The following is a 55,334-nucleotide window of genomic DNA, read 5'->3' on the forward strand; positions in this document are numbered from 1 at the left end:
GGGGCGGCCGGTGACGGCGTTCAGGACGTGCGTGGAGAAGCTCATCAGGACCCCTCCAGCAGCTTGACCAGCCGCAGCCTGGTGATCTTGGCCAGCTCGTCGCGAACGGTGGCGCGTTCGGTCTCCTCGTCGTGGAGCAGGCGTTCGCGCAGCCTGGCCAGCATCTCCGCGCCCGTCAGGCCGGTGGCGCAGATCAGGTAGACGTGGCCGAAACGGTCCTCGTACGCCCGGTTGCCCTCGGCCAGCTCGGCGCGCGTGTCGTCCTCCACGCCCGACTGCTCCTGCCTGGACCAGGCGCTCTCGGCGCGCTCCCCGATCCTCGGGTGGGCGCTGAGAGCTTCGAGTACGTCGGGCCAGGCCAGGCCGCGTACGGCCGCGTCGGCGGCGGCGGCGAGCCGTTCCGGGTCGCTGTAGGGGCGCCGGGCCGCGACGGACCTGGCGAATGCGCGGGAGGCGCAGCAGGCGAGCAGCTCCGCCTCGATGTCCTCCCGGGCGTTGAACCCGGCCAGACCGGTGAGCGTGTTGGGCATAGCAGCAGTACACACACCCGCCTGGTGCCCGGTCCATCCGCAAGAACTCTCAACTGGCCCAGCGGTTGGCTAGGACTTTTCGTGTCATGCTCCAAGCTCGCCGCATATCCCGCTCGGCCGGCCCGCTCCGCCGCCCGCCTAAACTGTTAGGCATCATGACCCCAACCTCTCTCATCGGCGGGCACGTCTCCGTCGCGGGCGGCCTGGCGACGGGCGGTCTCGCGTACATGGCCGAGATCGGCGCCGAGATGATCCAGGTGTTCGTCACCAACCCGCGCGCCTGGGCGCTCACGCCGGGCAAGCCCGAAGAGGACGCCGCGCTGGCCGCGTCGGGTGTCGATACCTTCGTGCATGTGCCCTACCTGGCCAACTTCGGCTCGCCCAACCCCGAGACGGTGGCCGGCACCATCGCGCTCGTCCGCTACACGCTGCGCCGCGGCGCCGAGGTCGGCGCCAAGGGAGTCGTGGTGCACACGGGTTCGGCGGTGACGCAGCCGCGCGACGACGCGATGCGCCAGCTGCGCGAGCACCTGTTGCCGCTGCTCGACGAGATCCCCGAGGGCGGCCCCGACCTGCTGCTGGAGCCGATGGCGGGCCAGGGGGCGATGCTCTGCGCCACGGTGCAGGATCTGGAGCCCTACCTGGCGGCGCTCGACTGGCACCCGCGGGCCAATATCTGCCTCGACACCTGCCACGCGTTCTCGGCCGGGCACGACCTGGTCGCGGCGAGCGGGGTCAAGGAGACGTTCGACGCGCTGCACGCGATCGCGCCGAGGCGGCTGAAGCTGATCCACGCCAACGACTCCAAGGACGTGTGCGGCTCGAAGAAGGACCGCCACGAGAACATCGGCGCGGGGCACATCGGCGCCCAGCCGTTCGCCGACCTGATGCGGCACCCGGCCGTGGCGGGCGTCCCGATCTGCATCGAGACGCCGGGGAAGGCCGACAAGCACCGCGAGGACATCGCCACCCTCAAGAAGCTCCGCGACGAGCCATAGCTCTCCGCCAGGCCCGTCTGAGCGTTGGTGCACGTGTCGGGACGCCCGCTCTCGCGATCCGGCCACCCCCGTAAGCCGGATCGCGGTCCTTTCCGCGGCCACAGCGGGCGTCCCACACGTGCTCGGCAGGCGGGCCCTGCCCCCCGGTAGAGGGCCCGACAGCCGTGGTGACCTGCGCGGTCACCGGAGGATCCGGCGCATCAGACTAATCAGCGAGCCTTTCGGCCCGTCCCCCCTGATGCGCCGGGTGGCTTCCGATGCGCAAACACTACGGTCGCGATCTTGCGGGCGACCCCCCGTTTACGGACAGCTCGTCGAACGGTCTGTAGTCATCGCCATACGGAGCGTGCTGGTACGACGAACGGCGGTTCCGGCACGACGAGCGGTCACTTCCGCGACCCCGCGCTCCCGGACACGACGGCCGTCCGGACGCCACAGAGCCACCCGACCGGGTGTGACCAGGGAACTCGTCACCATCACGGAGAAATCGCCCGGCGCGGCGAACCGCGCGGGGGCCCGTTCACACTCCCCGTATTCACGCCCACCTCACCCGGGAATCGGGCGGCGCGACGGGTCAGAAGAGGGCGCCGCGCCGAGGCAAAAGAGGGCGCCCTGCCCGGCCAAAGGGGGCGCCCGCCCGGCCAAAGGGGGGCGCCGCGGCGGGTCAGGAGATGGCGCCGCGATGCTGGCGGACCAGCTGCTCGCGCACCTGGCGGCTGTGCCGCCTGCTCACCTGGAGCGTCTGGGTGCCGACGGTCAGCATCACCCTGCCGCCCTCGAACCTGAGCTCGCTCACGTGCCTGGCGGAGACGAGGGTGCTGCGGTGCACCCGGATGAACCCGGCGTCGGCCCAGCGCCGCTCCAGCGCCGCCAGGGACATGCGTACGAGGTAGCTGCCGTCGACCGTGTGCAGGCGTACGTAGTCGCCCTTCGCCTCGGCATACCAGACCGCCTGCTGCGGGACGAACCTGGTGATCCCGCTCAGCTCAACCGGGATCACGTCGTCGAGGGCCGGCTCGGCGGGCGGCGCCACGGCCACCTCCAGCCGGCGCACCGCCTCGGCCAGCCGCTCCGCCCGGACCGGTTTCAGCAGGTAGTCGACGGCCTCCAGCTCGAACGCCCGCACCGCGCAGTCCTCGTGCGCCGTGACGAACACCAGCCTGGGCGGGCTGGGGAATCCGCCGACGAGCTTGGCCAGGTCGAGCCCGTCGATGCCAGGCATCCGGATGTCGAGGAACACCCCGTCGAGCCGCTCGCCGGTCCCGATCATCTGGACCATCTCCTGCAGGGCCGCGACGCCGTCGCTCGCGGTCGTGACCCGTTCCACCCTGGCGTCCTTGCGCAGCAAGTAGGCCAGTTCTTCCAAAGCGGGCACCTCATCGTCGACGGCCAGCACACGCAGCATGACCACCACGCTGCCTTAATAACGCTGAGGTCACAACCCACTTGCGCACGCAGCGCGAATAATTGACTACAGAGAGCTGAGACGCGTCTTCGGCACGCGGAGCCGCACGGTGGTGCCCGAGCCCAGCGCCGTCTCCACCACCAGCCCGTAGCCGTCGCCGTAGATCTGCCGCATCCGCACGTCCACGTTGGCCAGGCCGATGCCGTTGCCCTCGCGCCTCGGGTCGTCGTCGAGCACCCGCCTGACGTGCTCGGGGTCCATGCCGGTGCCGTCGTCCTCGACCGTGATGTGCGCCTCCGGGCCGGCGTCGCGGGCCACCACGCGGACCTGCCCGACGCCGCCGCGGCTGCCCATGCCGTGCTTGATCGCGTTCTCCACCAGCGGTTGCAGGCACAGGAACGGCACCGGCACCGGCAGCACCTCCGGCGCCACCTGCACGCTGAAGCGCAACCTGTCGCCGAAGCGCGCCCGCTCCAGCAGCAGGTAGCGGTCGACGCAGGTCAGCTCGTCGGCCAGGGTGGTGAAGTCGTGCGCCCGGCGCAGCGCGTACCGGGCGAAGTCGGCGAAGTCCAGCAGCAACTCCCGGGCCCGCGCCGGATCGGTGCGGACGAAGGAGGCGATCGTGGTCAGCGCGTTGTAGATGAAGTGCGGCGAGATCTGCGCCCGCAGGGCGCGCATCTCCGCCTCCAGCGCGCGCCGCCGCGAGGTGTCGAGTTCGGCCAGCTCCAGCTGGCCCGACACCCACCGGCCGACCTCGGTGACGGTACGCACCAGCGCCGCGCTCACCTCCTGGTCGAAGGCCGCCAGCGTGCCGACGAGCTTGCCGTCGACGAGCAGCGGCACCACGACCGCGCCGTACGGCTCCCCGGCGAACACCTGCGGCCGCCCGGACGCCAGCGCGGTGCGCGCGTAGGTGAGCACCTCGTCGGTGCACGGGCCGTCCCAGGCCAGCGCCGCCTCGGTCGAGGTGATCGCGACGGCGTAGGTGCCGAGCAGGGCGTGCAGATGGCGTACGGCCTTGCGGGCCGAGTCGCGGTTCAGCCCGGCGCGCAGGGAGGGGGCCGCCAGCGCCGCGATGTGCAACGCCGTGTACGTCGCCTCGTCCCTCCAGTCACCCGGGGGAGGCCCCGCCGGATCGGACGGCTCGCGCGGCTCCCGGCGTCCCCGCGGCACCAGGGCGACGACGTAGCCGAGGACGAAGGTCAGGCAGGACAGCACCACGTACGCGGTGGTCGACATGCGGGCAACCGTAGCCAACAACCGACCGTGTTCGGGCGGAAACCCTACGGAGGGCCCTCGCCGGGTTCTTCCTGGTAGGAGTAGCGTTGCTCGCGCCAGGGATCGGCCACGTTGTGGTAGCCGCGTTCCTCCCAGAAGCCTCGGCGATCTTCGAGGAGATACTCGATGGCCCGCACCCATTTGACGCTTTTCCAGGCGTACAGATGGGGCACGACGGCGCGTACGGGGAAGCCCCGGTCGGCGCTGATCGGCTTGTCGTCCAGCTCCATGGCGAACAGCGTGTCCGAGGCGGTGAAGTCGGACATCCGGAGATTGGCGCTGTAGCCGTACTCGGCCCAGATCATCACGTGCCGCACACCCGGGTCGGGCGGGGCCGCCGCGACGATCGTCGCCGGGCTGACGCCCCGCCACTCGTTGCCCATGATCGAGAACTTGGTGACGCAGTGGAAATCCGCGATGACGCCGGTGCGGGGCAGGCTCTCGAACTCCGGCCAGGTGAAGCGGTGTTCCTCGCCCGAGGCGGTGGCTCCGAAGACACGGAAGTCCCAGCTCTCGGGCCGGAACTGCGGCACCCTGCCGTAGTGGATCACCGGCCGGCCGCGCGGGACGTACTGGCCCGGAGGCAGCCGCGATTCCTCCACGTACACTCCCCTCGCCGGTTTCCGTGGTCTTGGGCCATCCTGCCATCGGCCCGTGTCTGCCTTGCGCGCGGGTGCGGTGCGCTACGATGGCGACTATGCGTAAAGCGTTCGTGTTTTGGTATGGCGACGGACCCGTGTCCGTTCGCCACCTGACGCTGCGCTAGCAGACAGGCGAACGAAAGGCCCCGGGTCCACATGGACCCGGGGCCTTTCGGCGTTTCCAGGGCTTTTCCGCGCTTGATCAAAGGAGCAGCAGATGGTGATCGTGATGGGCCAGGAGGCAACCGGGGATGACATCGCGTCGATCGTCGCGGTCGTCGAGGCGGCCGGGGTAGAAGCGTTCGTGAGCAGGGGTGTACGGCGCACGATCGTCGGGCTGGTGGGCGATGTGACCCAGCTCGACGAGGCGAGCCTGCGGGGCATGCCGGGGGTGCGTGACGTGATGCGGGTGAGCACCCCGTACAAGCTGGTGAGCAGGGAGAACCATCCCGAACGCTCCACGGTCCACGTGGGCGGCGTGCCGATCGGCCCCGGCACCGTGACACTGATCGCGGGGCCGTGCGCGGTGGAGACGCCCCAGCAGACGCTGGAGGCGGCCAGGATGGCCATGGCGGCGGGCGCGACCCTGCTGCGCGGCGGCGCCTTCAAACCCCGCACCTCGCCGTACGCCTTCCAGGGGCTGGGCGAGCAGGGCCTGCGCATCCTCGCCGACGTGCGCGAGGAGACGGGGTTGCCGATCGTCACCGAGGTGGTCGACGCGCAGGACGTCGCCCTGGTCGCCTCTTACGCGGACATGCTGCAGGTCGGCACCCGCAACGCGCAGAACTTCGCGCTGCTGCAGGCGGTCGGCGCGGCGGGCCGGCCGGTCATGCTCAAGCGCGGCATGAGCTCGACGATCGAGGAGTGGCTGATGGCCGCCGAGTACATCGCGCGGCGCGGCAACCTCGACATCGTGCTGTGCGAGCGCGGCATCCGGACGTTCGAGACCGCCACGCGCAACACCCTCGACGTCTCGGCCGTGCCGGTGGCGCAGCGGCTGTCGCACCTGCCGGTGATCGTCGACCCGTCGCACTCGGGCGGCCAGCGTGGCCTGGTGCTGCCGCTGACGCGCGCGGCGATAGCCGTGGGCGCCGACGGCGTCATCATCGACGTGCACCCGCATCCCGAGCAGGCGATCGTCGACGGGCCGCAGGCGCTGGTCGACACCGATCTGGGCGAGCTGGCCCAGGTCATGCGGGACTTCCCGCCGCTGCTCGGCAAGAGCGCCGCCGCCGCGCTGACGGTCTGATCCGCCTGGAATGAGTACGGCCGGCACCACGCGCCCGGTCGGCCGTACTCATGAGTAACTTGAGTACGTAACCCCATGTGCCGACATGTCGCCCAACCTGATGATGGTCGGCATGACGAAGCCCATCCAACCCACCCAGACCACCGCCTACTACGTCCAGGCCATCCTGTCGTTCGGGGTGTCCGTGTCGTCCGTGGTGCTCGCCCTGGTCTACCTCCCGGCCTCCGGGTGGATCAGGGCCTTCCTCGCCCTGGGCGTCCTGTACGTCATCACCTCGACCATCACGCTCAGCAAGGTCGTACGCGACCGCCAGGAGCTGTCGGGGGTCAGCACCCGCGTCGACCAGGCCCGCCTGGACAAGCTGCTCGCCGAGCACGACCCGTTCAGGGTGGACGCGGGTTGATTTGCCGCACTCCGTGCGGCGGGCTCGGTCGCCCAATGCCGCCGCCTTCCCCCGTCGCTCTGGTCGCTACGCTCCCGGCGCTCCCTGCTTATTGCCGCACTCCGTGCGGCGGGCTCGGTCGCCTCATGCCGCCGCCTTCCCCCGTCGCTCTGGTCGCTACGCTCCCGGCGCTCCTCCTCCAGGCGACGGCGCTCCCTCGCCGGCTCCAGGCGACGGCGCTCCCTCGCCGGGTCAGAGCTTGTATTCCTGGATCGAGTCGGCGAGCTGGACGGCCAGCTCTTCGGCGTCCAGCCGCTTCTCGATCTGCTTGAGGTCCTCGATCTTCGCGCGCGTCTCGGCCCGCTTGGGGGCCAGCAGCGTGCAGCAGTCCTCGTCGGGCAACTCGGAGATCTCCAGCGTGCCGATGCGCCGGGCCTCGGCCATGATCTCCGTCTTGTCCCAGCCCACCAGCGGGCGCAGGATCGGCAGCTCGACCGCGTGGTCCTGGGCCGTGATGTTGGTCAGCGTCTGGGAGGAGACCTGGCCGAGGGCGTCACCGGTGATCAGCGCGGCGGCGCGGATGCGGTGCGCGACCTCCTCGGCCGTCTTGAGCATGAGCCGGCGCTGGGCGATCACCGCGAGCCGGTCCTGGCCGGAGGTGCGGATCGACTGCTGAGCCTTGCCGAACGGCACCACCCACAGCCGCGACCGGCCCTGGAACCGGTCGAGCTTCCTGACCAGCGCGTACGCCTTGTAGATCGACTCGGACGTGGTGAACGGGATGCCCGAGAAGTGCAGGAAGTCGACGTGCAGGCCGCGGCGCATCATCCGGTAGGCGGCCACCGGCGAGTCGATGCCGCCCGACATGAGCACCAGCGCCCGGCCGCTGCTGCCGACCGGCAGGCCGCCCTGGCCGGGGATGCCGCCGGTGAAGACGAACACCTCGTCCTTGTCGACCTCGATGGAGACGGTCAGCTCCGGGTTCTTCAGGTTGACGGGCAGGCCGTACTCGTCGTTGATGGCGCCGCCGACGAGCCGGTCGAGCTCGTTGGAGCGCAGCGGGAAACGCTTGTCGCGGCGGCGGGAGCGCACCGCGAACGTGGCGCCGCGCTTGACCTCCTCGCGCTCGGACACCAGCTCCAGACTCGCCTTGAGCACGGCGTCGGGGTCCTTGGCGACCCGCCAGGCCGAGTGGATCCAGACCAGGCCGGGCACGTCGGCGACCCGCTTCGCCACGGTCTCCGACTGTTCGGCCGTGGCGCCGTCGGGCAGGAAGATCGCGATGACGCCGTGCCGCTTGCGCACGTCGAGCTTGAGGCCGAGCTCCTTGACGGCTTCGCGGATGTTGTCGACCAGGCGGCGTTCGAAAAGGTCGCGGTTCTTACCTTTGAGGACGATCTCGCCCAGCTTGAGCAGAACGCACGGCTCGCCCAGGGCGGACATCGACATGGCAGAACCTCCGGGAGTGATGGGGACGCGCCGAGGCCAACGCCTCGACCCACCGAGTTTAGTCCGCGTCGAGCCCCTGCTCGATCGCATATCGCACCAGTTCTACCCGGTTGTGGAGCTGGAGCTTCTGGAGCGTGTTCTGGACGTGGTTCTGCACGGTCCGGTGCGAGAGCACGAGCCGGTCAGCGATCTGCCGGTAGGACAGGCCCTTGGCGACCAGCCGCAGCACCTCGGTCTCCCGCTCGGTCAGCCGGGGCCCCTCGGCCGGCGCGGTCTGGGCGGCGAGCCGCCGGTACTCCCCCAGCACGAGCCCGGCCAGACCGGGCGTGAACACCGCGTCGCCGTCCGCGGTCCGCCGTACGGCGTCGAGGAACTCCTCCCGGCTCGCCGACTTCACCAGATATCCAGAAGCGCCCGCCTTAACGGCGTCCAGCACGTCGTCCTGCTCAGCACTGGCCGACAACACCAGCACCCTCGGCGGCACCGGCATCCCGGCCAGCCCTTCGGCCACCTCCGCCCCCGACATGTCGGGCAGCCGCAGATCGAGCACCACCACCTCGGGCAACACCGCCCCGGCCACGCGTAGCGCCTGACGCCCCTCACCCACGGCGGCGACCACCTCGTAGCCCGCCTCGGCCAGATCCCTGGCAACCCCGTCGCGCCACATCGGATGGTCATCCACCACCATCACCCGCACCATGGCCGCCACTCTAGGGTCGCGACGCCGACCCGTCTCCTTCCACTCCCCGAAGGGGCATCCCCACAGACCGCCCTCTTCGGCTCCCGGCGCCCACCCTTGGGACCCCAGCCACGACGGCCGCCTTCTTCCACTCCCCCGGAGGGACCAGCCGTCCACGGACCGCCCTCATCCACTCCCCCGCAGGGGGTATCCCTCCCGAAGGACCTCAGCCACCCACAGACCGCCCTCGTCCGCTCCCCCGGAGGGGGCCCTCCCAAAGGACCTCAGCCACCCACGGACCGTCACAGGGGTTGAGACAGTCGCGTGACGAACCACCGCCAGGTGAACCCCCTAGGCCGGGACCGTCAGCTCGATCTCCGTGCCCTCCCCCGGCAGGCTGGTGATCGAGACCTTCCCGCCAAGACCCTCGATGCGCCCACGGATGGACTGCGAGACGCCCAACCGACCGGCCGCCACGGCCTCCTCTAACCGTCCGGCCGGAATCCCCGGCCCCTCGTCCCGAATGCTCACCGTCACCGTGCCGTCCCCCGACTCGGCGAACACCCACGCCCGCGCCGACAGCCCACAGTGCGCGCGCACATTGTCCAGGGCCGCCCCGACGGCCGCCGCCGTCTGCTCAGCCACCGGCCCCGGCAGCGCCAGTGCCGTCGCCGGGGTCGAGACCGTCACGTACGCCGAGCCGTACCGCATGAGCAGCGCCCGCAGATCCGCCACCCCAGCGGTCGGCGGAGAGGCGGGCCGGATGAACAGCGAGCGCAGGGCCGATTCCTGCTCCCCCGCGAGCCGGCCAAGCTCCGCTGCCTCGCCGCCCAGCTCCTGGCCGCGCCGCCGGACCAGCGCCAGAACTTGCAGCACCGAGTCGTGCACGTCCCGCGCCAGCCGATCGCGTTCGCGCTGCGCCGCCTCCATCTCGACGGCCCGTTGCATGCGCTCCTCCGCCCGCTTGGCCAGCCGTGCCACGTGGCCGACCACCACACCCGTCATGAACAGCAGCACCGCGCCGTTGATCAGGACGGGCGCGTCGGGCCCGTGGATCCGCAGCCAGAGGTCGGCCGCCGCCACGACGGCCGCGGCCACCGTGCCGAGCCGCCGTCCTCCGTGCACCGCCCAGGCCAGCACCGGGCCCGCGATCCAGGTGGCCGGGACCGGCATGGTGCCCTCGCCGGGCTGCTGGAGGGCGCCCTGCACGTACGGCGAAGAGAGCAGGCAGGCCACGGCCACCAGCAGGTCGAGCACGAGCAGCGGCCACCGGCGCAGCGCCTCGACGGAGTACGCGAAGATCGCCGCGGCCGTCCACAGCCCCATGACGCCGATCACCAGCCATCCCGTGAGCGGCTCCGCGTAGCCGCGGTGCTGCGCCATCAACACCGCCGCGTACAGCAGCGAGGCGACGCGGAAGACCGCGATCGCGCGCCAGAACGGCCTCTCGATACCCATGAGCCCTTCTCACGTTCCGACATTACAGGTTGACAGATAGTCGAGATATCCATGTGATTCGGACAGGCCAGCTGGCACAATCCGGTGACCCCTAATGCAAGGAAACTGACTTAATGTCCGCTGTTAACCATTTCACCCACGGCCCGCTCACGCCGCTCCTCGCGTACGTGATGTCGTGCATAGGGTCGATGCTCGGACTGCGGCTGACCGCCCAAGCGCACGCCTCGCGAGGCGCCTCGCGGGTTCGGTGGCTCATCGGGGCGGCCATCTCCATCGGCGGCACCGGCATCTGGGTCATGCACTTCATCGGCATGATGGGCTTCGAGGTCGAGGGCACCCAGATCAAGTACGACGTGTGGTTGACGGTCGCCTCCGCCGTCGTGGCCATCGTGGTCGTCGGCACCGGCCTGTTCCTGGTCTCGTACGGCGGGGGCCGGCTGCTCGCCCTGCTCGGCGGCGGCCTGCTGACCGGCCTGGGTGTGGCCAGCATGCACTACCTCGGTATGTACGCGATGAACATGTCGGCGCACGTCTCCTATGACCGAAAAGTGGTGGGCGCCTCCGTCGCGATCGCCGTGATCGCCGCGACCGTGGCCCTGTGGTTCACGATGCGGGTCAAGCGCCCCATCTGGATCGCCGGCGCGGCGCTGGTCATGGGCGTGGCCGTCTCGGGCATGCACTACACCGGCATGTACGCGATGCTCGTCACGGTCGACGCCGAGCCCAGCGCCGTGCCGGGCGCCGACGCCATCGACTTCCTCGTGCCGCTCATGACCGTGATCAGCCTGATCACGCTGACCATGCTGCTCATGGTCATCCTGTCGCCGTCGGAGGAGGAGCTGCACGAGGACGCCGAGCTGGTCGCCCGGCTGGAGCTGCGCCGGCGCGCCAACCAGCAGCCGCAGCACTACCCCGCGCCCACTCCCCTTCACCCGCGGCCCGCCCAGCGGCAACCCGTCCAGCGGCAGCCCGCCCAACAGCAACCCGTTCAACAACAGCCCGCCCAGCAACGGCCGGTTCAGCGGCAGCCCGCTCGGCCGCAACCCGTCTTCGGCGCCCCCGTCCCCGACCCGCAGCCGATCTTGGAAACGCCTACATCCCCGCAGCAGCAGGGGTTCCCGCAAGATTCGCCACGTTCCAAAACTCGCCGAAGGTAGTTGCAAAATCACCTGAGCCCTGCTCATACTCCCTTATTCACCTCTAAGGGACGTGTGTGCGTATGTCGCCGATTGACCACTTCTCCTATGGGCCCCTGACCCTCCTTGTCGCCTACGGCATGTCCAGCATCGGGTCCATGCTCGGCCTGCTGCTGACCTCGCGGGCCCGGCTGGTCAGCGCCAGGGAGGCCCGATACTGGCTGGCGGGCGCGGCGGTGGCCATCGGCGGCACCGGCATCTGGACGATGCACTTCATCGCCATGCTGGGCTTCTCGGTGCGGGGCACGGTGATCCGCTACGACATGCCGCTCACCGCGGCCTCGGCGCTGCTCGCGGTGGTGGTGGTCGGCGCCGGGCTGTTCGTGGTCTGGCGTGGCGGCGAGCAGGCCTCGTACCTGCTCGGCGGCGGCGTCCTGACGGGCATCGGCGTCGCCGGCATGCACTACCTGGGCATGTCGGCGATGAACATGGCGGGGGACGTCACCTACGACCCGCTGTTCGTGGCGCTGTCGGTGGTCATCGCGATCGTCGCGGCCACCGCCGCGCTCTGGTTCACCCTGCGGGTCCGCGGCGCGCTCAAGATCGGCGGCGCGGCGCTGGTCATGGGCGTCGCGGTGACCGGTATGCACTACACGGGGATGTACGGGATGTCGGTGCACGCGCACAGCCCGGCGGGGCCGGTCACCGGCGCGAAGGCCATCGACTTCCTGCTGCCGCTGATCGTGGGGCTCAGTGTGATCACCATGGGGCTGCTGCTCACCGTCATGCTCTCGCCCTCGGAGAAGGAACTGAACCGGGAGGCGGAGTTTCGCGCCCGGCTGGAGGGACGCGTCCCGCCGCAGCCACAGGGCGGTGCCCGGGTGGCGCAAAACGGGGGCGCGCCGGATGTGGATCTCTTCGGCACGCCCCGTTCTTGAGCTATGTCATAGGTACGGCTTGCGGCGCGTGGTGGGCCGCCGACTCGCCGCGGCGCAAGCCGTACCCTGAGGGGGTTGTAGCGGTAACCCCGCTGATACAGAAGCTACGGCCGCCCACTTGCAACCCGCTTTCAATCAGCCGAAGAACACCTCGGCCTCCGCGTAGCGCGACACCGGCACCGTCTTGAGCTCGGCCGTCGCCTCGTCGAGCCCGACACGGACGATGTCGGTGCCGCGCAGCGCCACCATCTTGCCGTAGTCGCCCTCGTGCGCCGCGTCGATCGCCTGCAGCCCGAACCTGGTGGCCAGGACCCGGTCGTAGGCCGTCGGGGTGCCGCCGCGCTGGATGTGGCCGAGCACGGTGGTGCGGGCCTCCTTGCCGGTGCGCTTCTCGATCTCCTTGGCCAGCACCTCGCCGATGCCGCCGAGCCGTACGTGGCCGAACGCGTCGAGCTCGCCGGCCTGCAGCGCGATCTGACCCTCGATCGGGTGCGCGCCCTCGGCGACCACGAGGATCGGCGAGTAGCGGGTGCGGAAGCGCGACTCGACGTACTCGCAGACGCGGTCGATGTCGAACGGCCGCTCGGGGATCAGGATGACGTTGGCGCCGCCCGCCATGCCCGCGTGCAGGGCGATCCAGCCCGCGTGCCGGCCCATGACCTCGCAGATGAGCGCCCGGTGGTGGGACTCGGCGGTGGTGTGCAGGCGGTCGATGGCCTCCGTCGCGATGTTGACGGCGGTGTCGAAGCCGAAGGTGTAGTCGGTGCCCGACAGGTCGTTGTCGATCGTCTTGGGCACGCCGACGACCTTGACGTCGCGCTCGAACAGCTGCCTGGCGACGCCGAGGGTGTCCTCGCCGCCGATGGCGATCAGCGCGTCGACGCCGGTGGCCGCCAGGTTCTCCTTGATGCGGTCGACGCCCCCCTCGATCTTCATGGGGTTGGTACGCGAGGAGCCGAGAATCGTGCCACCCCGCGGAAGGATGCCCCGTACGGCCTGGATGTCCAACGGCATCGTGTCGCCTTCGAGCGGGCCGCGCCAGCCGTCACGGAACCCGACGAACTCGTGACCGTAGACGCTCACCCCCTTCCGCACGACCGCCCTGATCACCGCGTTGAGTCCGGGACAGTCGCCGCCTCCGGTGAGCACTCCGATTCGCATGACGGGTTCCTCCTATGGGTTTCTTGCCGTTAGTGAAAACATCAGTTTTTCTCAGTCTTCGTCTGAGATTGTCGATATGTGAAGCTCTCGGAGTGGGCGCGGCGGAACGGCGTGCATTACCAGACCGCCTGGCAGTGGGCGCGAGACGGGAAGATGCCCGTCCCGGTGGTCAAGACCGCCACCGGTAGGTATATGGTCCTCGATCGGACGGCCGAGGTCACGGGCCGGACGGTCGCGTACTGCAGGGTGTCCGGCACCGACCAGCTGGCCGAGCTCGATCGGCAGGCGGCCCGCGTGGTCCACGCGGCCACCGCGATGGGGCTGACGGTCACCGAGGTCGTCGGCGAGGTCGGCTCGGGCATGGACGGCGACCGGCCGAAGCTGGCCCGCCTGCTGCGCGACGCGTCCGTGGGCGTGATCGTGGTCGAGCGCCGCGACCGGCTCGCCCGGTTCGGGCTGGAGCAGTTGTCGGCCGCCCTGGAGGCCACCGGCCGCCGGATCGTGGTCACCGACGAAACGGAGGCCGGCGAGTCGGGCGCCGTCCCGGGCGCCCGGGTCGACGACGAGCTGTTGCGTGACATGGCGGAGGTCCTCACCTCGCTCTGCGCCCGGTTGTACGGCCGGCGCTCGGCCGCCCGCAGGGCCAGGGCCGCGCTCCGGGCCGCCTTCGAGGCAGCGTGAGGCGGCGCATGTCCCCGGCGAGCGAGGCGCATGCCGATGGAGCCGGCATGAGGATCACTAAGATTCTCCGAACGGTTTCACGACCTGGACCGTAATTCTGCCCGTCCACGCGGGCAGTGGTCTAGACCAAACGCGAGCGTAGTGGGCGCAACCCCTTCCAGGGAGGCGATTTCGCGGAGATCGCCCATCGTCAACCATGAGTTGACGGCTCTGCATCGTCAACCTATGGTTGACTCATGGATCAGACCGTGCGTCTCGACGACCTCATCAACGCGATCAAGAACCGTCACCCCGACGGCGACCCCCTGGGCCAGCTCTCCGACGCCGTGACGCTGGGCGAGCACCTGGGCGAGGTGGCCGACCACCTCATCGGCCACTTCGTCGACCGGGCCCGGCACTCCGGCGCCTCCTGGACCGAGATCGGCCGCAGCATGGGCGTGACCAAGCAGGCCGCCCAGAAGCGGTTCGTCCCCAAGGAGGGAGGGCTGGCCGAAGAGCTCCGCGCCTACACCCGCTACACCGACCGGGCGCGCTCGGTCATCGTGCAGTCCGAGCAGGCGGCCATCAGGGCGGGCAGCGAGTACATCGAACCCGAGCACCTCGTGCTCGGGCTGCTGAGCGAGCCGGAAGCGCTCGCGGCCAAGGCCATGGTGACGCTCGGCGCGCCGCTGGAGCGGGTCGAGGAGGTCATGACGGCCATGCTCGCCCCGCCGAGCGAGAACGCGCCCGACAAGCCGCCGTACGCCCCGCAGAGCAAGAAGGCCCTGGAGCTGACGCTGCGCGAGGCCCTGCGGCTCGGCCACAACTACGTCGGCACCGAGCACATCCTGCTCGGCGTGCTGTCGCTCGGCGAGGGGACGGCCGTGGCCGCGCTCGACGGGCTCGGCGTGACCAAGGAGGGTGCCGAGCCCGAGATCCAGCGGATGCTGGCCGCGATCCTGCTCGGGCGCGAGGGGAAGGCTTAGGGCGCCCCCGCCGGGCCCTGGGCGAACCTGGTCAGGATGTTGCGCGTCGCGCGGCGGGTGAAGGGGGCGGCGGCCTTGGTGACGCCGTGGCCGCACCCCCTTCCCCGCATCCCGCACACCCAGCGCATCGTCCCGGAGGCGAACACCCCGGCCCCTCCTGGAGCGGTGTAATAGGTGCTGTCGGAGGACGTCGCCCGGCCGCCGCAGTCGACCGGCGAGTGGGCCAGCACCTTGACGTTCTCGGGCGAGCCGTCGGACACCTTGTCGGTCTCGACGCCGGCCAGGCCGGGGAAGCGCCTGCCCCGGGTGCCCTCGAAGATCCAGTGGCCGGGTCTGCGCAGCACGTAGGCGGCCTCGGCGGGGAAGCAGTCGTACTCCTGCCCGACCAGTGCGCTCTCCGGCGCGGACGCGCGCCAGAGCGGGCACTGGCTCTCCTTGTCGCACATGATCATCCGACCGTACAGCCCGATGCGCCAGTAGACGGCGTTGGCGCCGAGGAAGGCCAGGTTCGTACCGGCGTCGCGGGCTTTGGTGACGGCGGCGCGCATGCCGGGCGACCAGTACTCGTCATGCCCCAGGGACACCACGGCCCTGGCCCCGTCGAGCACGCCGGGCCGCAGGTCCAGGCTGGTCAGGTAGGCCAGCGGCACCCCGCTCCGCTCGGCCAGCTCGATCGCGGACAGCTCGAAGTCGAGGAAGAGCCGCGCGCCCGAGGTGTCGTAGGGCCGGTCGAAGGTCACCTTGCGCGAGCGGTCGTCGAACCCGCCCGGACCCTGGTAGAGGCTGCGGCCGCCCCACAGGTTGTACGCCTGCCAGGTGGTCACCGCGTTGACCAGCACCACCCGCCCCTGCGTCGAGGCCGAGCGTACGGTGATCGGGACGTAGCGCTGGCCGCCGCTGGAGGCGTCCAGTCGGACCAGGTAGGCGCCCTCCCGCCAACCCGTCGTGTCGACGGTGAGCGAGGGCTTCCAGTTGGCGGCCGTGACCATGCCCTCGACCGTCTGGGGCGGCGCCTGACGTACCCCGGGAAGCGGGCCGGAGTGCCACACCTCCGCCGGGTCGGCGCCCACGCGGAAGGCGTGCGCGGTGAAGCGCGGCGCGGTCGTGGAGACGCGCATCCGGAACCGCTCGCCGGGCAGCACGCTGACGCGGTCGGCGTATCCCTCGATCTCGTGCTCCGCCCCGCGCTCGGTGATGCGCCAGCGCACCGGCCGGGCGGCCGGGACCTCAGCGGGGGCGGGCGCGGCGGCTTCGGGCGCCGGAGCGGGCGGGTGGGCCGGGGCGGCGGGGGTGGTGCTGCCGCACGCGGCCGCCAGCAGGATCAGGACGATCAAGGACTTGCGCACAGCGCACCATGGTCACGACCGCCCGCCCATCGGACCGGCGACTTGGGGAAGTCCTTACGCCCGCAGCACCCAAGAGGGGCCAGCTCGCGTAAGGGCCTTTACGCCGGCAGCACGCAAGAGGGGCTGTCGACCTCCAGCACCTGGCCCGTCGGCTCGGGTACGCCGTCCTTCAGCGCGAACTCGGTGACCACTCCCGAGTGCTGGTTGGCGACGTACAGGCGGTCGCCGGCGATGGCGAAGTGCCGCGGCCATTCGCCGCCCGACGGCACCTCGGCCACCGGCGTCAGGTCCTCGGCCCGCAGCACGGTGATCGTGTTGGGGCCGCGGTTGGCCACGTACAGGAAGTCCCCGTCCAGGTCGAGGTGGGAGGGCTGGTTGACGCCCTCGGCGCGCGAGGCGAGGGCGCCCGCCGACTTCTCGCCGTCGATGAGGGTGACGATGCCGTCGAGCTCGCCCACGATGTACAGGCGCGAGCCGGAGAAGACCATGTGGCGCGGCCCGGTGCCCGGGGTCAGGCGCAGCGGCTCCAGCGCCTCGCCCTCGGGGGTGTAGCGGCGGATCTGGTCGGTGCCCAGGTCGGAGACGTACAGCAGGCCGTCGTGGAAGACCGTCTGGTGGGCGTGCGGGCCCTGCTGGCGCTCGGGGTGCGGCCCGGAGCCCTCGTGGCGCAGCACGATCGGGCGGCCCTCGAACGCGCCCCGGGAGTCGAGGTGATGCAGGCTGACCGTGCCGTCGCCGTAGTTGGCGACGGCGAGCAGGCCGCCCTCCGGATCGACCGCCACGTGGCAGGGGCTGTCACCCATGCTGGGCCGCTCGTCCAGCGGGGCCAGCGCGGCCGCCTCCGTGCTGAACGCGCTCAGCCAGCCCTGGGCCAGCTCGCCCACCGCGTACAGCACCGGCAGCTTCGGATGCGCGGCCAGGAACGAGGACGAGGTGAGGCGGGTCAACTCTCCGCCGGGGGTGACGATGCCGGGCCCATATCCGCCTATATACAGGTGCTTCACAGGAGGCATCTTCTCATGCTTGACTAAAGCAATGAGTTCGTTGACAAAAGCAAGGGTTGCCGAGATCAGGGCCTTCAACCGCTTCTATACGAAGGTCATCGGCGTCCTCCAGGCCGGGATGCTCGACTCTCCCTACTCGCTGGCCGAGAGCAGGGTGCTGTTCGAGCTTGGGCACGCGGGCAACCTGGAGACGGGCGAGCTGCGCGCCCTCCTCGGCCTCGACGCGGGCTACCTGAGCAGGATCCTGACCCGCCTGGAAGGCGACGGACTGATCGCGAAGGAGCGCGCGGCCACCGACGCCCGCAAGCAGGTCGTCCGGCTCACCGCGACGGGCGTCGAGTCGTACGGGCTGCTGGACACGCGGTCGGACGCGGAGGCCGAGCGGCTGCTGGCCACGCTGCCCGAGCCGGGGCAGGAACGCCTGGTCGCCGGCATGGCCACGATCAGGACGCTGCTGGAGGGCGCCGGCGAGCGTGAGCCGTACGTGATCCGGCCCCTGCGCACGGGCGACCTGAGCTGGGTCGTCTACCGGCACGGCGTCCTTTACAGCCGGGAGTACGGCTGGGGCATGGATTTCGAGCGGCTGGTGGCCAGGATCATCGGCGCGTACGACCCGTCGCGCGACATGGGCTGGATCGCCGAGGTCGGCGGGGAGCCCGCCGGGTGCGTGTTCTGCGTACGGGAGGACGACACCACCGCGCGACTCCGGCTCCTGCTGGTCGAGCCGTCGGCCCGCGGGCTGGGCCTGGGCGGGCGGCTCGTCGGCGAGTGCCTGCGCCACGCCAAGGCCGAGGGCTACAAGCGGATCACGCTGATGACCCGCGACTGCCTGGACAGCGCGCGGCGCATCTACCAGGCCGCCGGGTTCGAGCTGGAGTCGGAGCACAAGGAGACGGAGAACGGGATCGAGGTCACCGAGCAGGAGTGGAGCCGCGACCTCTAGGCCACCGGTCGCTCAGAGGCGTTCGGTGAGTGTGCGGGCCGCCTCCGTGACCAGCTTGCCGTACTCGGCCCTGAGGGCATCCGGCATGCGGCTGGCCGGGGTGGAGACGCTCAGGCCGGCGATCGGGCCGTCCGGGCCCAGGACGGCGGCGGCCACGGCGGCGATGTCGGAGCGCCACTCGCCCCTGTTGTCCGCGTAACCCCGCGCGCGAACCCCCTCCAGCTCGGCGAGCAGCGCCCCCGGGTCGGTGATCGTGGTGCCCGTGTAGGAAGGCAGCTCCCCGAGCGGGCCGGTCCTGTGCGCCAGTACGGCCTTGCCGTTGGCCGAGGCGTGCAGCGGGAGCCGGATGCCGAGCGGCAGCACGATGCGCAGCGGCTTGTCGGTCTCCAGGCGTTCGATCAGCACGACCGCGTCACCCTCGGGCACCATCAGATGGACGGTCTCGCCGGTGCGCTGCCGCAGCTCCTCCATGACCGGCAGCGCCACGTCGCGCAGCCCGAGCTCGGCCCGGCGGCCGACGTGCAGCGCCTTGGTCGTCACCTGCCAGCGTGTCACCTCACCCGCCGCGGGCCGGATCCATTCCGCCTCGTGCAGGGTACGGAGCGAGCGCTGCACCGAGCTCTTCGGCAGGCCCAGCGCGCGGGACAGCTCGCCCACACCCACCGGCTGACGGTCGGCGACCTCTTCGAGCACCCGGAGCGCGTTGATCACGTTCTGCATCCATTGACTCCTCTTCAGCCCGATCATAAGGTAAGCGAACCGCAACACGGCACAGTGTGCCGTGACACGGCACAGAGGAGCGACAAGACGGTGGGCCGCCACTTCCTGCAGATCCCAGGACCGACCAACGTCCCCGACCGAGTGCTACGGGCCATCGCCCAGCCCACGATCGACCATCGCGGCCCCGGCTTCGCCCGGCTCGCCACCGACCTGCTCGACCGTCTCAAGGCCGTCTTCCAGACTCGCGAGCACGTGATCGTCTACCCGTCGTCGGGCACCGGGGCCTGGGAGGCGGCGCTGGTCAACACGCTGTCGCCGGGCGACCGGGTGCTGGCGTTCGAGACCGGGCACTTCTCCACGCTGTGGTGCGAGATGGCGGCCCGTCTGGGGCTGGTCGTGGACATCGTCCCCGGGGACTGGCGGCACGGCGCCGACCCCGAGGCGGTGGCCGACCACCTGGACGACGGCGTCGCCGCCGTCATGGTGGTGCACAACGAGACCTCCACCGGCGTGCGCAGCCGCGTGCCCGAGATCCGCGCGGCCCTCGACCGGGCCGGGCACCCGGCGCTGCTGCTGGTGGACACGATCTCGTCCCTTGGCTCGATGGACTACCGCCACGACGAGTGGGGCGTGGACGTGACCGTCGGCTGCTCGCAGAAGGGCCTGATGCTGCCGCCCGGCATCGGCTTCAACGCGGTCAGCGCCAAGGCGCTCGCGCACCGGGGACGGCTGCCCCGCTCCTACTGGGACTGGGAGCCGATCATCGCGGCCAACCGGCAGGGCTTCTTCCCGTACACGCCGCCCACCAACCTGCTGTTCGGCCTGGGCGAGGCGCTGGCCATGCTGGAGGAGGAGGGCCTGGCCCAGGTGTTCGCCCGGCACGACCGGCACGCCGAGGCGACCCGGCGAGCCGTACGCGGGTGGGGGCTGGAGGTGCTGTGCGCCGACGAGCGGGAGCACTCCAGTTCGCTCACCGCCGTGCTGATGCCCGACGGGCACGACGCCGACGCGGTCAGGACGCTCATCCTGGACCGGTACGACATGTCGCTCGGCACCGGGCTCGGCCGCCTCGCGGGACGGGTGTTCCGGATCGGACATCTCGGACACTTTTCCGACCTCATGCTGGCGGGAACGCTGAGCGGGGTCGAGATGGGGCTGAGCGCGGCGGGCGTGCCCATCAAGGAAGGCGGCGTGCGGGCAGGGCTGGCCTATCTGGAGGAGACCGGGTGAGCCTCGCCCAGACCCTGTCGCCACTGCTCGCCGGCGAGGTCAGGGACGACCCGTACACCAGGCACCTCTACTCCTCCGACGCCAGCATGTACGCCATCGAGCCGCTGGCCGTCGCCTTCCCCCGGCACGCCGACGACGTGCGGGCCCTGGTGGCGGCGTGCGGCTCGATGGAGGTGCCGGTGCTGCCCCGCGGGGCCGGCACCAGCCTCGCGGGGCAGACGGTGGGCGCGGCGGTGATCGTCGACTTCTCCCGGCACATGAACCGGATCTTGGAGATCGACGGCAGGACGGCCAGGGTGCAGCCGGGGGTGGTCCAGGACCAGCTCAACCGGGCCGTACGCGGGCGCGGGCTGATGTTCGGGCCCGACACCTCGACCAGTAACCGGGCCACGATCGGCGGGATGATCGGCAACAACTCGGCGGGCAGCCACTCCGTGCGCTACGGCTCGACGATCGACCACGTCCAAGCGCTTCAGGTCGTGCTGGCCGACGCGAGCACCCCCGACCTGAGCGCCGACGCGCCGCTGCGCTCGCAAGTGGCGAAGGTCCTGCGCGAGGTGGACCTGACGGGGTTCCCGCGCTTCTGGCGGCACTCGGGCGGCTACCGCCTGGACCTGTGCCGGCCCGACACGGACCTCACCAAGCTGATCGTCGGGTCCGAGGGCACGCTGGCCGTCGTCACCGAGGCCACGGTCGCGCTGGTGGACCGGCCGAAGGCCAAGGCCATCGCGGTCGGCCACTTCACCTCCACCCTGGCCGCCGTCTCGGCCACCGCGGACGCGCTCGCGGTCGACGCCGCCTCCGTCGAACTCCTGGACAAGGCCATCCTCGACCTGTCCAAGCAGCGCGTCGACTACGCCGGGCTCGGCGACATCCTGGAGGGCGACCCCGAGGCGCTGCTGTTCGTCGAGTTCTTCGGCGACACACCGGCCGAGGTGGCCGACCGCGCCGCCGAACTGGCCGCCACCTGGAAGACGAACGGCCACGGCTACCACACCCTGCTGGCCACCACCCCGGAGGGGCAGTCGGCCGTGCTCAAGGTGCGCAAAGCCGGGCTCGGCCTGCTGATGGCCTCCAGCGTGGGCAGCCGCAGACCGCTGGCGTTCGTCGAGGACACGGCCGTGCCGCCGGAGCGGCTCGTGCCCTACGTCGAGGAGTTCGGGCGGGTCCTCGACGCGCACGGCCTGCGGGCCGGGTTCTACGGCCACTGCTCGGTCGGCTGCCTGCACGTACGCCCGTTCGTGGACCTGCGCGTACCCGGCGAGATCGGCAGGATGCGCGCGGTCGCCGAGGAGATCGCCGAGCTGGCCGCCAGGCACGGCGGCGTCAACTCCAGCGAGCACGGCGACGGCCTGGCCCGCTCGGAGTTCAACCGGCGGCTGTTCGGCGAGGAGATCTACGAGGCGATGCGGCAGATCAAGCGGATCTTCGACCCGCGCGGCCTGCTGAACCCCGGCAAGATCGTGGACGCGCCGCCCATGACCGACCACCTGCGCGACCCGGCCATGCCCGCGCCGCCGCCGCTGCGCACCACTCTGACGTTCGCGGACGGCATGCACGCCGCCGCCGACCGGTGCATGAACATCGGCGTCTGCCGCAAGGACGACTCCGGCGTCATGTGCCCCTCGTACATGGCCACCCGCGAGGAGGAGCACTCCACCCGCGGCCGGGCCAACGCCCTGGTCAAGGCCCTGTCGTCGGCCGATCCCCAGCTGGCGTTGGGTGAGGAGCGGCTGCACGGCGTGCTCGACCTGTGCCTGGAGTGCAAGGCCTGCCAGTCGGAGTGCCCGCTGGGCGTGGACATGGCCTCGATGAAGAGCGAGTTCCTCCACCAGTACCAGCGGGCCCACGGCGTGCCGCTGCGCTCGCGGCTGTTCGGCGCGATCAGGACGCTCAACCGCCTGGGCTCGGCCACCGCGCCCGTGTCGAACTGGCTGGCCGGCACCGCGCGCGGCCCGCTCGGCCTGAGCAGGCGGCGCCCACTGCCCCGCTTCCGCCGGGACAACCTGATCCGCTGGTTCGCACGACGGCCCGCCGGGTCGGGGCGCGAGGTCATCCTGCTGGCCGACTCCTTCACCACCTACAGCGAGCCCGGCATCGGGCGCGCCGCCGTCGAGCTGCTGGAACGGGCCGGTTACCGGGTACGGCTGGAGTCCTCGGGCTGCTGCGGGCGCTCCAGCATCTCCAAAGGGCTGCTCGACCGGGCGCGGGCGATGGCCGAGGCGATGGTCGGCCGGCTGGCCGGCTCCGACGCGCCGATCGTCGGCCTGGAGCCGTCGTGCCTGCTCACGCTGAAGGACGAGTACGCCGCCCTGCTGCCCGGTGACGCCAGGGTCGCGGCGGTGGCGGCCCGCGCCCGGCTCGTACCCGAACTGCTGGTGCCGGCGATCGACGACGGCTCGCTGGTGCTGGGCGAGGGGTTGAGCGGCCGCAGGATCCTCCTGCACGGCCACTGCCACGAGAAGGCCGTCGTCGGCACCGCGGCCACGCGGGCGCTGCTGTCCCGCATCCCGGGAGCGGAGGTGGAGGAGCTCGACGCCGGCTGCTGCGGCATGGCCGGATCGTTCGGTTTCGAGGCCGAGCACTACGACCTGTCCATGAAGATCGGCGGCCTCCGGCTCTTCCCGGCGGTCGCCGCGTCCTCACCCGACACGCTGCTCGCGGCCACGGGGGTCTCGTGCCGCCAGCAGATCGCCCACGGAGCGGGACGCGCGGCCCGCCACCCGGTCGAGTTCATCCATGAGGTGGCCGGCCTGCCATAACGCTCGGGGGAGACCGGAGCAATCGGGGGGAGATCGGAGTAAGCGGTGTCCGCAGAGATCCTGTCCATACTCGCCCTCATCGTCATGTTCGTCATCGCCACCTTCTTCCCGGTGAACCTCGGCGCCCTGGCCCTCGTCGGCGCCTTCCTCGTCGGGACACTGGCCGCCGGCATGAGCACCGACGACATCCTCGGCGCCTTCCCCGGCAGCCTGTTCGTGATCCTCGTCGGGGTGACCTTCCTGTTCGCCATCGCCACCAACAACGGCACGGTCGACTGGCTCGTCCGGGCCGCCGTCCACCTGGTCCGGGGGCGGATCGCGGCCATCCCCCTGGTGGTGTTCGTCATCTCGGCGCTGCTGACGGCCGTCGGCGCGCCGGCACCGGCCGTGGCGGCGATCCTCGCGCCGATCGCGTTCGGCTTCGCGGCCGAGTATCGGATCCACGCGCTGCTGATCGGGTTGATGGTCGCGCACGGCACGCAGGCGGGGGCCTTCTCGCCGATCAGCGTGCTGGGCGGGATCGTGAACGGCGTGGTCGCGGACGCGAAACTGCCCAGCGACAACGTGGTGCTGTTCCTGTCGAGCTTCGCGTTCAACGCCGCGGCGGCGGTGGCGGTCTTCTTCGTGTTCGGGGGCCGCGACCTGGTACGGCGAGGCGCCGTCGGCCCGGCGCCGGCGGGCGACGGCGGAGGCGGTTCCGGACCGGCCGAGGCGCTCACACCCAGCGGCTCAGGCACGGGCACGGCCTCGGACGGGAACTCAGGCGCGGGCGGTGTCTCCGCGAAGGCCGTCACCACCACGGCCGAGCCCGCCGCCCGCGTCGGCGGCGGTCTCCGGCTCACCCCGCACCAGGCGCTCACGCTGACGGGAATCGTCGCGCTCTGCCTGGCCGTGCTGGTGTTCAAGCTCGATGTGGGCCTGACCGCCGTGACCGTCGCCGTGATCCTCTCCCTCACCTCCCCCAAGTCGAACAAGGGGGCCGTGGAGAAGATCGCCTGGCCGACCGTGCTGCTGATCTGCGGCGTCGTCACCTACGTGGGCGTACTCCAGGAGATCGGCACCGTCGACTACGTCGGCACCTCGGTGGCCGCGATCGGCATCCCGCTCCTGGTGGCGCTGCTCATCTGCTATGTGGGCGGCGTCGTGTCGGCCTTCGCCTCCACGGTCGGCATCCTGGGCGCGCTGGTGCCGCTCGCCGTGCCCTTCCTCGCGCAGGGCACGCTGGGACCGATCGCGATGATCGCGGCGCTGTCGGTGTCGTCGGCCATCGTGGACGTCAGCCCGTTCTCGACCACGGGCGCCCTGCTCGTGGCCAACGTCAGAGGCATGGACCGGGACGTCTTCTACCGCAGGCTGCTGACCTACGGCGCGGTGATCGTCGTGGCGGGCCCGCTCGCCGCCTGGGCGGTCCTGGTCGTGCCCGGCTGGCTCGGCTAGGCCCGCGCTTCCGTTTCCCTGGGAGTCTTCCCCGCGATCGGCGGAGGTGACGTACGCGAACCGGGCTAGGCGCGGAAGGGGCCGGCCACCTCGAAGGTGCGGCCGTCGTGGCGGCCCCGTCTGGCCGAGAAGTAGAGCCGCCCGCCGTCGGGCGCGAACGCCAGCCCCGTGAGCTCGGCCCCACTGAGGCCACCGAGCTTGAGGAACGGCGCGACCGCCCGATCGGGGGTGATGACGTCGATCTCCGTCGACTTCCTGGCCACGTAGAGGTCGCCCGAGGGGGCGGCGGTGATCGCGCGTACGCCGTCGCAGATCCGATCGAGCGTGGAGGTCGCGGCGTCGTACGCCCACAGGCCGCTGTCGCCCTCGGTGGTGAAGTAGCAGACCCCGCCCGCATAGTGGCAGCCCTCGCCGCCGTCGAAGTGGCGGGCGTCGTCCATCTGGTGGCGCGTGGCCTTGAGCAGGGCGGCGGGCGACGGCACCGGCTTCCAGTCACCGGCGACGCAGAGCACCTCCAGGGTGCCCTCGGTGAGATCGCCCCAGTCGCCGGGCCTGAACCGGTAGAAGCACCCGTCGGGCTCCCCCTCCGTCAGGTAGACGACCTGCCGGTCGGGGTCGCAGGCGGCGGCCTCGTGCTTGAAGCGGCCCATGGCCAGGCGGGGGCGCCCGGCCCGCATGCCGTACGGATCGCACTCGAAGACCCGGCCGCGGTCACCGAGCTCGCAGGAGAGCCAGCTGTGCCACGGCGTCGCGCCGCCCGCGCGGTTGCGGTCGGTGCCGGACAGGATGCGGTAGGCGTCGGCGATCGAACCGTCGGCGCGGAACCGGAGCGCGGACGCGCCGCCCAGCAGCGGCAGCTCGGAGTTGGACACGTAGATCCAGCCGGTGCCGTCAGGGAAGCACGCGCCACCGTCGGGCGCCGCGTGCCACGTCAGCCCGGCCACCTTCTGGCCCGAGCGGGCCACGACCCGGCCGCTGAACCCCCCGGGCAGCGCCAGATCGTCGCCGCCTGGCGGCTCCAGCGGGCCATAGGGGCTCATCCCGCCCTGCCAGAGCGGGCCCGTGCGGAGGAGAGTCTTGCTGGACATCGTGGGGCCTCCCTCTAGGTGCCACGCTAGTCGACCCCGCCGACATGAATGACAGGGAGGCCCGAGATCAAACTCTGCGCGAAATCTCTGGCGTCAGCGCTGGGCCTGGAACATCCAGTGCTGCTTGTCGATGTCCTGAGCCACCGCGATGAGCAGGTCCTGGCTGACCGGGTCGGGCTCGTCGGTCGCGGCGACGCGCTCGCGCATCCGCTTGCCGACGGCCTCCAGGATGTCGGTCATCATCGCCACGACCTTGCCGTCCTCGATCCAGCCGTTCTCCGGCTGCGAGAGCTTGGTGGACTTGGCGATGGTGGCCGCGCGGCCGTCCGGGTTGACGCTCAGGGCGACGGCGCGTTCGGCGATGGTGTCCGCGTGCTCGCGGGCCAGGGCGGTGACCTCGTCGAGCTGAAGGTGGATCTGCCGGAAGTGCGGGCCGGTCAGGTTCCAGTGCATCTGCTTGGCGAGCAGCGAAAGATCGAGGAGATCGACCAGGGCTCCTTGAAGGGCCGTCGCGACCGTCTTCTTCGCCTCGCCCGAGAGCGGACCGGTGATCGTGGCCATGATGTGTTCCTCCCCGTGGTTCGACATCAGGGTCTCTTCGCAACCCACCCCCTTTGCCCGCTTTCCTGTGATTGACACTGCAATAGTGACAGTGTAATTGTGAAGGTATGAGCGAGACCTGGACCATCCGTGAGCTGGCGGAGCGCGCCGCCGACGCGTTGCGCGCGCACGCCCAGCCGCACGCGCAGCCGCTCAACGGCCGGGTCCGCGACGTGCCCGGCGAGCGGTTGATCAGGTGGTACACCACGATCGGCCTCGTCGACCCGCCACTGACCAGGCGGGGCCGCATCGCCCAGTACGGCCGGCGGCATCTGCTGCAACTCGTGGCCATCAAGCGGCTGCAGGCAGCCGGGCGGTCGATCGCGGAGATCCAGACCGCCCTGACCGGCGCCACGGACACGACCTTGGAGCGGACGGCCCGCCCCGGCTGGCCGCCCCTGGACGAGGACGTCGCGGCGACGGGGGCCGTTCCGGACGCCACGACGACCGCGCCCCAGGGTGAGACGGCTCACGATGCCGCGGACCTTCCGGAGGGCGAGGCGCCTGAGGCGGCCGCCCTCCCCGACGGCTCGGCGGCCCGGTCCGGGAAGCCGCGCGGACGGTTCTGGGCCGAACACCCCGCCGGCGCCGTCCCGCCCATCGGCGTTCCCCGACCGGCCGATCCTCCCCCGTCCGACGGTGCGGGCCGGCCCGCACCCCTTCCCCGGCCCAGGGGGCACGGGGCGCTGGTGCGTGGGATCAGGCTGGCCGACGGAGTGACGCTCGTGCTCGACGGCGCCGGCCGTACCCCGGCTGAAGACGACATCCAGGCGGTACTCACCGCGGCGGCACCGCTGCTGGCGCTGCTCGAAGAGAGGAAGCTAGCATGAAGATCACTTCGCTCGAGCCCACCCGGTGCCTGCCGGTGCCCGACGCCGGGTTCGGCGCGCTGCGGACCGCGCGCGGGAACCTGCCTCTGGAGAGCGTCGACGTGTCCGCCGACATCTCCGGCCTGTTGGCCGAGGTCGAGGTGACGCAGGGCTTCCGCAACCCGTACGACGTCACGCTGGAGGCCACCTACGTCTTCCCGCTGCCCGACAGGGCGGCGGTGACGGGGTTCAGGATGGAGGCTGACGATCGGGTGATCGACGGCGTGCTCAAGGAGCGCGGCCAGGCCAGGGCCGACTATGACCGGGCGCTGCGCGAGGGGAAGCGGGCCGCGATCGCCGAGGAGGACCGGCCCGACGTGTTCACGATCACGGTGGGCAACCTGCTGCCGGGCGAGCGGGTGACGGTCCGGCTCACACTGAGCCAGCCGCTGCCGTACGAGGACGGTGCGGCCACGTTCCGCTTCCCGCTGGTCGTCGCCCCTCGCTATATTCCGGGCACGCCGCTCGACGGCCCCGGCGCCGGCGACGGCACCGCGCCCGACACCGACGCGGTGCCCGACGCCTCGCGCATCACGCCGCCGGTGCTCCTGCCCGGCTTCCCCGATCCGGTACGCCTGTCGCTGACGGCGACGATCGACCCCGCCGGGCTGGACCTGCGGGAGCTGGCCTCCAGCCTGCATGTGGTCGAGGAGGAGGGTCATACGGTAAAGCTGCGGCCGGGCGAGCGGCTGGACCGCGACTTCATCCTGCGGCTGTCGTTCGAGGCTTCGACCGCGCTGCAGCTCGACGGCCGGGGCGCGTTCTCGCTGACCGTGCTGCCCCCGGCGCTGGAGTCGCCGCGCACGCCGCGTGACCTCGTACTGCTGCTGGACAGGTCGGGCAGCATGGGCGGCTGGAAGATGGTCGCCGCGCGCCGGGCCGCGGCGCGGATCGTCGACACACTGACGGAGCAGGACCGGTTCGCGGTGCTGACGTTCGACTCGGTGGTGGAGGAGGCGTTCGAGGGGCTGATGACGGCCTCGGACCGCAACCGCTACCGCGCGGTCGAACATCTCGCCCGCGTGGACGCCCGCGGCGGCACCGAGCTGCTGGAGCCGCTGCGCCGGGCGATCTCCCTGCTCCACGACCAGGACGGGCGCGAACGCGTCCTGGTGCTGGTCACCGACGGGCAGGTGGGCCACGAGGACCAGATCCTTGAGCAGACCGGCGGCGCGCTGTCGGCCATGCGGGTGCACACCGTCGGCATCGACCGGGCGGTGAACGCCGGGTTCCTCGGCCGGCTGGCCGGTCTGGGCGCGGGCCGCTGCGAGCTGGTCGAGTCGGAGGACCGCCTGGACGCCGCCATGGAGCAGATCCACCGCCGCATCGGCGCGCCCCTAGTGACCGACCTGTCCCTCAAGGGCCTCGACGTGGAGCCGGGCACGGTCACCCACCTGGGCTCGATCTTCCCGGGCGTCCCGCTGCGCGTGCACGGCCGCTATCGGGACGGCTCGTCGGTGACCGTACGCGGGCTGGCGTCGGGCGCCCCGTGGGAGCAGCAGGTGGCGGGCACCGTGGTGGACAACCCGGCGATCCGCGCTGTCTGGGCCCGCGCGCACCTGCGCGAGCTGGAGGACCGGTACGCCATGGGCGAGCACGAGCTGGAGGCGGAGATCGTCCGGGTCTCGCTGGAGAACGGCGTCCTGTGCCGCTTCACCGCCTACGTGGCGATCGACACCAGAAAGGTGGCGGAAGGCGAGCCGGAGCACCGCGTCATCCAGCCCGTGGAGCCGCCGAGCGGCTGGGAAATGCCGCAGAACCCGCCGATGATGCCCTTCATGGCCCAGGCCGCGGTGATGGCCGCGCCACCCCGCCCCATGTCGATTCCCGACCCGGGCTTCGCCCCCGGCCAGAGTCACGGCCTCATGGGCACCCAGGAGACCGGCGCCTCGGACGCGACCCGCCGGTCCAGGGGGGTCGACTGGGAGGCGGAAGCGGGTCCCGGCGGCGCGCCCCGCAGCCCCGGCGGAGGCTCGGCCGGTGGTTTCGGCGGTAGCTCGGCCGGTGGGCGGATGAGCCCGTCGCCGCGGTTCGCGCCGCCCGCCGCTCCCCGTCCGGGCGGACTCGGCCTGGAGTCCGTCAGGGCGCAACTGGTCGTCGAGCTCGACCGGCTCCGGGCGCTGCTCGGCGCTCCCGACCCGCTCTACCTGGCGGATCTGGGCTCCCGGCTCTCGGCGCTGGCCGCCTTCCTGGGCGGGCATCCGGAGCTGGCCGCCCTGGGCCACGAGCTGCAGACGGCGGAGCAACCGGGCGTCGACGCCGAAGCGCTGAGGGCGCACGCCATCGAGGTGCTCACCGCACTCACGAGCGGATCACCCTCGGCCCCGACCGGATCGCCCGCGCCAGGTACGCCCCGCCGCCCGTTCTGGAAGCGCACCTGACGGCACCGCCCATGTGACCTGTGGGTGTGGGGTATCCGCATATTTCCGGCCACCCCACACCCATAGACCGACGAGCCAGGGCCGCCAGATCCGCTAAAGAATCGGCGTCCACTCCTTGAGCAGCACCACCTCATACCCGTTCACCGCCGTATACGGATCGCTCTGGAGGATGTCCCGCACCTCCCCCTCATCCGCCGCCTCGTACACATGCAACGCCCCGCTGTCGTCCGCCCACGGCCCCGCCGTCACCAGCCGCCCCTGGTCACGAAGGGCGCGCAGATGCTCCCGATGCGCCGGCCGGACGGCCAGCCGCCGGGGATCGCCGTCGAACGCCAGCTGCACCACAAATCTCGCCATACCCGCACGCTAGGCCCGCGAGCTGGACGGGCGCCGCATCACCCGGCACGGCCGTGGTGTATCACCTGATACATGACGCACACGCTGGCCGCCCTCCCGATGTTCCGTGAGCTGGGCAAAGAAGGGCTGCGCAGGCTGGAGTCAGTCGCGCGGCAGCGGCGCTACCCGGCGGGGCAGGTGCTCTGCACCGAGGGCGACCCGGCCGACCAGCTGATCGTGCTGCTCGACGGCCGGGTCAAGGCCGGGCGGGTGAGCGTCGACGGCCGCGAGGTGGTGCTGTCGGTGGACGCCGCACCCGTGGCGTTCGACAAGACGACGCTCCTGGTGGAGGGTACGCACCGGGCCACGCTGACGGCCCTCACGCCGGTGGAGGTGGCCTACCTGCCGAGCGTGGCGGTGCTCGAGGTGATCGCCACCGAGCCGTCGGTGGCGGCCCGGCTCATGCGTACACTCGCCCAGACCGTGCGCGACCTCGACGAGCGGCTCACGGACGCGGTCGTGCTCGACGTCTCCGCGCGGGTGGCCAAGTGGCTGGTACGACGCGGCGAAGGCGGCCGGGTCCAGTTGCACGCCGGGCAGGCGGGCCTGGGGGCCGAGATCGGCGCGACCAGGGTGAGCGTCAACCGGGCCCTGCGCTCCTTCGAGCGTCGCGAGCTCATCGAGATCGGCGACGGCGAGGTGACGGTGAAGGACGCCGGAGCGCTCGCCCGCATCGCGAAGACCACTCCGCCCGGCTCCGGAACGAACTCCGGCCAGGTTGACCGGAAACAGGTTCACGGGGAACAGGTTCACCGGGAAAAGGTTCATCGGAGCTACGAATAGGCGTCTATCGGAGTCCGGCGGGCTGTTCTATCGTCACCGTACATGGCGACCTCTCGCGCACCGCTGCGCTTCGCCGAGGCGGTCTCCGCCACCGTTTCCGCGGCCCGGGAATCGGGTTTCTTCTTCGATTTCGACGGCACTGTCGCGCCCATCATGAATGATCCCGACGCGGTGCTCCCCGTACCCGGGGCGGTGGAGCGGCTGGGCACGCTGGCGGAGCTGTTCGCCCGCGTCGCCGTCGTCTCCGCGCGCCCGGCCGCGTTCCTGCGCGACCGCTTCTCCGGCGCCCCCGGCGTGCGGCTCTTCGGTCTGTACGGCCTGCAGACGGTGGTCGACGGCGAGATCAGGAACGCCGGCGAGGCGGAGCCATGGGCGCCGGTCATCCGCCGCCTGGCCGCCGACGCCGCCCGCGATCTGCCGGGCAAGGTGCTGGTGGAGGACAAGGCGCTGATGGTGGCACTGCACTACAGAGCGGATCCGGCGCTGCGCGGCGCGGTGGAGAGATGGTCGTCGGCCAAGGCCGCCGAGCTGGGCCTGGCCGAGCAGCTGGGCCGCATGGTGGTCGAGCTCAAGCCACCGGTGCACGGCGACAAGGGCACCGTCGTCGAAGCGGAGTCCGCCGCCCTGACCAGGGCCTGGTATTTCGGCGACGACCTGTCCGACGCCCGCGCCTTCGAGGCCCTGCGTACGCGAGAGGAAGGCGACCCGGCGTTCGTCGGGGTCAAGGTGGCGGTGGCGAACAGCGAAACCGGCGACGAACTGGCCCGCCAGGCGGATTTCACCGTGGCCGGCCCGGCCGACGTCCCGGCCATGCTGGACGAGATAATCCGCGCTTTCCATGACAACCGGCAAACGCAATAGCCCCGGCCGGAAATTCACCCCGGCTTATTAGGGTCGTTCACCCAAGCCGGAAAGTGCTGTCAAGTACGCGGGGCACCATACTCTGGACGGGTGAGCACCCTTGTCCTGGACGGCGGCCTGGCCACCCGCCTCGAAATGCTCGGCGCCGACCTGAGTGACGAGCTGTGGTCGGCGCGGCTGCTGGTGGAGGATCCGGCGCTGATCCGGCGCGTGCACGCCGACTACTTCGCCGCCGGCGCCGACGTGGCCACGACCGCGAGCTACCAGGCGTCGATCCCGGGCTTCGTCCGGCGCGGGCTCGACGAGGCCCAGGCAGAGCGGTTGATCAGGCTCTCGGTCGAGCTGGCCGGCCAGGCCCGCGACGAGGCCGGGGGTGGGCTGGTGGCCGCCTCGATCGGCCCCTACGGCGCCTACCTGGCCAACGGCGCCGAATACACCGGCGACTACGACCTCGACGAGCTGGGCCTGCTCTCGTGGCACCGGCCACGCTGGGAGATCCTCGCCTCCAGCGGGCCCGACCTGCTCGCCTGCGAGACCATCCCGTCCTATCCGGAGGCGCGGGCGCTGGCCAGGCTGCTCGCCGAGACGCCGTCGGTCAAGGCGTGGGTGAGCTTCTCCTGCCGCGACGCAGCGCACCTCAACGACGGCACCCCGATCGCCGAGGCCGCCGCGTTGTTCGCCGGCAGCTCGCAGGTGGTGGCCGTCGGCGTCAACTGCACCGCGCCGCGGCACATCCCCGGCCTCATCGCCACGCTGGCCGGCGGCCTGCCGGTGATCGTCTACCCCAACTCCGGCGAATACTGGGACGCCGAGCAGGGCCGGTGGCGCGGCACCGCCGAGCCCGTGGAGTACGGCCAGGCGGCCGAGGAGTGGCAACGGGCCGGCGCCTCGCTCATCGGCGGCTGCTGCCGTACCACTCCCGAGCACATCAAGCAGATCCGCGCCCACCTGTCCTGAGCCACATCAAACAGCTCCGCACCCACACGCCCTGAGCACCGCGCCACGAAGGCCCGCCGACAGCGCTCCGGCGACGGAGATCAGGTGGCGGGGGTCTGGTGGCGGAGGCCCGCCGACGGCGGTCAGGTGACGGCGGTCAGGCCGCGACGTTCTCAGGGGTGCGGCGGCGGGAGGACAGCACGCGGTCGAGGGCGAGTGCGCCGCCTCCGCTGAAGCCGACGGCCAGCGCGCCCGCCGCCAGCGACAGCACGAACTCGAAGCCGCCCTTGTCCACCCCGAACCCGTTGGCCCCATGGACGAACAGGATCGCGCCCGCCATGTCGAGCGCCAGCAGCGTCCCCACGACGGGCAGCGCCACACCGAGGATCAGCGCCAGGCCGCCCGCGACCTCCAGCACCGCCACCGCCGGGGCGGCGGCCGCGGCCAGCGGGATCCCGGCCGACTCGAAGAACTTGGTGGTCCCGGCGATCCCCATCATGGCGAACTTCTGGTAGCCGTGCACCAGGAAGATCACGCCGACGGCCACTCGGGCGACCAGGATGGCTACGGAACGTGACTGGTCAAGCATGCGCTCTCCAAAAGGCAGTAGTTCAGATTTGAACCAGCACTCTACCCGGAAGTTCAAATCTGAACAACAAGTACACTGGACGCCGTGACGGACACCGCGTGGCTCGACGAGACGGAGATGGCGGCCTGGCGCGCCTTCCTGTCCACCTCCCACCTGCTGGAGCGGCGCATCGAAGAGCAGCTCAAGGCCGCGGCCGGGCTGACCCACCCGCAGTACGAGGTGCTGGCGCGCCTGGCCGACGCCCCCGGCCGCCAGATGCGCATGACGGAGCTGGCCAGAGGCGTCGTGGTGTCGAAGTCCGCGCTGACCTACCAGATCGGGCAGCTGGAGAAGGCGGGCCTGGTCGAGCGGACCACCTGCCCGTCAGACGAGCGCGGTGTGCTGGCCGTGCTCACCGAGGCGGGCGTCCGCTGCCTTGAGCGCGTCGCCCCCGGCCACGTGGAGGTCGTCCGGGCCTTCCTCATCGACCGGATGACCCGCGGCGAGCTGGAGACGATGACCACCGCCATGCGCAAGACGGAGCAGGCACTCCGGCAGTGACCTCCGCCGGGCTCGGAGACCGGGCAGGCACCAGGGCGATCACCGCGATGAACGGTGGTCAGCCCTTGGCGGCCCGGGCCGCGCGCTCCATCTCGACCTTGGCGCTGGCGGCGTACTTGTCGACGTACTCCTGCTCCGACAGCTCCATGAGCGCGTACATGATCTCGTCGGTCACGGCCCGCAGCACCAGCCGGTCCTCCTCCATCCCGTAATAGCGGGAGAAGTCGAGCGGCTTGCCGAAGCGGACCCCGGGCCGGATCCCGAGCTTGGGCAGCGGGTGGCCGGGGGGCATCATCTCGAAGGTGTGGACCATGGCCCACGGGATCACCGGCACCCGCGACATGAGGGCCAGGCGGGCGACGCCCGTCTTGCCCTTGTACAGGCGGCCGTCGGGTGAGCGGGTGCCCTCCGGGTAGATGCCCAGGACGTTGCCCTCGCGCAGCACCCGCATGCCGGTGCGCAGCGCGGCCTCGCTGGCCTTGCCGCCCGAGCGGTCGATCGGCACGGTGCCGACGCCGCTGAAGAACAGCCGGGTGAAGAAGCCCTTGACGCCGCGCCCGGTGAAGTAGTCGGACTTGCCGAGCGAGATGACCTTGCGGCGCAGATGCAAGGGCCCGAAGAAGTGGTCGGCGAACGACAGGTGGTTTCCGGCCAGAATGACCGGCCCCTGCCTGGGCACGTTCTCCACACCTTCCGCCCACGGCCGGAAGACGACGCGGAGGATCGGCCCCAAGATGGCCTTGACCACCCAGTAGAACACCCGGCCACCTCTTCCCCACAGCGAGATCTGTAAGCAAAGTCATCTTCGCATCTCAGAACCGATGCTCCTACCTCACCTCTCGCACAATCCACCTCGATCGTGCGACGATCGGGCAATTCAGGGATGAAATCCCACCGAGGAGCTGTTATGCCGCTCATGCCAGGCGCGGAGCCCTATCACCATGAAGCAGGCCAGGTCGGCGTACTGCTGTGCCATGGCTTCACCGGCACCCCGCAGTCGCTACGGCCTTGGGGCGAGTATCTCGCCGGGCAGGGGGTGAGCGTCTCCCTCCCCCGCCAGCCCGGACATGGCACCACCTGGCAGGAGATGAACCGCACCCGCTGGGACGATTGGTACGCCGAGGTGGAGAAGGCGTTCGAGGACCTCCAGGGCCGCTGCGCCAACGTGTTCGTGGCGGGGCTGTCGCTGGGCGGCTGCCTGGCGCTGCGGCTGGCCGAGGTGCACGGGGACGCGATCAGCGGCGTCGTCGTGGTCAACCCGTCGATCGTGCGCGACGTGCCGCTGCTTATGCTGGCCCCGGTGCTCAAGTGGTTCCTGCCGTCGGTGCCGGGGGTGGCCAACGACGTCAAGAAGCCGGGCGTGACCGAGCTGGCCTACGCGCGCACGCCGGTGAAGGCGGCCGCCTCGCTGCCCGGCCTGTGGTCGCTGGTCCAGGCCGACCTGGCGAAGGTGACGCAGCCGCTGCTGGTCTTCCACAGCACCGAGGACCATGTGGTGAAACCGAGGAGCGTGGAGATCATTCGCCAGAACGTACCGCAGGCCACGATCGAGGAGCTTACCGATAGCTACCATGTTGCGACGCTGGACAACGATGCCGACAAGATCTTTGCCGGGAGCCTCGACTTCATCCGGACACATGCCTCGGTACCCTTGCAGAGGGACTGATCGCACCCAGGGGGAAGTCGCGATCGCTGCGGAGAGGCCGATCTAGGTGACGCCCCAGAGTGACGAGGACGAGGTCTGGCGGCAGATCGTCGCGTCCTTCAACGACACAGCCGAGCGCGACTCGGCCGACCAGCCATGGCCGGACAGCGAGAACGTACCGGCCGAGCCCGTCGCCCGGGTGGTCAAACCCGCGGTCGACGAGGACGCCGACATGGAGGCGGAGCAGGGCGACGAGGACCTCGACGAGGATGAGGACGGCGAGGAGCGCTTCGTGCCCCCGCCGCCGCCCCCGCTGCCCAAGCTCGACCTGCCGACCAAGCTCGCCTGGGTGGCGTTGTTCGGCGGCCCCGCCTATCTGCTGATCGCCGCGATGGCCAACTGGCAGATGGAGGGCTGGGCGCTCTTCACCGCCGTGGCCGCGTTCATCGGCGGCTTCGTGGCGCTGGTGGTGCGGATGGGCGACGGCCCGCCCAACGACGGCTGGGACGACGGCGCCGTGCTCTGAGCCCGGCGGGCCGTGCTCTGGGACCGGCCGGCCCTGTTCTGGGACCGGCCAGGAGTCCTTCGGCGACCGGCTAGGAGTCCTTCAGCGAAGGCTCTCTGGGCCCGAACAGCTCCACCACGTCCGTGTAGCGCTCGCGGGCGTCCACGGCGTGACCGACCGCCCAGACGTCGCCCTTGCCCGCGAGGTAGGTGACCGCCTGCAACCGCACGCTGTCCTTGCCCTTCGCGGCGCCGCCCCGGATGATCTCGCAGTCGCTCTTCTCGCAGCGCATCATGAACGGCTCGGCTGCCCGCGACGGGTCGAAGCCGGAGATCCAGAAGCGGCCCTTGCCGTCGCCGGTTACCCCGTAGAGACGCGACTCGGTCTCGGGCAGATCCTCGCGCTTCCAGCGCTTGCCGTTCCACGACATGACGAGCGGGTCGACCTCGCCGTCGCTGCGGTAGACCCCGCCCACGGCCAGCGCCCGCTTGGGGCCGTCGACCTGGATGTCGCGCAGGTAGCCGCCGGGAATGTCGGGCACGCGCATGGGCTTCCAGGTGGCGCCCGACAGGTGCATGATCAACGGCGCCTTGCCGGTGTCGCCGACGGCGAACCCGTTGGACACACCGTAGAGCGCGCCCGGCTCCAGGACCTTTCCGTCCTTGTCCCTGGGGGACTCCTGGGTGGTCCACTCGCCGCCCTGGCCGGTGAGGATGAGCCAGGAGTTGTCGCGGCTGCCGACGGTCACGACGCGCCCCGGACGGGCGTCGATGCCGCCGAGCCAGTCGCCCCCGCGCATCCCCTGCGCCCTGACCCGGTCGAAGCCGCCGGTGTCTCCGTGGGCGAGGTAGGGCAGACCGTCGTGGCCGTCGCCCACGGCCCACACGTCGGACGGAGAGGTGGCGGCCACGCCGCGCAGGTTGCCGGCCCCGGTGGCGTCGCGCAGGGTCACCTCGGACCAGCTGGAGCCGTTCCAGTGGCGGACCGTGCCGCGGTTCTTCCAGACGTCCCAGATCTCCTGCTGGCCGACGGCCCAGACATCGCCTGACGAGAGCGCGGTAACGTCGGAAAGCGAGCCGTCGGCGTCCAGGCGGACGCTCGTCGACTGCTGCCACGCCTCAATGGTGGCGGGGCGGGGATCGGCATGCGCGGCGGGCGTGACCTGCGACAAGGCCACGGACGTCGCCAAGATCAGGGTGAGCGCACGCCGCTGATAGCGACGGGTCATGAGCAAATGCTACGGGTTCGCGGACCTCCCCGCCCCGTTAGGGCCTGACTAGCAGCTCGGCGAGTACCGGCAGGTGGTCGGTCGCGGCCGCCAGATCGGCCTCGGCGGCCTCCGCGCCGCCGCAGGAGACGACCGCCAGCTCGGGCGCCGCGAACACCGCGTCGATGCGCTCGCGTGGCCGCCGGGCGGGGAAGGTCAGCCCGTCGCCCCGGGGCGCGGCCGCCCGGCAGTCGGTGAGCCGCCCGGCCAGATAGCGCCAGGTGGGCTCGGTCTCCTGCTCGTTGAGGTCGCCGCCGATCACGATGGCGGCGCCGTACGCGGCCGCCGTACGCTCCATCAGCGTCATGGCCTCGTACGCGTGCCGCAGCCTGGCCGCGCCGTGGAGATCGAGATGGATCGAGCCGACGGCCAGCGGCACCCCCTCGACCCGCAGGACCGCGACGGCGAGCCCCCGGACCTCCAGGCCGACGAACACCTTCAGCCGGTGGTGCTCGGCCGCCAGCACCTCGATCCCGGGGCGGGCGAACACCGCCACGCCGCCGAGCCGGCCCCCGGCCACCACCCGCAGGCCGCACGCCTCGGCCAGCTCGCGCCGCCGGCCGCGCCAGTTGAGGAAGCGCGGGACCTCCTGGAGGCACAGGATGTCGGCCCGCATCGACTCGATCACCCGGACCAGCGCGGGCACGCTGTCACGCAGCCCGCGGACGTTGTACGTGGCCACGCGCGCCATCGCGAACGAATCCGGTCAGCGCATCCTGGCGAGGTCGGCCGCGCCGACGACCCCGGCGGCGGCGCCCAGCTCGGCCAGCCGGATCTCGGCCAGCGGCCGGTGCCCCTTGCCGGTGAGCTGGCGGGCGAAGGTCTCGCGGGCCCGGTCGAGGAAGAGATCGGCCGCGCGGGAGACGCCGCCGCCCACGATGAAGCAGCCCGGGTCGAGGATCGCGGCCAGGTCGGCCATGCCCTGGCCGAGCCAGTCGGCGAGGCTGGCGAAGGCGGCGAGGGAGGCCTCGTCGCCCAGCTTGGCCGCCTCGGTGACCTCCTCGCCCTCGATCTTGCCACCGGCCAGGCCGAGCAGGATCTGGGCCCGCTCCGGCTGGGCGGTGGAGATCTGCCTGGCCTCGATGACCAGGGCGTTGCCGCTGGCGTACTGCTCCCAGCAGCCGAGCTGGCCGCACCCGCACAGCCGGCCCTCGGGCACCACCTGCATGTGGCCGAGCTCGGCCCCCATGCCCCAGTGACCCCTGAACAGCTTGCCATCGAAGACCAGGCCGCCGCCGATGCCGGTGCCGACCGTGATGCAGACGACGTGGGACTGACCGCGCCCCGCGCCGAACTTGGTCTCGCCCCAGGCCATGGCGTTGGCGTCGTTCTCGACGACGACCGGCAGTCCGACCAGCCCGCTGATCTTCTTCTGCAGGGGCTCCTCGCGCCAGGCCAGGTTGGGTGCGAACCGGACGACCGACCGGGTCTCGTCGACGAACCCGGCCGCGCCGACGCCGACGGCCTCGATCTCCCTGCCTTGGGCGAGCTCGCGCACGACCTCGGCCACCGTCGCGGCGACCTGCTCGGGCTGGTCGGCCGGGGTGGGCTTGAGCGTGTGGGCGATGATCTCGCCGTCGTCGTCGACCACGCCCGCGGCGACCTTGGTGCCGCCGATGTCCACACCGATCGTGAGCATGCCCCTGTGTCTCCTTTATTCCAAACCTGGACTATCCCAAATCAGGTCTAACCCAGATCAATATGTTCAACGTTGTCGCGACCGCGCTCGCCACTCTGATCGTCGCGTGGCCTGCGAGGGGCCGGCCTGCTCAGCGCGTCGATCGTCTGGCGGAACGCGGCGAACAGCTCACCGCCGGCCGCCACCAGGTGCCCGGCCACGTCGTTGCCGGACTCCCGCTGCGCCGCGATGGCCCGGCAGACCGGGCAGGCGCGGCAAATGTACTCGTCGTGGGGCTCGGACACCGCCTCGCTCCACACGTCCCTGTCCCTCTGCCCGCCGCCGCCCCCGGTGAACGAGTTGAGCACGGTCCTGCCGACCTGGCGGGTGGCCCGCCCCTGGATGGTGTCGAAGAGCTTGCGCGCCTCGTCCGTGACGGTGCCGATCGGGTCTCTGTTGCTCTCAGTCATCTGGCCCTCCTGCTGTGAACCGTACCCGGAGCAGGCCGTCGCGGAGCGCCGCTCCGCTGATCCGTCTGCGGGCCAGCGCCGCCGGCAGGGCCAGGATCCTCCGGTAGGGGCCGGCGGTGATGATCAGCTCGTCGCCCTTGCGGGCCAGGTCCACCTCGGTCCGGTCGGCGCCCGGCAGGGCCAAAGTCAGCTCGTCGGCGGACAGCCTCAGCGGCGGCTCCACCTCCGGGGCGGCGAACGGGTCCACCTCGCCGTAGATCGCCCCGCCCACCCGGGCCAGCGCGTCCTTGCCGACCGGCTCGGCCGGAAGGTAGGGCACGGCGTGGATGGGCAGCGGCGCGAACGACTCCTCAGCCTCGGCCAGGAGCTTGGACTGGGCCGCCACCCACTGGGCGCGCCACTCGTCGGCGCCCTCGGCGGGGAAGACCCGGTTGGCGATGACCGCGTCGACGCGGTAGCCGTACAGGTTGAGCGAGGTGAGGGTGCGCCTGGCCTCGGCGAGCACCACGGCCTCCGGCGTGAACACCAGGCGCACCGAGGCGTTGTCGCCGGTGAGCAGCTCGCGCACCTCCAGCAGGCCCCGGTGGAAGCGCTCCCCCGCGCTCATGACCTCCTCGCCGGGCGCGCTGACGCGGGCGACGCTGCGCACGAACGGCGAGACGATCTTCATGATCTTGCGGCCGACCGGCATCAGCCTGGTCATGTGCCAGTCGAGCGCCTCGGGCAGGGCCAGCAGGCGCAGGGTCTCGGCGGTGGGGGCGCAGTCGACGACGATGACGTCCCAGCGGCCCTCGCGGGCGTGCTCGCGCAGCTCCAGGAGGGCGATGATCTCCTCGGCGCCGGGCAGGATGGTGATCTCCTCGGAGGTGATCTCGTCCAGGCCCAGCTCGGTGAGCAGCCCTCTGGCGTAGTCCTGCAGCTCGCCCCAGTGGCGTTCCAGCGTCTTCTGGGTGTCGACCTGGTGCAGGTGCAGCCCCGGCGCGACCTCGCCCGGCTCGACGCCGAGCGCGTCGGCCAGCGAGTGGGCGGTGTCGGTGGAGACGATCAGCGTCTTCATGCCGCGCTTGGCGGCGAGCGTGGCGGTCGCCGCGGCGGCGGTGGTCTTGCCCACACCGCCCTTGCCGGTGAAGAGCAGAACTCGCGGGCTCACCTCAGCGCCCTTCGACGCGCTTCTTGAGGCCCTTGAGCGCGGTGTCCACGATGACCTTCTCCGCCTTGCGCTTGATCATGCCGATCATGGGGACCTTGAGGTCGGCCGAGAGCTCGTACGTCACCTCGGTGCCGGTGCCCGTCTCGGCCAGCTGGTAACTCCCCGCGAGCTCGGCGAGCATCTTGCCCGGCTCGACGACCTGCCAGCGGACGCTCTCGTCGTCCTGCCAGGTGTAGCCGAGGGTGTAGGCGTCGCTGATCACTCCGGCGTCAAGGACGAACCGCACCGTCTCCGGCCTGCCGTCGGCCCCGGTGCTGAGGACCTCCGCCTCCTTCACCTGACCCGCCCATTCGGGGTAGGCCGCGAAGTCGGCGATGACGGCCATCACGGCGGCCCGGTCGGCGCCGACGGTGATGCTCGAAGTGGTGCGATCAGCCATGCGACCACCGTACCGGTATGGTCACCATTCGAGGATGAACGGAACCCCCTTTCCCCGGAAATGACCCACGTTCACGCACTCGGTGCGCCCGATACGGGTGCGCCGGTGAAGTGGCTGGTGCACATGCCCGAACAGGGCGTAGCGCGGCTGCGTCCGCCTGATCGCCGCCAGCGTCGCCTCGCTGCCGCGCTCGAAGCGCCTGGCCACCACGTCGTACAGCAGCTCGGGCACCGCGGGCGGGATGTGACAGCACAGCACGTCGACCTCGCCCACCGCCTCGACCTTGGCGGCGAACTCCTCGTCACTGATCTCGTACGGCGTGCGGTAGGTGGTCTTGAGCCCGCCGCCGACGAAGCCGAACCGCCAGCCGCCGATCTCCACGCTCTGGCCGTCGAGCACCTGGTGGCCGTCCTGGAGGTAGTCGGACCACAGGCGCGGGATGTCGACGTTGCCGTAGGTGAGGTAGGCCGGCGCGGGCATGGCCGCGAAGAGCTCTTTGTACTGGGCGCGTACGTTGCGCTCGATGTGCTCGCGCGGGTCGCCGTCGAGGGTGGACCACAGCCGCGCCGACATGGCTCTGGCCTCGTCGAAACGCTTGGCCGTGCGCAGCGCGATGAACTCCGCGGCCCGCTCGGCGCCGAACAGGTCCGCGAAGATGCCCTGCGCGTGGTCGTCGTAGTCGATGAAGAGGATCAGATCACCGAGACAGATCAGCGCGTCGGCCCCCGCCCCCGCGCCGGCCAGCGCGTCCGCCCTGCCGTGTACGTCGCTGATGACATGGACCCTCATGCGGGAAATCCTATGAGAGCGGCTGCTAGCGTGAGAATGACCCCTACCGGTGGGTAATTCAACGCGATAGCGTCCAGGCGGTCCCCCTGAACAGGAGTTGATTCGTGCGCGAGTACAGCGTCCCGGTGCTGGTAGACGTACCTGCCTCCGCGAGCCTGCCCGACACGGTCTTCAGGCGGGCCGAACAGGAGCCCGGCGCCGTCGTCATGCGGCGCAAGCAGGACGGCGGCTGGCCCGCCGTCACCGCCTCCGAGTTCCGCGACCAGGTGGTCGAGCTGGCCAAGGCGCTGATCGCGGCGGGCATCGAGCAAGGTGACCGGGTCGCGCTCATGTCGCGCACCCGCTACGAGTGGACGCTGATCGACTACGCGATCTGGTCGATCGGCGCGGTCACCGTGCCGATCTACGAGACGTCGGCTGTCGAGCAGGTCAAGTGGATCCTGTCCGACAGTGAGGCCAAGGCGGTGTTCGTCGAGCTCGACGCGCACGAGGAGACCGTGCGCGAGGCCGCGCCCGGCCTGAAGCCGATCTGGCGCGTCGACGAGACCCTCGACGGCTCCGGGGTGACGGACGCCGCCTTCGAGGAGCGGCGCGCCGGGGTCGGCTCGGCCGACCTGGCCACGGTCGTCTACACCTCCGGCACCACCGGCCGGCCCAAGGGCTGCCGGATCACGCACGACAACCTGCTGTTCACCGCCCGCAACGTGGTGGCGGGCCCCCTGGAGGCGCTCTTCGTCGGCAAGTCGCCGGCGGCGCTGCTGTTCCTGCCGCTCGCGCACATCTTCGCCCGCATGATCCAGGTCGCCATCATCGAGGCGGGCGCGATCCTGGCCCACACCCCGAACATGAAGAACGTGGCCCCGGACCTGGCCGAGTTCCAGCCGACGTTCCTGCTCGGCGTGCCCCGCGTGTTCGAGAAGGTCTACAACGGAGCCGAGCAGCGGGCCATCGCCGGCGGCAAGGGCGCGATCTTCGCCCGCGCCGCCGACACCGCCGTGGCGTGGAGCAAGGCCGAGAGCTCCGGCGGCGCCGGCCTGGGCCTGCGCCTGCGGCACGCCCTGTTCGACCGGCTGGTGTACGGCAAGCTGCGCACGGCCACGGGCGGCCGGTTGACGGCGGCGGTGTGCGGCGGCTCGGCCCTCGGCGACCGGCTCGGCCACTTCTTCAGGGGCGTCGGCATCGAGGTGTTCGAGGGCTACGGCCTGACCGAGACCTCGGCGCCCTGCTCGGTCAACATGCCGGGCGCCAACAAGATCGGCACCGTCGGCAAGCCGCTGCCCGGCGTGTCGATCCGCATCGCCGACGACGGCGAGATCCTGGCCAAGGGCCGCCACGTCTTCCTCGGCTACTGGCACAACGACCAGGCGACGGCCGAGGCGATCGACGCCGACGGCTGGTACCACACGGGCGACGTGGGCGAGCTCGACGCCGACGGCTACCTGCGCATCACGGGACGCAAGAAGGAGATCCTGGTGACGGCGGCGGGCAAGAACGTCGCCCCCGCCCCGCTGGAGGACGCGCTGCGGGCGCACCCGCTGATCTCCCAGGCCATGGTCGTCGGCGACGGGCGGCCGTTCGTGGCGACGCTGATCACCCTGGACCCGGAGGCGCTGGACCACTGGAAGTCGGTCAACGGTCTGCCGGCGGCTACGCTGAGTGAGCTGTGCAGGGATTCGCGCGTGCTGGCGGAGGTCCAGAAGGCCGTGGACACGGCCAATCTGACGGTGTCGAAGGCGGAGCAGATCAAGAAGTTCGCGGTCCTGGATGTGGACATCACCGAGGACAGCGGGCACCTGACGCCGACCCTGAAGATCAAGCGCAACGTGGTGATGCGGGACTTCGCCAAGGATGTGGACGCTCTGTACAAATGATTACGCTGGGTATAGAAATCGTTACTCGTTGTCCCGGATTCTCTGGACGCTCTTGACGTCACCCCGCTAGCCTGAACAGGCAATCGGGACCGGAGATCCGTTACATCCCCGGTCCCTACCTTCAAAGGTAGGGGAGATAAGGGTGAGCATCAAGGAAGCGGGCATGCGCTTCATCGGCAGCATCGAGAACGAATTCGTCCGGATAGGGGCCGACCAGATGGAGATGGGCCAGCAACTCACCGAACGCATCAACGGCGTCGCGGACCGGGTCAAGACGCTGGACGGCAAGGTCACCGTCCTGGACGCCAAGGTCACCACCATGCAGGCGTCGATAGACGAGCTCCAGGCCCGACAGGCGACGATGCAGACGTCGATAGACGGGCTCCAGGCCGGACAGGCATCGATGCAGCAGACCCAGACGGAGATGATGCACATCCTCGTCGCCATCCAGCGCAAGCTCGACCTCAACTAAGCAGCCACGCGCACGGCCCCCGGCACCACGCCGGGGGCCGTGCGCGTGTCAGCCCTTCGTCGCACCCCCCGTGAGCCCCTTGACGAACTGCTTCTGCAGCAGCAGGTAGAACACCAGGATCGGCAGCGTGGCCAGGAACATGAGCGCGAACATCCCGCCGAAGTCCGCCGCGTACTGCCCGAGCGACTTGTAGATGCCCGTCATGATCGTCGTACCCTCGCGCGGCCCATAGATGATCAGCGGGTTGAGGAAGTCGTTCCAGATCCACACCCCGAGGAAGATCAGCACGCTGGCCGTCGCCGGGCGCAGCAGCGGGAAGACGATCTTCCAGAACGTCTGCCACCGCGTCGCACCGTCGATGGCCGCGGCCTCCTCCAGCTCCCGCGGCACGCCCTTCATGAAGCCAGAGAAGACGAAGACCCCGAACGGCACGTAGTAGCCGACGTTGAAGAGCACGAGGCCCTGCAGCGTCGACATCAGCCCGAGCGCCTTGAGCACCTGCGTGATCGGGATCAGGATCACCTGCGGCGGGATCATCAGCCCGCACAGCAGCAGAACCATGATCACTCGGGACCACCAGGCGTTCTGCCTGGCCAGGTAGTGGCCGAGCATCGCCGACAGCACCGTCAGGATGATGATCGACAGTGAGGTGACCAGGACGCTGGTCCGCAGTGACGACCAGAAGAGGCTGTCCGGGCTGGTCAGCACCCGGGTCAGGTTGTCGAAGGTGGGCGGGATCGGCAGCGACATGGCACCACTGGCGACCTGACGGCTCTCCTTGAAGACGTTGATCAGCGCGATGTACAACGGGATGAAGAACACCCCGCCGACGACCAGCGCGACCAGCGGGCGCAGCCACGGCACGGTGGAGCGCATCAGAGCTGCACTTCCCTGCGCCCCAGCACGCGCAGCGTGATCACCGACAGCAACGCGATGACGATCAGCATGACGACGGCCTCCGCCGAGGCGTAGCCGGTGCGATTCTCCACGAACCCCTCATTCAGGATGACGAGCGCCACGCTCGCGGTGGTCCCCGTACCGGGACCGCCGTTGGTGATCACCTTCACGTGGTCGAAGATCTTGAACGCGGAGATCAGCAGGACGACCGTGTTGATGGTGAGCGCGGGCGCCAGCAGCGGCCAGGTGACGCTCCAGAACCTGCGCACCGGACCCGCGCCGTCGATCGCCGCCGCCTCGGCCAGCTCCTGGGGTACGCCCTGCAGCCCGGCCAGATAGACGACCACGCAGAATCCGAGCATCTGCCAGCAGACGATCGACGACAGCGAGTAGAGCGCGATGTCCGGGTCGGACAGCCAGCCCGGCGGCTCACTGACGCCCAGCGCCCTGAGCGCCTGGTTGATCGGCCCGTCGTCGGCGAGGATACGCGTCCAGATGACGCTGATGACCACGGAGCTGATCACCATCGGGGTGAAGAAGACGCTGCGCAGCGCGTTGTACAGCCAGCCGCGGCGGTCGAGGAGCACCGCGATGGCGACGCCCAGGACGTTCGGCACGATGACGACGATCAGTGTGAGGATCGTGGTCACCCGCAGCGACTGCAGGAACGTCTCGTCCTGCAGGAGCAACTGGTAGTTGCGCAGCCCGACGAAGTGCGTCTTGGGCCGCAGCAACGCCTGGTCGGTCAGGCTGTAGCCGAAGCTGAGCGTGATCGGCAGCACGACGAGGCAGAAGTAGATGAGCGTGCCGGGCGCGGCGAACGACAGGAAATGCCACAGCCCGGCCCCTTTGCCGCCCGGCCGTCGCCGGCGTACTCGGGCCTGCGCGTGGCCGGGCTTGTGATGGTGGATGGTGGTGCCAGCGGCCATCAGGCCAGACCCCTCCTGGTCGGAATCGGATCCCGGTCGGATCGAGGGGCGGGCGCACGGCGGCCCGCCCCTGCCGGATCAGCCGGACTTCTCCCACTCGGTGTCGAGGAAGGCCAGTGCCTGGTCGACCGTCTTCTTGCCGCTGACCAGGTCCTGCGCCGTGGACCAGAACTTGCCCTGCATGCCCGGCAGCATCGCCGTGTCTCCGGCCTCCCAGCTGAACGCGGGGACGGTCGCCTTCTCGTTCAGCGCCTTCTGCCACAGGTCGTAGACGGCCTTGAACACCGGGCCCGTGTCCGACGGCGGCGTGTAGCCCTTGATCGCAGGGAAGAGCGCGTCGGCCTTGACCGAGGCGTCCAGGTTCTCCTTGGTGAGCTGGAAGGCCAGCGCGAACTTCTTGGCCGCGGCCATGTTCTTGGCCGTGGCGCTGACGGACAGCCCGCCGCCGGTGAAGGTCGGCATGTGCAGGGCGCCGTCGTCGCTCGGCCAGGCGAAGACCCCGATGTCGTCCTTCATGGGCGAGCCGTCGGCCGCGGCGGCGAACCAGCTGCCCATCGGGTACATCGCGCCCTTGCCGCCGAGGAAGGCCTCCTGGGTCTTGGGGTAGTCCTGCCCGATCTGCCGCTTGTCGAGGTAGCCCTTGGCGGCCAGGTCGGTGAACTTCTGCGTGGCGGCCTTCATGGCCGGGTCGGTGGCGAACTTCACCTCGCCGTTGCGCCGCTTGGTCATCCAGTCGGGCGCCTTGGCGTACAGGTCCGTGGCCAGGATGGCGGTCCACGGCTGGGAGGTGACGAACACGCCGCCGGACACGAACGGGGTGATGCCCTTGGCCTTCAGCTTCTCGGCGTCGGCCAGCAGGTCGGCGTAGGTCTTCGGCGGCTCGGCGATGCCGGCCTTCTGGAAGAGCTTCTTGCTGTAGTAGACGTTCGGGATCGTCTGCGTGTTGGTCGGCAACTGGAGGATCTTCCCGTTGACCGCGCCGCAGGTCGGGCAGAGGAAGTCCTTGAGCTCTTCCGGCGTCCACGTGGCCAGGCTCGGCTCCAGGGCGATCAGGTCCTGCATGCCGATCTGTACGTCGGGCAGCTGCCCCGAAGCGGCCAACTGCTTGGCGTAGTCGTTGCGCTCGGACTCCGAAGGCGCGGCGACCAGCTCGACCTCCAGGTCGGGATTGGCCTTGGTCACCAGATCGACCTGGGCCTTCCAGTACGACTCCGGCAGGTTCGGCGAGGGGAACACCAGGAAGGAGACCTTCTGCTTGCCCCCGGAGGCCGGCGCCGAGGACTGGCTTCCACTGGGCGTATTGCTTGAGCAGGCACTAAGCGCGAGCGCGACGGCGAGTGTCATCGCCCCAGCCGCGAACAGCTTGTTCACTGTGCCACCCTTCTCACTCATCCGATCATTCGATAAGGGCGCGAAATGATGCGTGTGAATAGGTAGGACCACTACTAGGGGTAACAGCTAAGCCCTGCCAACATAAGGCTTGATCCCGCAGAAAGGTAGGATCACTCTGGCTTGGCGCATACCATGTGATCGGATTGGTATACGGGCCTCGTCAAGATCAAACGATGACCAGCTCGCCCGCCTGCTCGGACAGCGCGGTCCTGGCCGTCTCGGGCAACCCGCCGTCGGAGATCACCACGTCGGCCTCGCTGAGCCGGGCGATCGTGCTGATGCCCACGGTCCCCCACTTGGTGTGATCGGCCAGCACGACCAGGCTGCTCGCGGCCTCGACCAGGGCGCGGTCGGTCTCGGCCTCCATCATGTTCGGCGTGGTGAACCCGGCCCGCGTGGTCATTCCGTGCACGCCCAGGAACAGCATGTCCACGTTGAGCAGCCGGATCGCGGCCACCGCCACCGGGCCGACGAGCGCGTCCGAGGGGGTGCGTACGCCGCCCGTCAGCACCACCGTCTGGTCCGGCCGCCCTCCGTGCTGGAAGACGTCGGCGATCCGCACCGAGTTGGTCACCACGGTCAGGCCGGGCGTGTTCACCAGTTGGTGAGCCAGCGTCCAGGTCGTGGTCCCGGCCGAGAGCGCCACGGCGGTGCCCGGGAACACCATCTCGGCGGCGCGGCGGGCGATGACCAGCTTCTCGTCCTCCTGCTGGACCGACTTGGCGGCGAAGCCGGGCTCGTCGGTCGAGCCGGCGCCGATGACGGTCGCGCCGCCGTGCACCTTGGCCAGCAGTCCCCGCTCGGCCAGCAGCTCGAGGTCGCGGCGGATCGTGATGTCCGAGACGCCGAACTCGCGCACCAGGTCGACCACCTTGACGGCGCCGTTCAGCCGTACGAGCTCCAGAATCGTCTGCTGTCGCTGGACGGCGAGCATCGCATCACCCAGTTCCCAACAGTTTCCCGACATTCTCCACAGTTTTCCGACATGCCGTTCGGACGCATCATGACACGCCACCTGCGGATTTCAAGGCCCGTGCTCGGTCGCGATGGTTCCGGGCGTCCTGTTCGACATCAAATCGTGCGTTGACAGCTGGTTGAGTGTGCTCTTCTCTGAAGGAAATCGAGCGAATTCGGGGGAATGTGAGGGTCCTGGCAAGGAGGAACCACCATGGTCCAACGTCTGCCGATCTCCCGTCGCAACCTGCTGCTCGGCGCGGCCGCCACCTTCGGCGTCCCGGCCGTTCTGGCCGGCTGCGGCTCCAGCCAGCCCGCCGCGCCGCCGGGTGGTAAGTCGTCCGGAAACCTGGGCACGGTCACGTTCGGTTCCAACGCTTCGGACGAAATCCCCAAGAAATCCCTCGAAACCGTGTTAAAGGGCTTCACCCAGGCCCAGGTGAAGATCAATACGGTGGACCACAACACGTTCCAGGAGAACATCAACCGCTACCTCAAAGGCACGCCGGACGATGTCTTCACCTGGTTCGCCGGATATCGCATGCAGTTCTTCGCCGAGCAGGGACTCGCGACGGACATCTCGGACGTGTGGCAGGAGATCGGGAGCGACTACACACCCGCCTTCAAGGCCGCCTCGACGGGCACCGACGGCAAGCAGTACTTCGTGCCGTTCACGTACTACCCGTGGGCCGTCTTCTATCGCAAGAGCGTGTGGCAGGAGAAGGGCTACGAGCCGCCCAAGACGCTGGACGAGTTCACCGCGCTGGCCAAGAAGATGAAGGCCGACGGGCTGATCCCGATCGGGTTCGCCGACAAGGACGGCTGGCCCGCGATGGGCACGTTCGACATCATCAACATGCGGACGAACGGCTACGACTTCCACATCTCGCTCATGGGCGGCAAGGAGTCGTGGACCGACCCCAGGGTCAAGCAGGTCTTCGACACCTGGCGCGGGCTGATGGAGTATCACCAGCCCGCCGCGCTGGGCCGTACCTGGCAGGAGGCCGGGCAGGCGCTGCAGCAGAAGAAGACGGGCATGTACCTGCTCGGCATGTTCGTCGCCCAGCAGTTCCCGGAGAACGAGCGCGACGACATCGACTTCTTCACCTTCCCCGAGATCAATCCGACCTACGGCACCGACTCCATCGACGCGCCGATCGACGGCTACATGATCTCGGGCAAGGCCAAGAACGTCGACGGCGCCAAGGCCGTGCTCAAGCACCTGGCCCAGGGCAGCTCGCAGAACATCGCCACCAAGCTGGACCCGGGTACCCTGGCCGCCAGCTCCAAGGCCGACACCAGCGGTTACAGCACCCTGCAGAAGCGCGGCGCCGAGCTGGTGTCCAAGGCGACGCACCTGGCCCAGTTCCTCGACCGTGACACCCGGCCCGACTTCGCCTCGACCGTGATGATCCCGTCGCTGCAGTCGTTCGTCGGCAAGCCGAACGAGATCGACTCCTTGCTGGCGAGCATCGAGAAGCAGAAGACCAACATCTTCCGCTGATGGCCGCCAAGACCCGTCGCTACTCCGCCCGCGACGTGACCATCCTGGTCATCGGGCTGGGGGTGGCCATCATCGTCAACGTGGGCCTCATCTGGGGGCCCACGCTGGCCTCCATCGGGCTGTCGGGCACCGACTGGAACGGCATCAAGCCGATGGAGTGGGTGGGCGGCCGCAACTACGCCGACCTGGTCAACGACTATCCGCCGTTCTGGTCGGCCATCCGCAACAACGTGCTCTGGCTGGGCTTCCTCGGCCTGGTCGCGACGCCGTTCGGGTTGTTCTGCGCGGTGCTGCTGGACCGGCGGCTGCGGCTGTCGCGGGTGTACCAGAGCGCGCTGTACACGCCGGTCGTGCTGTCGCTGGCCGTCGTGGGGTTCATCGCGCAGCTCGTCTACTCCTCCGACTACGGCGTGCTGAACGCGGTGACCGGGCTGACCGTGGACTGGCTGGGCGACCGGTCGATCAACATCTGGGTGGTCATGGTGGCGGCCGGCTGGCGGCACGTCGGGTACGTGATGATCATCTATCTGGCCGGGCTGAAGGCGGTCGATCCCGCGCTCAAGGAGGCGGCCGCGATCGACGGGGCCAACGAGGCGCAGGCGTTCTTCCGGGTGGTGTTCCCCACGCTGCGCCCGGTCAACGTGATCGTGCTGGTGATCACGGTCATCGAGGCGCTGCGCGCCTTCGACATCGTCTACGCCATCAACAAGGGCAGGAACGGGCTGGAGCTGCTGTCGGTGCTGGTCACCGAGAACATCGTGGGCGAGGCGAGCCGCATCGGGTTCGGCTCGGCCATCGCGGTGATCCTGCTGGTGATCACGCTCGGGTTCATCGTCACCTACCTGTCACAGCTGTTCAGGGAGGAACGATGACGCTCACCGCGCCCATCACCACGCCCCCGGTCCAGGATCGCCGGGAGCCGGTGCGCCGCCGGGCGCGTCCGCTGCGGATCCTGCTGCACGTCTTCCTCGGCCTCGTGGCGCTGGGCTGGGTCCTGCCGCTCGCGCTGGCGCTCTACGCCTCGCTGCGCCCGTACGACGAGACCGCGCGGCTGGGGTACTTCTCGCTGCCCGAGCACCTGACGCTGGACTACTACGGGCAGGCGTGGAGCCAGGCCGACCTGCCCCGCTACTACCTCAACACGCTGATCATCGTGATCCCGGGCGTGCTGATCACGCTGTTCATGGCCTCGTTCACCGCTTTCGCCATCGCGCGGCTGCGCATTCCGGGGCGCAAGGCGCTGCTGATCACGTTCACGGCGGGCAACCTGCTGCCGCCGCAGGTGCTCATCACTCCGCTCTACACCCTCTACACGCTCGTGCCGCTGCCCGCGTGGCTGTCGGACTCGCAGTCCCTGTACGACTCCTACCTCGGGCTGATCCTGGTGCACGTGGCGTTCCAGTTCGGCTTCTGCGTGTTCGTCATGTCGAACTTCATGCGCACGATCCCGGAGGAGATCACCGAGGCGGCGCTGGTCGACGGAGCGAGCGTGTGGCGCCGCTACTGGCAGCTCACGCTGCCGCTGTGCCGCCCGGTGCTGGCGGCGCTGGCCACGCTGGAGTTCACCTTCATGTACAACGACTTCCTGTGGGCTCTGGTGCTGATGTCGTCGGGCGACAAGCTGCCCGTCACCTCGGCCCTGAACAATCTGCGCGGCCAGTTCTTCACCGACTACAACCTGCTGGCGGCCGGCTCGCTACTGGTCGCGCTGCCGACGCTGATCGTCTTCCAGATGCTGCACAAGCAGTTCGTCGCCGGACTCACCCTGGGGGCCACCAAGGGCTAAAGGAGCGCGTGGAAGCGGGCGGCGACCAGGTCCCAGGTCCACTCGCCGGCGATCCAGTCACGGCCCCGGGCACCCATCTTCCGGGCCCGTTCGGGGTCGCCGAGCAGCTCGATGAGGGCCGCGGCGACCTCCGCCACGTCGGTGCCGTCGACGACGAGGCCGGTCTCGCCGTGCCGTACGGCGTCGGGGGCGCCGCCGGACGCGCCCGCGATGACCGGCAGGCCGGTCGCCGACGCCTCCAGGAACACGATCCCCAGCCCCTCGACGTCGACGCCGCCCAGCCGGGTACGGCACGGCATCGCGAACACGTCGGCGGCGGCGTAGTAGCCGGCCAGGCTGCCCGCCGGGACCGTGCCGGTGAAGCGAATGGACTCGTGCCCCCGCGCCAGCTTCTCCAGCCGCCCGCGGTACGGCCCGCCGCCCACGAACAGCAACACCGACTCCGGCACCGCGCGCAACACCCGGGGCCAGGCCCTGATGAGCTGGTCCTGGCCCTTGCGCGGCACCAGCCTCGACACGCAGATCACCACCGGCCGCCCGGCCAGCCCGAGCTCGGCCTTGGCCGCGTCCGGGTGGAACTGGCCGGTGTCCACGCCCGGCGCCAGCCGTACCAGCTTGGCCGGTGAGATCGCCGCGGCCAGCCGGGCACGCGTGTACTCGCCAAGGTAGGTCACCACGTCGGCGTGCGCGCCGATCCTGCGCAGCGCCCCGCGGAACAGCGGCGCGCTCGCCCACGACGCCTCGTGGCCGTGGGTGAGCATCACCACGCGCCGCGCGCCGGCCGCCCGTAACCCCGGCGCGAGCAGGCCCAGCGGGGCCGCCGAGCCGAACACCACGGTGTCCGCCCGCTGCTCGGCCAGCAGGCCGGCCGCCCGGCGGGCGACCGACGGGGTCGGCAGCATGAGCGAGGTGGGGTGCCGGACGATCCGGTACGGCTGGCGGCGGTCGAAGTCCGCGCACCCCTGCCAGGCAGGAGCGTAGACGGCCACGCCGGGAGTGCGCAGGGCCAGCCCGTGCACGAACGACTGGATGCCGCCGGGCCGGGGCGGGAAGTCGTTCGTGACGATGAGCACACCGGTCACGGCTGCTGCTGGCCGTTCAGCGCGGCCCACTCCCGGGCCATGGCGAGGCGTTCGGCGGCGGAGGGGTGTGACGCATAGAGCACATATTCCACTGGGTCTGGCGACAAGTCGGAAATATTGGTGATTGCCAGGCGTTTCTGCATCGAGAGGAAGGTGGCCGGGTCCTTCGTGAGGTTCAGGGCGTGGAGATCGGCGCGGGCCTCGATGTGGCGGCTGATCACGTTCTGGGCCGGCCCCGAGACGACCGTGACCAGGCTCATCAAGCCCATGATCACTCCCACCGCCCGTGGATCGGCCGCCGAGGCGATGCCCGTGCGACGCCGCAGCATGCCCAGGAGCAGGAACAGCAGGATCGTGCCGAACGCGGCGCCCAGCCCGCCCACCAGCGTGCCGACCAGCACATCCCCGTACTTGGCGTGGCCCAGCTCGTGCGCCACGACCAGCTCGACCTCGGACTGCGGGGCCCTGAGCAGCGTGTCGTACACGACGATCCGGCGCGTGGCGCCGAAACCGGAGACATAGGCGTTGAGCGCGTTCGTCCGGCGGGAGGCGTCGGCGATCAGCACGTCCTCGACCGGGACATGGGCGCGCTCGGCCAGCATCATCAGGTTCGCCCTGAGCGCGCCCCCCGGCATCGGGCGGAAGTCGTTGAACAGCGGCTCGAACACGACCGGATACACGAACGAGGCCACCAAGGTGAACGCGAACGCGCCCACGGCGGCCGGGATCCACCAGCGCCGCAACCACCTGGCCAGCGCCACCACGACCAGCACCATGATGGACAGCAGCACCACGTTCACGGCCAGGCTCTTCAGCCGGTCGCCGGTCCAGCCGGCCCAGTCCTGCGTGGACAGGCCGTAGTCGCGCAACTGCACCTCGTACCAGATGCCCAGGGGCCACCTGATCGCCTCGACGATCACGGTCAGCACCACCACCCCGAGCACGACCCGCACCCACCACGGCCCCCGCAGCCAGCCCACAGCCTTGGCGCCGAACGGCGTGAGCACGAGCAGCCCCGCGAACAGCACGGTCAGCCCGAGGGACAGGTAGCCGGGCAGGCTCGTGGCCGCGTCGAAGGCGGCGGCCCTGGCGATCTCGGCGGCACTGAAGTCGCGCGCCGGGTCCGGCGTCACCGTGGGGGTGCCCGAGGGCATCACCCGCCAGGGCGTCGTGACCGCCACCACGGCCAGGATCACCACACCGAGCACGACCAGCGCCCAACCGGCACCGGCCCGGCCGAACCCGGCGTTCCCGCCGTCCGCGACCCAGCCGCTGGACACGGCGCGGTCACTTGGCGCGGCACGGTCCTCTGGCGCGGTGCCCTCGCCTGAGGTGGCACGGTCCCCTGGCGCGGTGCCCTCGCCTGAGGTGGCACGGTCCCCTGGCGCGGTGCCCTCGCCTGAGGTGGCACGGTCCCCTGGCGCGGTGCCCTCGCCTGAGGTGGCACGGTCCCCTGGCGCGGCGCCCTCGCCTGAGGTGGCGGGCTCGCTTGATGCGTCGTCGTCAGGCGGCATGTCGTCGGTGCCCTGCAGATCGTCCATCCGCGTTCCCCTTACGCAAGCTGGTCCCGCACGTAGTCGCGCCACCGTGCCGTCAGCGTCCCTGCCGAGAGCCCGAGTCTGGTGAGCCCCCGGTCGATGCCACCCGTCTGGGCATCACGGTAGAGCCTCACCAGAGTCCCCTCACCGAACCGCTCGGCGATGAAGCGACACGCCAGCCACGCCTCCTGGTACGCCCGTGCCAGGCGTGCGGGCTCCCGGCTGGACGGTGCGAATGCCGCAGGCCCTGGCAATTCGCCCGGCAAGTGCCCGGCCCGCACCTCGGCGGCCAACTCGGCGGCGGCCACCCGGACCGGCAACCCCGCGTCCCGGTAGCCCACGTAGTCGGCGAACCCCTCATAGAGCCACACCGGCAACCGCTTCGTCCCGGCCGCGACGTGAGTGAGCTCGTGCGCGAGCACGACGTCCCGGCCGGTGGGGGTCAGCCGGGCGAAATTCTCGGGCACCACGACCACTCTCCCGCCATCGGCCACCGCCGCCAGCCCGTCGACACTCCCCACCCCGGCCACCCGAGCAGCCTCGGCCGCCGAGCCGGGCACGAGCAGCACGGGTTGTACGGGGCGGCCGAGCACGGCGGAGACCCGCGACCCGGCGGCATCGGCCCGGCGCGCCAGATCCCGAAGCGACTCTGGCGCCGCATGCCGGCCGACGACAACCGAACGCACACCTCGTACGACCTCGGAGCCGTTCCCCCAGAGTCCCCGCGCCTCCGCCGGAAGCTCGCGATCACCGGCCGCCGGGTTGTGGACGGTCGCGGACTGATCGGGGCTGCCGGAGGGAAGATCGCGATCCGTCGCGGACTGATCAGGGCTGCCCGATGGCAGGCCGCGAACCGTCGCAGACTGATCGGGCCCACCGGACGGCAGGTCACGAACCGCTGCCGAGAGGCCGTCCGTCCCCGGAGACCGGTCCGGGGCGGCGCTGGCCGAGGCGAGGGCCAGGAGCAGCACCCCCACCCCCAAGACTCGGCGGCTCACCTGCACGGACACGTTCCCCGATCGTAGTCGCCCCGCGCCGCGGACCGGCCGTCGCGGAGAGACCCGGCGCTCCTCGTCCCGGAAAGGCCGGGAAGGTCGTCGCGGGAGAGACCTGGCTCCTCGTCGCAGAAAGCGTCAGCTCGTCGTCGCGGCAGACCCGGCTCCTCGTCGCAGAAAGCATCGGCTCGTCGTCGCGGAAAGGCCCGGGACACGCGAAGGTCCCGTCCCAGTTGGGACGGGACCTTCGTGACGGTCTTGCAGGCCGGACTTACAGGCCGGGACGCACCGCGCCCACGAACGACGACTTGCGCCATCCGCTGAGCTTCTCGACGCGCACCGTCGAACCCGTCCTCGGCGAATGGACCATCTTGCCGTTGCCGACATACATGCCCACATGGCCGAGCCCATGGAAGAACATCAGGTCACCTGGCTTCAGATTCTTCCAGGAGACCTTCTTCTTGATGCGAGCGAACTGGCTGTTCGTCACGCGCGGGATCTTGACGCCGGCCTTCTTCCAGGCGTACTGGACGAGACCGGAGCAGTCGAAGGAACCAGGTCCTGTGGCCCCGTAACTGTACGGGTCACCGATCTGG

The 55,334-nt window shown here is 70.4% G+C and carries 56 protein-coding genes (2 of these 56 running past the window's edge); 24 read left to right on the forward strand and 32 right to left on the reverse strand.

What is annotated here, in order from left to right:
- Positions 1-48, reverse strand: the start of a protein-coding gene (uraH, locus tag ACQP2T_RS39785) for a hydroxyisourate hydrolase (protein ID WP_433519894.1). Its footprint begins 255 nt before the window's first position; only the first 48 of its 303 coding nucleotides appear in the window; its start codon is at positions 46-48; the stop codon falls past the left edge of the window.
- Positions 45-530, reverse strand: a complete 486-nt coding sequence (gene uraD, locus ACQP2T_RS39790; protein WP_433510014.1) for a 2-oxo-4-hydroxy-4-carboxy-5-ureidoimidazoline decarboxylase — start codon at positions 528-530, stop codon at positions 45-47. Before uraD ends, uraH begins: the two co-directional genes overlap by 4 nt.
- Positions 531-685: 155 nt before the next feature.
- Here uraD and ACQP2T_RS39795 point away from each other — a divergent pair, with 155 nt between their 5' ends.
- Positions 686-1,528, forward strand: coding sequence for a deoxyribonuclease IV (locus ACQP2T_RS39795; protein ID WP_433510015.1), 843 nt, complete (start codon positions 686-688; stop codon positions 1,526-1,528).
- A 664-nt stretch (positions 1,529-2,192) separates the two neighbouring features.
- On the opposite strand, the gene ACQP2T_RS39800 is transcribed toward ACQP2T_RS39795, so the two are convergent.
- From ACQP2T_RS39800 to ACQP2T_RS39810, 3 genes are all read right to left on the reverse strand, one after another.
- Complete coding sequence (locus ACQP2T_RS39800; RefSeq protein WP_357946337.1) at positions 2,193-2,933, reverse strand: LytR/AlgR family response regulator transcription factor; 741 nt, start codon at positions 2,931-2,933, stop codon at positions 2,193-2,195.
- 66 nt (positions 2,934-2,999) lie between these two features.
- Positions 3,000-4,172, reverse strand: a complete 1,173-nt coding sequence (locus ACQP2T_RS39805) for a sensor histidine kinase (protein WP_357945123.1) — start codon at positions 4,170-4,172, stop codon at positions 3,000-3,002.
- Positions 4,173-4,216: 44 nt separating this feature from the next.
- Positions 4,217-4,813, reverse strand: a complete 597-nt coding sequence (locus ACQP2T_RS39810) for a sulfite oxidase-like oxidoreductase (protein WP_357639851.1) — start codon at positions 4,811-4,813, stop codon at positions 4,217-4,219.
- Between the two features lie 256 nt (positions 4,814-5,069).
- Here ACQP2T_RS39810 and aroF point away from each other — a divergent pair, with 256 nt between their 5' ends.
- Complete coding sequence (gene aroF, locus ACQP2T_RS39815; RefSeq protein ID WP_433510016.1) at positions 5,070-6,101, forward strand: 3-deoxy-7-phosphoheptulonate synthase; 1,032 nt, start codon at positions 5,070-5,072, stop codon at positions 6,099-6,101.
- A 112-nt stretch (positions 6,102-6,213) separates the two neighbouring features.
- Positions 6,214-6,504 carry a YiaA/YiaB family inner membrane protein gene (locus ACQP2T_RS39820; protein ID WP_433510017.1) on the forward strand — a complete coding sequence of 97 codons (291 nt, stop codon included), beginning with the start codon at positions 6,214-6,216 and terminating at the stop codon, positions 6,502-6,504.
- Between the two features lie 231 nt (positions 6,505-6,735).
- On the opposite strand, the gene thiI is transcribed toward ACQP2T_RS39820, so the two are convergent.
- The 3 genes from thiI to macS all read right to left on the reverse strand — a co-directional run bounded on the left by thiI (position 6,736) and on the right by macS (position 10,069).
- Positions 6,736-7,932, reverse strand: a complete 1,197-nt coding sequence (thiI, locus tag ACQP2T_RS39825) for a tRNA uracil 4-sulfurtransferase ThiI (protein WP_433510018.1) — start codon at positions 7,930-7,932, stop codon at positions 6,736-6,738.
- Between the two features lie 58 nt (positions 7,933-7,990).
- Positions 7,991-8,632, reverse strand: coding sequence for a response regulator (locus ACQP2T_RS39830; protein WP_433510019.1), 642 nt, complete (start codon positions 8,630-8,632; stop codon positions 7,991-7,993).
- 330 nt (positions 8,633-8,962) lie between these two features.
- Complete coding sequence (macS, locus tag ACQP2T_RS39835; protein WP_433510020.1) at positions 8,963-10,069, reverse strand: MacS family sensor histidine kinase; 1,107 nt, start codon at positions 10,067-10,069, stop codon at positions 8,963-8,965.
- 113 nt (positions 10,070-10,182) lie between these two features.
- Between macS and ACQP2T_RS39840 the strand changes: the two genes are divergently transcribed.
- Positions 10,183-11,226, forward strand: coding sequence for an MHYT domain-containing protein (locus tag ACQP2T_RS39840; protein ID WP_433510021.1), 1,044 nt, complete (start codon positions 10,183-10,185; stop codon positions 11,224-11,226).
- 62 nt (positions 11,227-11,288) lie between these two features.
- The gene (locus ACQP2T_RS39845) at positions 11,289-12,143 is read left to right on the forward strand and encodes an MHYT domain-containing protein (RefSeq protein ID WP_433510022.1); all 855 of its coding nucleotides are present in this window, start codon (positions 11,289-11,291) and stop codon (positions 12,141-12,143) included.
- Between the two features lie 135 nt (positions 12,144-12,278).
- On the opposite strand, the gene ACQP2T_RS39850 is transcribed toward ACQP2T_RS39845, so the two are convergent.
- Positions 12,279-13,304, reverse strand: coding sequence for a 6-phosphofructokinase (locus ACQP2T_RS39850; RefSeq protein ID WP_433510023.1), 1,026 nt, complete (start codon positions 13,302-13,304; stop codon positions 12,279-12,281).
- A 78-nt stretch (positions 13,305-13,382) separates the two neighbouring features.
- On the opposite strand from ACQP2T_RS39850, the gene ACQP2T_RS39855 reads away from it, so the two are divergent.
- Both ACQP2T_RS39855 and ACQP2T_RS39860 read left to right on the forward strand, forming a co-directional pair.
- Positions 13,383-13,985: an IS607 family transposase gene (locus tag ACQP2T_RS39855; protein ID WP_433510024.1), complete on the forward strand. Its 603-nt coding sequence runs from the start codon at positions 13,383-13,385 to the stop codon at positions 13,983-13,985.
- Positions 13,986-14,221: 236 nt separating this feature from the next.
- Positions 14,222-14,950: a Clp protease N-terminal domain-containing protein gene (locus tag ACQP2T_RS39860; RefSeq protein ID WP_433510025.1), complete on the forward strand. Its 729-nt coding sequence runs from the start codon at positions 14,222-14,224 to the stop codon at positions 14,948-14,950.
- Here ACQP2T_RS39860 and ACQP2T_RS39865 read toward each other — a convergent pair.
- Entirely contained in the window at positions 14,947-16,296 is a 1,350-nt protein-coding gene (locus ACQP2T_RS39865) for a N,N-dimethylformamidase beta subunit family domain-containing protein (protein WP_433510026.1), read from the reverse strand. The genes ACQP2T_RS39860 and ACQP2T_RS39865 overlap by 4 nt on opposite strands.
- 98 nt (positions 16,297-16,394) lie before the next feature.
- Entirely contained in the window at positions 16,395-17,309 is a 915-nt protein-coding gene (locus ACQP2T_RS39870) for a lactonase family protein (protein ID WP_433510027.1), read from the reverse strand.
- 22 nt (positions 17,310-17,331) lie between these two features.
- On the opposite strand from ACQP2T_RS39870, the gene ACQP2T_RS39875 reads away from it, so the two are divergent.
- Positions 17,332-18,243 (forward strand): bifunctional helix-turn-helix transcriptional regulator/GNAT family N-acetyltransferase, encoded by a 912-nt coding sequence (locus ACQP2T_RS39875; protein WP_433510028.1) that lies wholly within the window; start codon positions 17,332-17,334, stop codon positions 18,241-18,243.
- A 12-nt stretch (positions 18,244-18,255) separates the two neighbouring features.
- Here the strand turns inward: ACQP2T_RS39875 and ACQP2T_RS39880 are convergent, their stop codons facing one another.
- Complete coding sequence (locus ACQP2T_RS39880; protein WP_433510029.1) at positions 18,256-18,963, reverse strand: IclR family transcriptional regulator; 708 nt, start codon at positions 18,961-18,963, stop codon at positions 18,256-18,258.
- A 90-nt stretch (positions 18,964-19,053) separates the two neighbouring features.
- Here ACQP2T_RS39880 and ACQP2T_RS39885 point away from each other — a divergent pair, with 90 nt between their 5' ends.
- The 3 genes from ACQP2T_RS39885 to ACQP2T_RS39895 are packed head-to-tail and all read left to right on the forward strand — an operon-like array spanning position 19,054 to position 24,392.
- Positions 19,054-20,193, forward strand: coding sequence for a pyridoxal-phosphate-dependent aminotransferase family protein (locus tag ACQP2T_RS39885; RefSeq protein ID WP_433510030.1), 1,140 nt, complete (start codon positions 19,054-19,056; stop codon positions 20,191-20,193).
- On the forward strand, positions 20,190-22,955 hold the full coding sequence (locus ACQP2T_RS39890) for an FAD-binding and (Fe-S)-binding domain-containing protein (RefSeq protein ID WP_433510031.1): 2,766 nt from the start codon (positions 20,190-20,192) through the stop codon (positions 22,953-22,955). The genes ACQP2T_RS39885 and ACQP2T_RS39890 overlap by 4 nt, the downstream gene beginning before the upstream one ends.
- Before the next feature lie 45 nt (positions 22,956-23,000).
- Complete coding sequence (locus ACQP2T_RS39895) at positions 23,001-24,392, forward strand: SLC13 family permease (protein WP_433510032.1); 1,392 nt, start codon at positions 23,001-23,003, stop codon at positions 24,390-24,392.
- Positions 24,393-24,457: 65 nt separating this feature from the next.
- Here the strand turns inward: ACQP2T_RS39895 and ACQP2T_RS39900 are convergent, their stop codons facing one another.
- Together ACQP2T_RS39900 and ACQP2T_RS39905 are read right to left on the reverse strand one after the other, a co-directional pair.
- Positions 24,458-25,480, reverse strand: a complete 1,023-nt coding sequence (locus ACQP2T_RS39900) for an alkaline phosphatase PhoX (RefSeq protein WP_433510033.1) — start codon at positions 25,478-25,480, stop codon at positions 24,458-24,460.
- Positions 25,481-25,573: 93 nt separating this feature from the next.
- Complete coding sequence (locus ACQP2T_RS39905) at positions 25,574-26,068, reverse strand: Dps family protein (protein WP_433510034.1); 495 nt, start codon at positions 26,066-26,068, stop codon at positions 25,574-25,576.
- A gap of 80 nt (positions 26,069-26,148) precedes the next feature.
- Between ACQP2T_RS39905 and ACQP2T_RS39910 the strand changes: the two genes are divergently transcribed.
- A complete protein-coding gene (locus ACQP2T_RS39910) occupies positions 26,149-26,910 on the forward strand; it encodes a MerR family transcriptional regulator (RefSeq protein WP_433510035.1) in 762 nt (253 codons plus the stop codon).
- Positions 26,907-29,330, forward strand: coding sequence for a VIT domain-containing protein (locus ACQP2T_RS39915; RefSeq protein ID WP_433510036.1), 2,424 nt, complete (start codon positions 26,907-26,909; stop codon positions 29,328-29,330). Before ACQP2T_RS39910 ends, ACQP2T_RS39915 begins: the two co-directional genes overlap by 4 nt.
- Before the next feature lie 93 nt (positions 29,331-29,423).
- On the opposite strand, the gene ACQP2T_RS39920 is transcribed toward ACQP2T_RS39915, so the two are convergent.
- Positions 29,424-29,687, reverse strand: coding sequence for a YciI family protein (locus ACQP2T_RS39920; protein ID WP_433510037.1), 264 nt, complete (start codon positions 29,685-29,687; stop codon positions 29,424-29,426).
- Between the two features lie 72 nt (positions 29,688-29,759).
- On the opposite strand from ACQP2T_RS39920, the gene ACQP2T_RS39925 reads away from it, so the two are divergent.
- From ACQP2T_RS39925 to mmuM, 3 genes are all read left to right on the forward strand, one after another.
- Positions 29,760-30,509, forward strand: coding sequence for a Crp/Fnr family transcriptional regulator (locus tag ACQP2T_RS39925; RefSeq protein WP_433510038.1), 750 nt, complete (start codon positions 29,760-29,762; stop codon positions 30,507-30,509).
- 42 nt (positions 30,510-30,551) lie between these two features.
- Positions 30,552-31,370, forward strand: a complete 819-nt coding sequence (otsB, locus tag ACQP2T_RS39930) for a trehalose-phosphatase (RefSeq protein ID WP_433510039.1) — start codon at positions 30,552-30,554, stop codon at positions 31,368-31,370.
- A 90-nt stretch (positions 31,371-31,460) separates the two neighbouring features.
- The gene (gene mmuM, locus ACQP2T_RS39935; protein WP_433510040.1) at positions 31,461-32,327 is read left to right on the forward strand and encodes a homocysteine S-methyltransferase; all 867 of its coding nucleotides are present in this window, start codon (positions 31,461-31,463) and stop codon (positions 32,325-32,327) included.
- Positions 32,328-32,463: 136 nt separating this feature from the next.
- Here the strand turns inward: mmuM and ACQP2T_RS39940 are convergent, their stop codons facing one another.
- Positions 32,464-32,895, reverse strand: coding sequence for a DoxX family protein (locus tag ACQP2T_RS39940; RefSeq protein ID WP_363989376.1), 432 nt, complete (start codon positions 32,893-32,895; stop codon positions 32,464-32,466).
- An 84-nt stretch (positions 32,896-32,979) separates the two neighbouring features.
- Here ACQP2T_RS39940 and ACQP2T_RS39945 point away from each other — a divergent pair, with 84 nt between their 5' ends.
- Entirely contained in the window at positions 32,980-33,435 is a 456-nt protein-coding gene (locus ACQP2T_RS39945; RefSeq protein WP_433510041.1) for a MarR family winged helix-turn-helix transcriptional regulator, read from the forward strand.
- A gap of 58 nt (positions 33,436-33,493) precedes the next feature.
- On the opposite strand, the gene ACQP2T_RS39950 is transcribed toward ACQP2T_RS39945, so the two are convergent.
- Positions 33,494-34,195, reverse strand: a complete 702-nt coding sequence (locus ACQP2T_RS39950; RefSeq protein WP_225298509.1) for a lysophospholipid acyltransferase family protein — start codon at positions 34,193-34,195, stop codon at positions 33,494-33,496.
- A 147-nt stretch (positions 34,196-34,342) separates the two neighbouring features.
- On the opposite strand from ACQP2T_RS39950, the gene ACQP2T_RS39955 reads away from it, so the two are divergent.
- Positions 34,343-35,101, forward strand: a complete 759-nt coding sequence (locus tag ACQP2T_RS39955) for an alpha/beta hydrolase (RefSeq protein ID WP_433510042.1) — start codon at positions 34,343-34,345, stop codon at positions 35,099-35,101.
- Between the two features lie 46 nt (positions 35,102-35,147).
- Positions 35,148-35,606, forward strand: a complete 459-nt coding sequence (locus tag ACQP2T_RS39960; protein WP_433510043.1) for a hypothetical protein — start codon at positions 35,148-35,150, stop codon at positions 35,604-35,606.
- A 70-nt stretch (positions 35,607-35,676) separates the two neighbouring features.
- On the opposite strand, the gene ACQP2T_RS39965 is transcribed toward ACQP2T_RS39960, so the two are convergent.
- Genes ACQP2T_RS39965 through ACQP2T_RS39995 form a run of 7 tightly spaced genes read right to left on the reverse strand, consistent with a single transcriptional unit; the run spans position 35,677 to position 41,318 of the window.
- Positions 35,677-36,813, reverse strand: coding sequence for a hypothetical protein (locus ACQP2T_RS39965; protein WP_433510044.1), 1,137 nt, complete (start codon positions 36,811-36,813; stop codon positions 35,677-35,679).
- Between the two features lie 37 nt (positions 36,814-36,850).
- On the reverse strand, positions 36,851-37,543 hold the full coding sequence (locus ACQP2T_RS39970; protein ID WP_433510045.1) for an endonuclease/exonuclease/phosphatase family protein: 693 nt from the start codon (positions 37,541-37,543) through the stop codon (positions 36,851-36,853).
- 15 nt (positions 37,544-37,558) lie between these two features.
- On the reverse strand, positions 37,559-38,491 hold the full coding sequence (locus tag ACQP2T_RS39975) for an ROK family glucokinase (RefSeq protein WP_433510046.1): 933 nt from the start codon (positions 38,489-38,491) through the stop codon (positions 37,559-37,561).
- A 47-nt stretch (positions 38,492-38,538) separates the two neighbouring features.
- Positions 38,539-38,940 (reverse strand): hypothetical protein, encoded by a 402-nt coding sequence (locus ACQP2T_RS39980; protein ID WP_433510047.1) that lies wholly within the window; start codon positions 38,938-38,940, stop codon positions 38,539-38,541.
- Entirely contained in the window at positions 38,933-40,090 is a 1,158-nt protein-coding gene (locus ACQP2T_RS39985) for an ArsA family ATPase (RefSeq protein WP_433510048.1), read from the reverse strand. The genes ACQP2T_RS39980 and ACQP2T_RS39985 overlap by 8 nt, the downstream gene beginning before the upstream one ends.
- A 1-nt stretch (position 40,091) precedes the next feature.
- Entirely contained in the window at positions 40,092-40,529 is a 438-nt protein-coding gene (locus tag ACQP2T_RS39990) for an SRPBCC family protein (protein ID WP_433510049.1), read from the reverse strand.
- Positions 40,530-40,550: 21 nt separating this feature from the next.
- Positions 40,551-41,318 carry a metallophosphoesterase family protein gene (locus ACQP2T_RS39995; protein WP_433510050.1) on the reverse strand — a complete coding sequence of 256 codons (768 nt, stop codon included), beginning with the start codon at positions 41,316-41,318 and terminating at the stop codon, positions 40,551-40,553.
- A gap of 104 nt (positions 41,319-41,422) precedes the next feature.
- On the opposite strand from ACQP2T_RS39995, the gene ACQP2T_RS40000 reads away from it, so the two are divergent.
- A complete protein-coding gene (locus tag ACQP2T_RS40000) occupies positions 41,423-43,189 on the forward strand; it encodes an AMP-dependent synthetase/ligase (RefSeq protein ID WP_433510051.1) in 1,767 nt (588 codons plus the stop codon).
- 142 nt (positions 43,190-43,331) lie between these two features.
- Positions 43,332-43,661 (forward strand): hypothetical protein, encoded by a 330-nt coding sequence (locus ACQP2T_RS40005; protein ID WP_433510052.1) that lies wholly within the window; start codon positions 43,332-43,334, stop codon positions 43,659-43,661.
- Between the two features lie 48 nt (positions 43,662-43,709).
- On the opposite strand, the gene ACQP2T_RS40010 is transcribed toward ACQP2T_RS40005, so the two are convergent.
- The 4 genes from ACQP2T_RS40010 to ACQP2T_RS40025 form a co-directional block, all read right to left on the reverse strand.
- Entirely contained in the window at positions 43,710-44,537 is an 828-nt protein-coding gene (locus ACQP2T_RS40010; protein ID WP_433510053.1) for a carbohydrate ABC transporter permease, read from the reverse strand.
- On the reverse strand, positions 44,537-45,487 hold the full coding sequence (locus ACQP2T_RS40015) for a carbohydrate ABC transporter permease (protein WP_433510054.1): 951 nt from the start codon (positions 45,485-45,487) through the stop codon (positions 44,537-44,539). Before ACQP2T_RS40015 ends, ACQP2T_RS40010 begins: the two co-directional genes overlap by 1 nt.
- Positions 45,488-45,565: 78 nt before the next feature.
- Complete coding sequence (locus tag ACQP2T_RS40020) at positions 45,566-46,879, reverse strand: ABC transporter substrate-binding protein (protein WP_433510055.1); 1,314 nt, start codon at positions 46,877-46,879, stop codon at positions 45,566-45,568.
- 166 nt (positions 46,880-47,045) lie between these two features.
- Positions 47,046-47,813, reverse strand: a complete 768-nt coding sequence (locus ACQP2T_RS40025) for a DeoR/GlpR family DNA-binding transcription regulator (protein WP_433510056.1) — start codon at positions 47,811-47,813, stop codon at positions 47,046-47,048.
- Between the two features lie 234 nt (positions 47,814-48,047).
- On the opposite strand from ACQP2T_RS40025, the gene ACQP2T_RS40030 reads away from it, so the two are divergent.
- Genes ACQP2T_RS40030 through ACQP2T_RS40040 form a run of 3 tightly spaced genes read left to right on the forward strand, consistent with a single transcriptional unit; the run spans position 48,048 to position 51,123 of the window.
- Positions 48,048-49,337 (forward strand): ABC transporter substrate-binding protein, encoded by a 1,290-nt coding sequence (locus tag ACQP2T_RS40030; RefSeq protein ID WP_358538560.1) that lies wholly within the window; start codon positions 48,048-48,050, stop codon positions 49,335-49,337.
- Positions 49,337-50,209, forward strand: coding sequence for a carbohydrate ABC transporter permease (locus ACQP2T_RS40035; RefSeq protein ID WP_433510057.1), 873 nt, complete (start codon positions 49,337-49,339; stop codon positions 50,207-50,209). Before ACQP2T_RS40030 ends, ACQP2T_RS40035 begins: the two co-directional genes overlap by 1 nt.
- Positions 50,206-51,123, forward strand: coding sequence for a carbohydrate ABC transporter permease (locus ACQP2T_RS40040; protein ID WP_433510058.1), 918 nt, complete (start codon positions 50,206-50,208; stop codon positions 51,121-51,123). Before ACQP2T_RS40035 ends, ACQP2T_RS40040 begins: the two co-directional genes overlap by 4 nt.
- Here the strand turns inward: ACQP2T_RS40040 and ACQP2T_RS40045 are convergent.
- The 4 genes from ACQP2T_RS40045 to ACQP2T_RS40060 all read right to left on the reverse strand — a co-directional run.
- Positions 51,120-52,205 carry a glycosyltransferase family 4 protein gene (locus ACQP2T_RS40045; protein ID WP_433510059.1) on the reverse strand — a complete coding sequence of 362 codons (1,086 nt, stop codon included), beginning with the start codon at positions 52,203-52,205 and terminating at the stop codon, positions 51,120-51,122. The genes ACQP2T_RS40040 and ACQP2T_RS40045 overlap by 4 nt on opposite strands.
- Positions 52,202-53,746, reverse strand: coding sequence for a M48 family metalloprotease (locus tag ACQP2T_RS40050; RefSeq protein ID WP_433510060.1), 1,545 nt, complete (start codon positions 53,744-53,746; stop codon positions 52,202-52,204). Before ACQP2T_RS40050 ends, ACQP2T_RS40045 begins: the two co-directional genes overlap by 4 nt.
- Positions 53,747-53,757: 11 nt before the next feature.
- Complete coding sequence (locus ACQP2T_RS40055; RefSeq protein WP_433510061.1) at positions 53,758-54,753, reverse strand: hypothetical protein; 996 nt, start codon at positions 54,751-54,753, stop codon at positions 53,758-53,760.
- 256 nt (positions 54,754-55,009) lie between these two features.
- A protein-coding gene (locus ACQP2T_RS40060) for a C40 family peptidase (RefSeq protein ID WP_433510062.1) crosses the window boundary here: on the reverse strand, positions 55,010-55,334 show its 3' portion. 77 nt of this gene lie beyond the right edge of the window; the window shows 325 of its 402 coding nt (coding positions 78-402); the start codon falls outside the window, past its right edge; its stop codon occupies positions 55,010-55,012.

Source organism: Nonomuraea sp. CA-143628, from assembly GCF_050942315.1.
Lineage (GTDB): Bacteria > Actinomycetota > Actinomycetes > Streptosporangiales > Streptosporangiaceae > Nonomuraea.

What these genes read in the sequence shown, in the direction of transcription:
- uraD (WP_433510014.1), bottom strand. Translation starts at nt 530, where the DNA reads ATGCCCAACACGCTCACCGGTCTGGCCGGGTTCAACGCCCGGGAGGAC.
- ACQP2T_RS39795 (WP_433510015.1), top strand. Translation starts at nt 686, where the DNA reads ATGACCCCAACCTCTCTCATCGGCGGGCACGTCTCCGTCGCGGGCGGC.
- ACQP2T_RS39800 (WP_357946337.1), bottom strand. Translation starts at nt 2,933, where the DNA reads ATGCTGCGTGTGCTGGCCGTCGACGATGAGGTGCCCGCTTTGGAAGAA.
- ACQP2T_RS39805 (WP_357945123.1), bottom strand. Translation starts at nt 4,172, where the DNA reads ATGTCGACCACCGCGTACGTGGTGCTGTCCTGCCTGACCTTCGTCCTC.
- aroF (WP_433510016.1), top strand. Translation starts at nt 5,070, where the DNA reads ATGGTGATCGTGATGGGCCAGGAGGCAACCGGGGATGACATCGCGTCG.
- ACQP2T_RS39820 (WP_433510017.1), top strand. Translation starts at nt 6,214, where the DNA reads ATGACGAAGCCCATCCAACCCACCCAGACCACCGCCTACTACGTCCAG.
- thiI (WP_433510018.1), bottom strand. Translation starts at nt 7,932, where the DNA reads ATGTCGATGTCCGCCCTGGGCGAGCCGTGCGTTCTGCTCAAGCTGGGC.
- ACQP2T_RS39830 (WP_433510019.1), bottom strand. Translation starts at nt 8,632, where the DNA reads ATGGTGCGGGTGATGGTGGTGGATGACCATCCGATGTGGCGCGACGGG.
- macS (WP_433510020.1), bottom strand. Translation starts at nt 10,069, where the DNA reads ATGGGTATCGAGAGGCCGTTCTGGCGCGCGATCGCGGTCTTCCGCGTC.
- ACQP2T_RS39840 (WP_433510021.1), top strand. Translation starts at nt 10,183, where the DNA reads ATGTCCGCTGTTAACCATTTCACCCACGGCCCGCTCACGCCGCTCCTC.
- ACQP2T_RS39845 (WP_433510022.1), top strand. Translation starts at nt 11,289, where the DNA reads ATGTCGCCGATTGACCACTTCTCCTATGGGCCCCTGACCCTCCTTGTC.
- ACQP2T_RS39850 (WP_433510023.1), bottom strand. Translation starts at nt 13,304, where the DNA reads ATGCGAATCGGAGTGCTCACCGGAGGCGGCGACTGTCCCGGACTCAAC.
- ACQP2T_RS39860 (WP_433510025.1), top strand. Translation starts at nt 14,222, where the DNA reads ATGGATCAGACCGTGCGTCTCGACGACCTCATCAACGCGATCAAGAAC.
- ACQP2T_RS39870 (WP_433510027.1), bottom strand. Translation starts at nt 17,309, where the DNA reads ATGCCTCCTGTGAAGCACCTGTATATAGGCGGATATGGGCCCGGCATC.
- ACQP2T_RS39875 (WP_433510028.1), top strand. Translation starts at nt 17,332, where the DNA reads ATGAGTTCGTTGACAAAAGCAAGGGTTGCCGAGATCAGGGCCTTCAAC.
- ACQP2T_RS39880 (WP_433510029.1), bottom strand. Translation starts at nt 18,963, where the DNA reads ATGCAGAACGTGATCAACGCGCTCCGGGTGCTCGAAGAGGTCGCCGAC.
- ACQP2T_RS39900 (WP_433510033.1), bottom strand. Translation starts at nt 25,480, where the DNA reads ATGTCCAGCAAGACTCTCCTCCGCACGGGCCCGCTCTGGCAGGGCGGG.
- ACQP2T_RS39905 (WP_433510034.1), bottom strand. Translation starts at nt 26,068, where the DNA reads ATGTCGAACCACGGGGAGGAACACATCATGGCCACGATCACCGGTCCG.
- ACQP2T_RS39910 (WP_433510035.1), top strand. Translation starts at nt 26,149, where the DNA reads ATGAGCGAGACCTGGACCATCCGTGAGCTGGCGGAGCGCGCCGCCGAC.
- ACQP2T_RS39915 (WP_433510036.1), top strand. Translation starts at nt 26,907, where the DNA reads ATGAAGATCACTTCGCTCGAGCCCACCCGGTGCCTGCCGGTGCCCGAC.
- ACQP2T_RS39920 (WP_433510037.1), bottom strand. Translation starts at nt 29,687, where the DNA reads ATGGCGAGATTTGTGGTGCAGCTGGCGTTCGACGGCGATCCCCGGCGG.
- ACQP2T_RS39925 (WP_433510038.1), top strand. Translation starts at nt 29,760, where the DNA reads ATGACGCACACGCTGGCCGCCCTCCCGATGTTCCGTGAGCTGGGCAAA.
- otsB (WP_433510039.1), top strand. Translation starts at nt 30,552, where the DNA reads ATGGCGACCTCTCGCGCACCGCTGCGCTTCGCCGAGGCGGTCTCCGCC.
- ACQP2T_RS39940 (WP_363989376.1), bottom strand. Translation starts at nt 32,895, where the DNA reads ATGCTTGACCAGTCACGTTCCGTAGCCATCCTGGTCGCCCGAGTGGCC.
- ACQP2T_RS39955 (WP_433510042.1), top strand. Translation starts at nt 34,343, where the DNA reads ATGCCGCTCATGCCAGGCGCGGAGCCCTATCACCATGAAGCAGGCCAG.
- ACQP2T_RS39965 (WP_433510044.1), bottom strand. Translation starts at nt 36,813, where the DNA reads ATGACCCGTCGCTATCAGCGGCGTGCGCTCACCCTGATCTTGGCGACG.
- ACQP2T_RS39970 (WP_433510045.1), bottom strand. Translation starts at nt 37,543, where the DNA reads ATGGCGCGCGTGGCCACGTACAACGTCCGCGGGCTGCGTGACAGCGTG.
- ACQP2T_RS39975 (WP_433510046.1), bottom strand. Translation starts at nt 38,491, where the DNA reads ATGCTCACGATCGGTGTGGACATCGGCGGCACCAAGGTCGCCGCGGGC.
- ACQP2T_RS39980 (WP_433510047.1), bottom strand. Translation starts at nt 38,940, where the DNA reads ATGACTGAGAGCAACAGAGACCCGATCGGCACCGTCACGGACGAGGCG.
- ACQP2T_RS39990 (WP_433510049.1), bottom strand. Translation starts at nt 40,529, where the DNA reads ATGGCTGATCGCACCACTTCGAGCATCACCGTCGGCGCCGACCGGGCC.
- ACQP2T_RS39995 (WP_433510050.1), bottom strand. Translation starts at nt 41,318, where the DNA reads ATGAGGGTCCATGTCATCAGCGACGTACACGGCAGGGCGGACGCGCTG.
- ACQP2T_RS40010 (WP_433510053.1), bottom strand. Translation starts at nt 44,537, where the DNA reads ATGCGCTCCACCGTGCCGTGGCTGCGCCCGCTGGTCGCGCTGGTCGTC.
- ACQP2T_RS40015 (WP_433510054.1), bottom strand. Translation starts at nt 45,487, where the DNA reads ATGGCCGCTGGCACCACCATCCACCATCACAAGCCCGGCCACGCGCAG.
- ACQP2T_RS40020 (WP_433510055.1), bottom strand. Translation starts at nt 46,879, where the DNA reads ATGAGTGAGAAGGGTGGCACAGTGAACAAGCTGTTCGCGGCTGGGGCG.
- ACQP2T_RS40025 (WP_433510056.1), bottom strand. Translation starts at nt 47,813, where the DNA reads ATGCTCGCCGTCCAGCGACAGCAGACGATTCTGGAGCTCGTACGGCTG.
- ACQP2T_RS40030 (WP_358538560.1), top strand. Translation starts at nt 48,048, where the DNA reads ATGGTCCAACGTCTGCCGATCTCCCGTCGCAACCTGCTGCTCGGCGCG.
- ACQP2T_RS40035 (WP_433510057.1), top strand. Translation starts at nt 49,337, where the DNA reads ATGGCCGCCAAGACCCGTCGCTACTCCGCCCGCGACGTGACCATCCTG.
- ACQP2T_RS40040 (WP_433510058.1), top strand. Translation starts at nt 50,206, where the DNA reads ATGACGCTCACCGCGCCCATCACCACGCCCCCGGTCCAGGATCGCCGG.
- ACQP2T_RS40050 (WP_433510060.1), bottom strand. Translation starts at nt 53,746, where the DNA reads ATGGACGATCTGCAGGGCACCGACGACATGCCGCCTGACGACGACGCA.